Annotated in this window: 46 protein-coding genes and 1 rRNA gene (1 of these 47 running past the window's edge); 23 read left to right on the top strand and 24 right to left on the bottom strand. The window is 53.2% G+C overall.

All coding sequences use genetic code 11. The annotated features are described in order from the left end of the window. From A6U95_RS05110 to A6U95_RS30575, 6 genes are all read left to right on the top strand, one after another. On the top strand, window positions 1–656 hold the 3' portion of the coding sequence (locus A6U95_RS05110) for a fimbria/pilus periplasmic chaperone (protein WP_065683723.1). The gene continues 91 nt to the left of window position 1, outside the view; 656 of the gene's 747 nt are visible here — the last part of the coding sequence; the start codon falls outside the window, past its left edge; its stop codon occupies window positions 654–656. Window positions 657–682: 26 nt separating this feature from the next. Continuing rightward, window positions 683–1270 carry a fimbrial protein gene (locus A6U95_RS05105; protein WP_024527844.1) on the top strand — a complete coding sequence of 196 codons (588 nt, stop codon included), beginning with the start codon at window positions 683–685 and terminating at the stop codon, window positions 1268–1270. A 4-nt stretch (window positions 1271–1274) separates the two neighbouring features. Further along, complete coding sequence (locus A6U95_RS05100; RefSeq protein WP_158006197.1) at window positions 1275–1793, top strand: fimbrial protein; 519 nt, start codon at window positions 1275–1277, stop codon at window positions 1791–1793. Then, window positions 1790–2272, top strand: a complete 483-nt coding sequence (locus A6U95_RS05095) for a fimbrial protein (protein ID WP_065683722.1) — start codon at window positions 1790–1792, stop codon at window positions 2270–2272. Before A6U95_RS05100 ends, A6U95_RS05095 begins: the two co-directional genes overlap by 4 nt. Before the next feature lie 21 nt (window positions 2273–2293). Beyond that, the gene (locus tag A6U95_RS05090; RefSeq protein ID WP_065683721.1) at window positions 2294–2827 is read left to right on the top strand and encodes a fimbrial protein; all 534 of its coding nucleotides are present in this window, start codon (window positions 2294–2296) and stop codon (window positions 2825–2827) included. A gap of 82 nt (window positions 2828–2909) precedes the next feature. Continuing rightward, entirely contained in the window at window positions 2910–3776 is an 867-nt protein-coding gene (locus A6U95_RS30575; protein WP_138106284.1) for a fimbrial protein, read from the top strand. Window positions 3777–4067: 291 nt separating this feature from the next. Here A6U95_RS30575 and A6U95_RS05085 read toward each other — a convergent pair whose 3' ends face one another. Next, entirely contained in the window at window positions 4068–4505 is a 438-nt protein-coding gene (locus A6U95_RS05085) for a DUF3574 domain-containing protein (protein ID WP_065683720.1), read from the bottom strand. A gap of 231 nt (window positions 4506–4736) precedes the next feature. Here A6U95_RS05085 and A6U95_RS05080 point away from each other — a divergent pair, with 231 nt between their 5' ends. Continuing rightward, on the top strand, window positions 4737–5354 hold the full coding sequence (locus A6U95_RS05080; RefSeq protein WP_024527839.1) for a trimeric intracellular cation channel family protein: 618 nt from the start codon (window positions 4737–4739) through the stop codon (window positions 5352–5354). Here the strand turns inward: A6U95_RS05080 and ligB are convergent. Next, window positions 5351–7072 (bottom strand): NAD-dependent DNA ligase LigB, encoded by a 1722-nt coding sequence (gene ligB, locus A6U95_RS05075; protein WP_065683719.1) that lies wholly within the window; start codon window positions 7070–7072, stop codon window positions 5351–5353. The two genes, A6U95_RS05080 and ligB, sit on opposite strands and share 4 nt — an antisense overlap. Before the next feature lie 284 nt (window positions 7073–7356). Here ligB and gmk point away from each other — a divergent pair, with 284 nt between their 5' ends. Genes gmk through recG form a run of 5 tightly spaced genes read left to right on the top strand, consistent with a single transcriptional unit; the run spans window position 7357 to window position 13225 of the window. Then, window positions 7357–7980, top strand: a complete 624-nt coding sequence (gene gmk / locus A6U95_RS05070) for a guanylate kinase (protein ID WP_024482944.1) — start codon at window positions 7357–7359, stop codon at window positions 7978–7980. A gap of 54 nt (window positions 7981–8034) precedes the next feature. Beyond that, window positions 8035–8310 (top strand): DNA-directed RNA polymerase subunit omega, encoded by a 276-nt coding sequence (gene rpoZ / locus A6U95_RS05065; RefSeq protein ID WP_024482945.1) that lies wholly within the window; start codon window positions 8035–8037, stop codon window positions 8308–8310. A gap of 18 nt (window positions 8311–8328) precedes the next feature. Continuing rightward, a complete protein-coding gene (gene spoT / locus A6U95_RS05060; RefSeq protein ID WP_024482946.1) occupies window positions 8329–10443 on the top strand; it encodes a bifunctional GTP diphosphokinase/guanosine-3',5'-bis pyrophosphate 3'-pyrophosphohydrolase in 2115 nt (704 codons plus the stop codon). A 5-nt stretch (window positions 10444–10448) separates the two neighbouring features. Then, a complete protein-coding gene (gene trmH, locus A6U95_RS05055; RefSeq protein ID WP_024482947.1) occupies window positions 10449–11147 on the top strand; it encodes a tRNA (guanosine(18)-2'-O)-methyltransferase TrmH in 699 nt (232 codons plus the stop codon). Continuing rightward, window positions 11144–13225, top strand: a complete 2082-nt coding sequence (recG, locus tag A6U95_RS05050) for an ATP-dependent DNA helicase RecG (protein WP_065683718.1) — start codon at window positions 11144–11146, stop codon at window positions 13223–13225. The genes trmH and recG overlap by 4 nt, the downstream gene beginning before the upstream one ends. Window positions 13226–13265: 40 nt before the next feature. Here recG and gltS read toward each other — a convergent pair whose 3' ends face one another. Next, the gene (gene gltS / locus A6U95_RS05045; protein ID WP_065683717.1) at window positions 13266–14468 is read right to left on the bottom strand and encodes a sodium/glutamate symporter; all 1203 of its coding nucleotides are present in this window, start codon (window positions 14466–14468) and stop codon (window positions 13266–13268) included. A 237-nt stretch (window positions 14469–14705) separates the two neighbouring features. On the opposite strand from gltS, the gene A6U95_RS05040 reads away from it, so the two are divergent. Beyond that, window positions 14706–16103 carry a uracil-xanthine permease family protein gene (locus A6U95_RS05040; protein ID WP_024527836.1) on the top strand — a complete coding sequence of 466 codons (1398 nt, stop codon included), beginning with the start codon at window positions 14706–14708 and terminating at the stop codon, window positions 16101–16103. A 141-nt stretch (window positions 16104–16244) separates the two neighbouring features. Then, the gene (locus tag A6U95_RS05035; RefSeq protein WP_065683716.1) at window positions 16245–17909 is read left to right on the top strand and encodes an AsmA family protein; all 1665 of its coding nucleotides are present in this window, start codon (window positions 16245–16247) and stop codon (window positions 17907–17909) included. Window positions 17910–17973: 64 nt separating this feature from the next. On the opposite strand, the gene bamE is transcribed toward A6U95_RS05035, so the two are convergent. From bamE to A6U95_RS29605, 5 genes are all read right to left on the bottom strand, one after another. Next, a complete protein-coding gene (bamE, locus tag A6U95_RS05030) occupies window positions 17974–18324 on the bottom strand; it encodes an outer membrane protein assembly factor BamE (RefSeq protein ID WP_065683715.1) in 351 nt (116 codons plus the stop codon). Continuing rightward, the gene (locus A6U95_RS31405; protein WP_083196323.1) at window positions 18321–18848 is read right to left on the bottom strand and encodes a hypothetical protein; all 528 of its coding nucleotides are present in this window, start codon (window positions 18846–18848) and stop codon (window positions 18321–18323) included. The genes bamE and A6U95_RS31405 overlap by 4 nt, the downstream gene beginning before the upstream one ends. Window positions 18849–19061: 213 nt before the next feature. Beyond that, window positions 19062–19367, bottom strand: a complete 306-nt coding sequence (locus A6U95_RS29610) for a hypothetical protein (RefSeq protein WP_074423322.1) — start codon at window positions 19365–19367, stop codon at window positions 19062–19064. Between the two features lie 7 nt (window positions 19368–19374). Further along, the gene (locus A6U95_RS05020; RefSeq protein WP_065683714.1) at window positions 19375–20463 is read right to left on the bottom strand and encodes a hypothetical protein; all 1089 of its coding nucleotides are present in this window, start codon (window positions 20461–20463) and stop codon (window positions 19375–19377) included. Window positions 20464–21082: 619 nt separating this feature from the next. Further along, window positions 21083–21484 (bottom strand): deaminase, encoded by a 402-nt coding sequence (locus A6U95_RS29605; protein WP_074423321.1) that lies wholly within the window; start codon window positions 21482–21484, stop codon window positions 21083–21085. 71 nt (window positions 21485–21555) lie between these two features. On the opposite strand from A6U95_RS29605, the gene A6U95_RS31400 reads away from it, so the two are divergent. After that, a complete protein-coding gene (locus A6U95_RS31400; RefSeq protein WP_241810626.1) occupies window positions 21556–21873 on the top strand; it encodes a type I toxin-antitoxin system SymE family toxin in 318 nt (105 codons plus the stop codon). Window positions 21874–21903: 30 nt separating this feature from the next. Here the strand turns inward: A6U95_RS31400 and A6U95_RS05000 are convergent, their stop codons facing one another. From A6U95_RS05000 to typA, 8 genes are all read right to left on the bottom strand, one after another. After that, complete coding sequence (locus tag A6U95_RS05000) at window positions 21904–22281, bottom strand: barstar family protein (protein WP_065683711.1); 378 nt, start codon at window positions 22279–22281, stop codon at window positions 21904–21906. A gap of 7 nt (window positions 22282–22288) precedes the next feature. Further along, window positions 22289–33835, bottom strand: a complete 11547-nt coding sequence (locus A6U95_RS04995; RefSeq protein ID WP_065683710.1) for a hemagglutinin repeat-containing protein — start codon at window positions 33833–33835, stop codon at window positions 22289–22291. Between the two features lie 22 nt (window positions 33836–33857). After that, complete coding sequence (locus A6U95_RS04990; protein ID WP_065683709.1) at window positions 33858–35528, bottom strand: ShlB/FhaC/HecB family hemolysin secretion/activation protein; 1671 nt, start codon at window positions 35526–35528, stop codon at window positions 33858–33860. A gap of 357 nt (window positions 35529–35885) precedes the next feature. Then, a complete protein-coding gene (gene fabY, locus A6U95_RS04985; RefSeq protein WP_065683708.1) occupies window positions 35886–36833 on the bottom strand; it encodes a fatty acid biosynthesis protein FabY in 948 nt (315 codons plus the stop codon). Window positions 36834–36854: 21 nt separating this feature from the next. Next, window positions 36855–37292, bottom strand: a complete 438-nt coding sequence (dtd, locus tag A6U95_RS04980) for a D-aminoacyl-tRNA deacylase (protein WP_065683707.1) — start codon at window positions 37290–37292, stop codon at window positions 36855–36857. Beyond that, window positions 37289–38182 (bottom strand): virulence factor BrkB family protein, encoded by an 894-nt coding sequence (locus A6U95_RS04975; protein WP_065683706.1) that lies wholly within the window; start codon window positions 38180–38182, stop codon window positions 37289–37291. Before A6U95_RS04975 ends, dtd begins: the two co-directional genes overlap by 4 nt. Before the next feature lie 50 nt (window positions 38183–38232). Then, a complete protein-coding gene (gene yihX / locus A6U95_RS04970) occupies window positions 38233–38823 on the bottom strand; it encodes a glucose-1-phosphatase (RefSeq protein ID WP_024482960.1) in 591 nt (196 codons plus the stop codon). A 165-nt stretch (window positions 38824–38988) separates the two neighbouring features. Further along, window positions 38989–40812, bottom strand: a complete 1824-nt coding sequence (gene typA / locus A6U95_RS04965) for a ribosome-dependent GTPase TypA (protein WP_059199303.1) — start codon at window positions 40810–40812, stop codon at window positions 38989–38991. 370 nt (window positions 40813–41182) lie between these two features. On the opposite strand from typA, the gene glnA reads away from it, so the two are divergent. From glnA to A6U95_RS30565, 4 genes are all read left to right on the top strand, one after another. Continuing rightward, window positions 41183–42592, top strand: a complete 1410-nt coding sequence (gene glnA, locus A6U95_RS04960; protein WP_024527823.1) for a glutamate--ammonia ligase — start codon at window positions 41183–41185, stop codon at window positions 42590–42592. A gap of 208 nt (window positions 42593–42800) precedes the next feature. Then, window positions 42801–43850, top strand: a complete 1050-nt coding sequence (glnL, locus tag A6U95_RS04955; protein WP_065683705.1) for a nitrogen regulation protein NR(II) — start codon at window positions 42801–42803, stop codon at window positions 43848–43850. A gap of 10 nt (window positions 43851–43860) precedes the next feature. Further along, window positions 43861–45273 carry a nitrogen regulation protein NR(I) gene (gene glnG, locus A6U95_RS04950; protein ID WP_065683704.1) on the top strand — a complete coding sequence of 471 codons (1413 nt, stop codon included), beginning with the start codon at window positions 43861–43863 and terminating at the stop codon, window positions 45271–45273. Window positions 45274–45550: 277 nt separating this feature from the next. After that, entirely contained in the window at window positions 45551–45673 is a 123-nt protein-coding gene (locus tag A6U95_RS30565) for a YshB family small membrane protein (RefSeq protein WP_137751101.1), read from the top strand. A gap of 36 nt (window positions 45674–45709) precedes the next feature. Here the strand turns inward: A6U95_RS30565 and hemN are convergent, their stop codons facing one another. Together hemN and yihI are read right to left on the bottom strand one after the other, a co-directional pair. Continuing rightward, window positions 45710–47083, bottom strand: coding sequence for an oxygen-independent coproporphyrinogen III oxidase (gene hemN, locus A6U95_RS04945; RefSeq protein ID WP_065683703.1), 1374 nt, complete (start codon window positions 47081–47083; stop codon window positions 45710–45712). A 186-nt stretch (window positions 47084–47269) separates the two neighbouring features. Next, window positions 47270–47818, bottom strand: a complete 549-nt coding sequence (gene yihI, locus A6U95_RS04940; protein WP_024527819.1) for a Der GTPase-activating protein YihI — start codon at window positions 47816–47818, stop codon at window positions 47270–47272. Between the two features lie 746 nt (window positions 47819–48564). Between yihI and yihA the strand changes: the two genes are divergently transcribed. Beyond that, on the top strand, window positions 48565–49212 hold the full coding sequence (gene yihA / locus A6U95_RS04930; RefSeq protein WP_065683702.1) for a ribosome biogenesis GTP-binding protein YihA/YsxC: 648 nt from the start codon (window positions 48565–48567) through the stop codon (window positions 49210–49212). 554 nt (window positions 49213–49766) lie between these two features. Here yihA and polA read toward each other — a convergent pair. After that, window positions 49767–52562 (bottom strand): DNA polymerase I, encoded by a 2796-nt coding sequence (gene polA, locus A6U95_RS04925; protein ID WP_024527818.1) that lies wholly within the window; start codon window positions 52560–52562, stop codon window positions 49767–49769. Window positions 52563–52964: 402 nt separating this feature from the next. Next, window positions 52965–53204, bottom strand: a complete 240-nt coding sequence (locus A6U95_RS31395; protein WP_241810628.1) for a hypothetical protein — start codon at window positions 53202–53204, stop codon at window positions 52965–52967. On the opposite strand from A6U95_RS31395, the gene A6U95_RS04920 reads away from it, so the two are divergent. Continuing rightward, a complete protein-coding gene (locus A6U95_RS04920; protein WP_241810625.1) occupies window positions 53089–53952 on the top strand; it encodes an acyltransferase in 864 nt (287 codons plus the stop codon). The genes A6U95_RS31395 and A6U95_RS04920 overlap by 116 nt on opposite strands. A gap of 49 nt (window positions 53953–54001) precedes the next feature. Here A6U95_RS04920 and dsbA read toward each other — a convergent pair whose 3' ends face one another. The 3 genes from dsbA to A6U95_RS04905 form a co-directional block, all read right to left on the bottom strand. After that, a complete protein-coding gene (dsbA, locus tag A6U95_RS04915) occupies window positions 54002–54625 on the bottom strand; it encodes a thiol:disulfide interchange protein DsbA (RefSeq protein WP_065683700.1) in 624 nt (207 codons plus the stop codon). Between the two features lie 29 nt (window positions 54626–54654). Beyond that, a complete protein-coding gene (locus A6U95_RS04910) occupies window positions 54655–55641 on the bottom strand; it encodes a serine/threonine protein kinase (protein ID WP_065683699.1) in 987 nt (328 codons plus the stop codon). 93 nt (window positions 55642–55734) lie between these two features. Continuing rightward, window positions 55735–56004, bottom strand: a complete 270-nt coding sequence (locus A6U95_RS04905; protein WP_065683698.1) for a YihD family protein — start codon at window positions 56002–56004, stop codon at window positions 55735–55737. 151 nt (window positions 56005–56155) lie between these two features. Here A6U95_RS04905 and mobA point away from each other — a divergent pair, with 151 nt between their 5' ends. Together mobA and mobB are read left to right on the top strand one after the other, a co-directional pair. Beyond that, window positions 56156–56746 carry a molybdenum cofactor guanylyltransferase MobA gene (gene mobA, locus A6U95_RS04900; protein ID WP_065683697.1) on the top strand — a complete coding sequence of 197 codons (591 nt, stop codon included), beginning with the start codon at window positions 56156–56158 and terminating at the stop codon, window positions 56744–56746. Beyond that, complete coding sequence (mobB, locus tag A6U95_RS04895) at window positions 56743–57264, top strand: molybdopterin-guanine dinucleotide biosynthesis protein MobB (RefSeq protein ID WP_065683696.1); 522 nt, start codon at window positions 56743–56745, stop codon at window positions 57262–57264. Before mobA ends, mobB begins: the two co-directional genes overlap by 4 nt. Before the next feature lie 313 nt (window positions 57265–57577). Here mobB and rrf read toward each other — a convergent pair. After that, window positions 57578–57671 (bottom strand): 5S ribosomal RNA (rrf, locus tag A6U95_RS04890); the annotation flags it as partial.

The following is a 57671-nucleotide window of genomic DNA, read 5'->3' as shown; positions in this document are numbered from 1 at the left end:
GCACAAGAGTCATATTTAATGGTGATGACAAATCGGTCAGCCTTAATGTCAGCAATGAGAATACAAAATTACCTTATTTAGTTCAGGCATGGATAGAAGATAGTAAGGGTAATAAAATTAATGGCCCTCTTACTATCGTGCCTCCTCTGCAACGCGTAGAACCAGGCTCTAAAAGTCAGATAAAATTACAGTCTTTGCCGGCTATTGATAGTCTGCCTAAAGATCGTGAATCATTATTTTATTTCAATATGAGAGAAATTCCGCCACGCAGCGACAAACCAAATACGTTGCAAATTGCATTGCAAACAAAAATTAAACTCTTTTACCGGCCAGCAGAAATTGTTCAGCCTGAAACATCAAGGTCTGCACCCTGGCAGGAAAGTGTCGTAATGGTTCGTGAAGGGCAACGCTATAAGTTAACTAACCCAACACCCTATTATGTGACGTTTGTCGATGCTGGAAGCACTGTTAGTAACAGTGAGAGTGAATTCCGCCCGTTAATGCTGGCACCTCTTTCATCAGATTACCTTAACGTCAGCGCTAGCAAGTTAGGGGCATCGCCAGTACTGACATATGTCAATGACTATGGCGGTCATCCCAAACTTGTTTTCCACTGCGAGGGCTCAAGCTGTAAAGCGACGCCTGTAAAAGAGTAAGCACCATCATTAGGTTGGAAGGTCACATGCTAAAAATCGCTGCTCGTGTAAGCTTACTTCTCATGGCAATAAATTTCGCTCATGCGCAAACGAACCTGCCTGGTCAATGGAACGGAGATGGCGTATCAGGAAAAATTCAAGTTCGGGGAGTACTGACCGAAGGCGCCTGTAGATTAGATCTACATTCGTCTTATCAGGAAATCGATCTTGGAACGCTGTCGGCTGCGCATTTCCAGCACGTTGGGGATCCTGGCATACCCGTACCCTTTAGTTTGATGCTCAGGGACTGCATAAGTGCTGGTACCCTGAATCGCGATGATTGGACGGGTAATAAAGTGATAGACCGTCATCAGCCCTCAGTGACCTTCTCGTTTTTAGCCCCTGCGGTTACATCAAATCCCGGGCTGGTCGCTGTGACTGGGGCTTCTGGAATAGGTCTGGCAATAAAAGATGAAAATAATAAACCTGTCAGGCTCGGTTTCAGGGGAGTACCACTGCTAGTTACACCAAAGCAGGACGCCCTTAATTTCACTATTACACCGGTGAGAACAGCGGCACCGCTTGGTGCCGGTGCATTTCGTGCCAGCCTCTTTTTCTATATGAGGTATGACTAAGAATATGAAATCTATGATTCGGCTCACCGTAATTTATCAGGTCTTCGCCCTGATCCTCGGATACAGCACTTTTTCGCGGGCTGTCCCTGCCCCGCAAAGTATTACCGTGAATATTCAGGGAAGAATTTTGGAACCTGCGCCCTGCGTCATTGCGGGTACTGGAGATAAAGGTGTTATCTCGGTTGATTTTGGCAACAATGTCATGATAAACCACATTGATGGCATTCAGTACCGAATGCCTGTGAGTTACGACATACATTGCTCAGCACAATATACCAATTCGATGATGATAAGAGTCGTAGGAACAGTCGCAGGGTTTGGAGACGGTAATCTGCAGACCACCGTTACCGATCTGGGGATAGCCTTAACCGATGGCACAACTGCTTTTCCGGTGAATTCGTTCCTTAACTTTAACTATCCCGTCTTACCTCAGCTTTACGCTACTTTGGTAAAACGACCAGGGGTAACACTCAAAGGACAAGTTTTTTCCGCGACAGCGATCATGCAGGTATATTATCAATGATTAATATATGGCGGCAGATACTTATAAGCGCATTAGTTGGTTTTACCGTGTCTAATGCCTATGCAGTTGACATGCAATTTAAAGGGACGCTGATTGAACCCCCTCCTTGTGTAGTTAACGGCGGGCAAGATATTAACGTTTCATTTGATAAGGTCGGCATTAATAAAATCGATGGTGACAGTTATCGTAAGGAAATTAATTTCATATTAGACTGTATAGATTCTCCGCCTTGGACCATGAGTATGACATTATCGTCTAGTTCGGTTGCTTCTTTTTCGTCTGGGACAATTCAGAGCACGATTAACGGACTTGGCATAAAGATTTATAGTGATGGAAAACCCATTGTATTTTCTCAGCCCATTTTAATTGATCCCGCGCGTAGGCCAAAGCTTGAAGCGGTTCCGCTGAGCGAAAGTGGTGTGACTCTCTCCGAGGGGAAGTTTACTGCATCTGCAACGTTAACCGTACAGTATCAGTAGAAATATTAGGAAGATGAATCAATGAATGTTGGACTATTCAGAAATTTGATACTGAGTTTCATATTTATTTCATCTGGCGGGTATGCGGCGGAAAATCTTAAATTCTCCGGGGAACTGGTTAGACAGCCTTGCGTACTTTCACCGGGTGATGAAAACATACCTTTGGACTTTGGTGAGATCATCGATAAATATCTTTATGCTCACGAAAGGGTAAAGAGCCAGACGATTACTATTCATTTACAGAATTGTGATACATCGCTGGCAAGAATGATTCGTGTTTCTTTTACTGGAGCAGGAAATGACGCTCTACCAGGTTATTTGTCGGTGAGTTCCGGTGATATAAATTCAGGATTGGCCATTGGCCTTGAAAATACGAACAACGGCGAGCCGATAAATATTAACAATGGCACAAACATGAACATTGAAATAAATCCCGGCACTATGGATATAAATTTCAACGCCTTCGTTCGTGGTGAGCCGAAAGCTATAGCCAATAAGACAATCAGCCGTGGTGTTTTTAATGCGATACTCAACTTTAGTTTGATTTATGAATAGTTTTCACTTTGTTAAATAATGCTTACGGCCACAGAATTTTCAGGAAGAACAATGGAAATGCCTATTCAGGAGTATTTTGGTCATGATAAATAAAATTATAAATATGGGACGTTTTTGTTTAATCCCATTCCTTCTTGTTTTATCTCCGGCAAGCTTGGCTGAAACGGTTTCCGTTGGTCGTCTTTTTGTGTCTACACCAGATAGTGCGGGTATGATGACTATTCGTGCGATCGAATGGACTGCTGCCGCACCACCTAGTGTTGTAGCTGCTTGTGACGCAAACAAAAACCCCTCTCTTGAAACATGCATGGTGGAAGCTTCCTGCACTGTAAAAACCGGTGTGAATTCTACAGGAACGATCTGGGGGCAAAAGTATAGAATGACCAAAGCTGAATTGAGGAATATTGCCTACGCGAATGTTGGTAGTAAAATGTTGTATGCTGGCTGCTTTAGAAAGAGCGGGTCACGTTATATATTTGTCCATAGCCCCTTTTTATATGTGGGTGGATTACCCTTAACGGGTGGCACAAATAACAGTAATGTTGATTTTTATCTATTTGATAAGGTTGATATGATACCTGACTCACCTAATCTGAGCTGTAAGGCCACGAGCACAAATGCGACAATAGATTTTGGAGAAATCCTCTATAACTCTGTCAATGGATCAACAAAGAGTGCCACGATAGATATTAGTTGTACTAATGGCGATGGCTTTGCGCACGTTTCTTCCGTTAGTTATGATAATAGCACAGGTGTTTTACTCAGGCCGGACGGTTCTCTTAGCGCTTTGATGGAATTTAATGATGTGCCAGCAGATGTGCCATCCAGCTATTATATTGAGAATAATACCTCACGCAGTCTGGTGATCAAGGCAACCTTACGCTCCACCAACGCTCTTAAAGGTGGACTTTTCAGCGGTTCGCTGGTTGTTAATATCACTTATGATTGATATCCGAAATATTAAAGCATGAAAGGCTGACAGATTGTCCAACGTCTATGCTTATCAATTTCGGAGGTTCCTGGAGTAAAGCCAAGAGTCCGGTCGGCTTCATTGTCCGCTAGCCTTTCCGAGCTTTATTAGTAAGGGGCTACAATGGTTTTTAACTCAGCCAGCTGAAATATTTCAGAAAAATTGAGCCACACTTTTACGTTGCTGCAGGCAGATTTTATTGTCTGCTCAGCAGCCATTTTGCTGGAACAATAAACCTGCTTGTTGCAGTTGCGGCAAGTCGGGTATTCATTAAAACGCGGCGCACACTGGCGCATCGACACGCATCACAGAGTCTTGGCGAAACTGTTGTTTATAGCGGGTGCGCAGCGCCTCAATGTTTTGCTCACTGGCCGTATCAGGGCTATGGATCAACATCAACGCCTTGCTGTTTTCCCGCGCCAGCTTGCCATCGTTCCCCAACCATTGCCCTTTGGCATCAAATACCGATAACCCATCTTTAAAACGCGGGGTTACCTGCTGATCGACAAAGGTCTGCCATTCAACCGCCGTAATTACCGGCCCTGCCGGGCGATTCAAGCCAAAATAGAGCGTGGTCTGGGTCATCGGCTCGCCGATGCTGCACGTTGCTTCCGGTTTAAACGGTGATGCCTTTTGCACTGGCGCTACACAGCCGCTCAACAGCAAGGTTATGGCGACGGTGGCCGCCAATATCGGGGTGTTTTTCATCTCGCTTTCATATTCCTTAAATAATCATCAACAGATACTAGCGATAAATTTCTAATGCGTTGTAAAAATCACAAGTAGCACTAGAGACTAGCAGTAAGCAAAAATAACCTATTTAACATTAGTTAAAGTAATTCGAAAGTAACACCAACAAAAAAACTCAGTGGTGCGTTGCCACCAGGCTCGTTACCCTCCGGCGTTGACACTTTTGCCCTCCGACCCTGTGAATCCACTATGTTACTGAGCATCCTTTATATTATCGGCATCACCGCAGAAGCCATGACCGGCGCGTTAGCCGCAGGCCGCCGCCAAATGGATTTGTTTGGCGTGATTTTTATCGCCTCCGCTACCGCCATTGGCGGGGGCTCGGTGCGAGATATGCTGCTTGGGCACTTCCCACTGAGCTGGGTAAAACACCCTGAGTATATTGTTATCATAGCCATAGCGGCAATTATCACCACCTGGATGGCTCCGCTGATGCGCCACCTGCGCCATCTGTTCCTGGTGTTGGACGCCATTGGGCTGATTGTTTTCTCGATCATCGGCGCGCAGGTGGCTCTGGATATGGGCCATGCTCCACTGATCGCAGCCATTGCCGCCGTGATCACCGGCGTTTTCGGCGGCGTACTGCGCGATATGTTCTGCAACCGTATCCCGCTGGTTTTCCAGAAGGAAATCTATGCAGGTATCGCCTTTGCCGCTGCCTGGCTGTATATCGGCCTGCAATACCTTAACTTGCCGCATAACATGGTAATTATTATTACCCTGGTTGCAGGCCTCAGTGCTCGCCTGATCGCACTGCGCTTTCGCCTTGGCTTGCCCGTGTTTAACTATCAGCATCCCGACCATTAATTCGCGAACGCATCGCCAAGCGGTTCGGTACGATCGGGAACCGTTTCAAAGCCGCTAATATGGTGCTGCTGCAAGGTTTGAACCAGTGCCAGAAAGGTAGGGTGTTGCAAAAATTCCTGCACTTTTCTGGCTTTTTGCGCACCCATACCAGCAAGCTCCTGCCACTGTGCCAACGTCATCTGCTGTAGCTGTGACCAATTTTGCATCGTGGCCGACTGCAATGGCGAAATGGGTACGCCGAGGGCGATCGGCCAACGCTCGAAAGGCTGCCGCCGCGCCAGACGAAATTGTTGGTAAAGGGCCTGTGCACGCTTTGCCCCCAAGCTGGGCACCGCGCTGAGCTGTTCGGGAGTTAACTCCAACCAATCCAGCAGGTTATTCACCAATCCCTGATCGACCAGCACCTGCCAACCAGCTTTATTCAACCCGCTAATGTTCAGCCCATTGGAACTGCTCAACCAAACCAGCCGCGCCAGAAACTGCTGGCGGCATCCGGGCTGCAAGGTAAAGCAACTCAGCGCATGATAATCCTCCGGTTTTGGCGCAATGGGTGTTGCTCTGGTAATCTCACGCCAGACCACCTGTTTCAAATGCGGAATGCCATGCCCCATCAGGCTAATCGCAATATGATCGCCAGGTACGATGTCCCATTTTTGCCACAGAGCTAGCGAGCCCACGTTAACTCGCCGGATCCATTTATCGTCCATTCGCACCGGATCCAGGCGGAGCAACACGGCAATTTTGCCGGTACGGCCTATGGCAAACTCAACATCCGTGACTCTGGCCACTTGCTGGACCGGGGGATATTTCCAGGCAGCCGCCCAGTCATTGGGTTTAGCCTGCCAGTAGCGCCCCTGAGGTTCTTGCCCTTGGTGGATCACCACGCCATCGGTGACAAACGGCAAAGGGCCGCTGTACCAAGCTGCCCGCCACTGCTCCACCTCCGCCAACGTGGTGACCGGCTGTGAATATTGCTGCGGCAGCGTAAACCCCATGGCGGCAAGCTGTTGCACGCGTTCGTCCATGGTTGGCGGGCCATCGGGCCACGCCCAGACGAACAGGCCAAGCTGCTCAAGTTGCGCAGTGCGCGGATTACGCATCATCATCCCGGCAACCTTGGAGCGGGCGTTGATGCCCCCTTGGGTTTGCTGGTGATGATCGTTCACCATCAGGAACAGCTCCCCTTGCAGTACCAAATTGGCCGTAACCTCCGGTAAAACGTTGGGGATAGCGGGGATCGCCTTGACCTTTTCCAGCCAGTTTTCACCCTTTTGCCCATCCCCTCGGCTAATAGCGTTCACCAATACGCCTTGCCGGTAAACCAAAGTGACCGCCACACCATCAACCTTGGGTTGCACCCACAGATCGTGACGGCCCTGCATCCATTGTTCTACGGCACGAGAGTTGCGCAGTTTACGCAATCCGGTATGCGCCACCGGATGCGGTACTTTGCCCACTGGCAGTGGCCGCGTATCCTCTTCCACCGCACCGACACAACGCCGCCAATCTTGCAGTTGCTGTAACAGGCTGTCGTAGAGTTCATCGTCAATCGGGCTGTTACCCAGGCGATAATAAGCCTCATCCCAGCGCCCCAGTTGATCATCCAGCGCCGTAATTTCCACCTGCATGCGCTCTGGCGACCACGCCGGACAGTTTGCCCATGCCGAGCTACACAGCACTCCAATCACCACCAACGCCCGGTAAATACCTCTCCACATTGAGCACCTCCTTGCTTCCCGGCAGTAAATACTCAATCGCCTTTGCTGGCTAACGCCAAAAACCGGAGGTGCGAAACGCTCCCCAAAAGGAATGTGCATTTGCTGAAAACGGCAAAAATTTCCAGATCCGCCGCGCAAATTGACTTTTTCACGCTGTTTTTAGCAGAAAGCGGCGGCCAAAATGCGAGCTAACGCTGCATACCGCCCGTTAGCCGTGTATACTGTGCGGAGAATTTACACATCCGCTGTAACTGACTTATCAACCGCTAGCAACGAACATCATCATGGCTCAAGGCACGCTTTATATTGTCTCTGCTCCAAGTGGCGCAGGGAAATCAAGTCTGATTCAGGCTTTGTTAAAGACGCAACCGCTGTACGATACGCAGGTTTCGGTTTCACACACCACGCGCGATAGCCGCCCGGGTGAAAATCACGGCGAACACTACTTTTTCGTCTCCAAAGACGAATTCCGCCGTATGATTGAGCAGGATGCGTTTCTTGAGCACGCAGAAGTGTTCGGCAACTATTACGGCACGTCCCGCGCGGCCATCGAGCAGGTACTGTCGACCGGCGTTGACGTCTTCCTGGATATCGACTGGCAGGGCGCACAGCAGATCCGTGCCAAAATGCCCCAGGCACGCAGCATCTTTATTCTGCCGCCGTCGAAGGAAGAGCTTGGCCGCCGCTTGCGTGGTCGCGGGCAAGATGCGGATGACGTGATCGCCAAGCGCATGGCGCAGGCCGTCGCGGAGATGACGCATTTCGCGGAGTATGATTATTTAATCGTGAATGACGATTTCGATTTGGCCTTGTCCGATCTGAAGACCATTATTCGCGCCGAACGCTTGCGTTTGGGCCGTCAAATGCTGCGGCATGATGCTTTAATCAGCAAACTATTGGCAGACTGAAGACAGTTTCAGTATTATGCCCAGTCTTTTCGTCACCTGTGGAGTAGCACAAATATGGCACGCGTAACTGTTCAAGACGCTGTAGAGAAAATTGGTAACCGTTTTGACCTGGTGTTGGTCGCTGCTCGTCGGGCACGTCAAATCCAGACCGGTGGTAAGGATGCACTGGTACCTGAAGAGAATGATAAGTACACCGTTATCGCTCTGCGCGAAATCGAAGAAGGCCTGATCAACAGCCAGATCCTCGATGTTCGTGAGCGCCAGGAGCAGCAAGAGCAGGAAGCCGCAGAGATCCAGGCGGTTACCGCGATTGCTGAAGGTCGTCGTTAATTAGACTGTGAGTCTGCCTTGTACCTGTTTGAAAGCCTGAATCTGCTGATTCAACGTTACTTGCCTGAGGAGCAGATTAAGCGCCTCAAACAGGCATACCTCGTCGCACGTGATGCTCACGAGGGACAGACACGCTCCAGTGGTGAGCCCTACATTACTCACCCGGTTGCCGTGGCCTGTATTCTGGCGGAAATGCGTCTCGATCATGAGACGCTGATGGCAGCCTTGCTGCACGACGTCATCGAAGACACCCCGGCCACCTATCAGGATATGGAACAACTGTTTGGCAAAAGCGTTGCCGAACTGGTTGAGGGCGTATCCAAGCTAGACAAATTAAAATTCCAGGATAAGAAAGAAGCGCAGGCGGAGAACTTCCGCAAGATGATCATGGCGATGGTGCAGGATATCCGCGTCGTGCTGATCAAGCTGGCGGACCGCACCCACAATATGCGAACGCTTGGCTCGCTGCGCCCGGACAAACGGCGGCGTATCGCCCGTGAAACCCTGGAAATCTATAGCCCACTGGCCCACCGCCTGGGTATTCATCATCTGAAAACCGAGCTGGAAGAGCTGGGTTTTGAAGCGCTTTACCCGAACCGCTACCGCGTCATCAAAGAAGTGGTGAAAGCCGCGCGCGGTAACCGTAAGGAGATGATCCAGAAAATCCTCTCCGAGATCGAAGGGCGTCTGACCGAAGCCGGCATCCCCTGCCGCGTCAGCGGGCGGGAAAAGCACCTCTATTCCATCTACTGCAAGATGCACCTGAAAGAACAGCGCTTCCATTCCATCATGGATATTTACGCGTTCCGGGTGATCGTCAAAGAAGTGGATACCTGCTACCGGGTACTAGGCCAGGCACACAGCCTGTATAAGCCGCGCCCGGGCCGGGTAAAAGACTATATCGCCATTCCCAAGGCTAACGGCTATCAATCGCTGCATACCTCACTGATCGGCCCGCACGGCGTGCCGGTTGAGGTACAGATCCGTACCGAAGATATGGATCAGATGGCCGAAATGGGGGTCGCCGCGCACTGGGCCTATAAAGAAAAGGAACAGGGCGAAACCGGCGGCACTACCGCACAGATCCGCGCCCAGCGCTGGATGCAGAGCCTGTTGGAGCTGCAACAAAGCGCCGGTAGCTCGTTTGAATTTATTGAAAGCGTAAAATCCGATCTGTTCCCCGATGAGATTTACGTTTTCACCCCGGAAGGGCGTATTGTCGAGCTGCCTGCCGGTGCTACACCGGTCGACTTTGCCTACGCCGTGCATACCGATATCGGCCACGCCTGCGTTGGCGCACGTGTCGATCGCCAGCCGCATCCGCTATCACAAGCTTTAGCCAGTGGCCAGACGGTAGAGATCATCACCGCTCCGGGTGCCCGGCCAAATGCCGCCTGGCTGAACTTTGTGGTGAGCTCCAAAGCCCGCGCCAAAATCCGCCAGATGTTGAAAAACCTCAAGCGCGATGATTCCGTCAGCCTGGGCCGCCGTTTGCTAAACCATGCACTCGGGGGCAGCCGCAAACTTTCAGAAGTGCCGCCAGAGAATATCCAGCATGAACTGGACCGCATGAAGCTGGCCACGCTGGACGATCTGCTGGCAGAAATCGGCCTCGGTAACGCCATGAGCGTGGTTGTCGCGAAGAACCTGCAGGGCGATCAGTCCAGCCTGGGCTCGTCGAACGGCGTGCGCAACCTGGCCATCAAAGGCGCCGATGGCGTCCTGATCACCTTTGCCAAGTGCTGCCGCCCTATCCCAGGCGACCCGATTATTGCCCATGTCAGCCCGGGCAAAGGCCTGGTGGTTCATCATGAATCCTGTCGTAATATCCGCGGCTACCAGAAAGAGCCAGAGAAATTCATGGCGGTCGAGTGGGATATGGAAACCGAGCAGGAGTTCATTGCGGAAATCAAAGTGGACATGTTCAACCATCAGGGTGCGTTGGCCAACCTCACGGCGGCGATCAACGCGGCCGAATCGAATATTCAGAGCCTGAATACCGAAGAGAAAGATGGCCGGGTCTACAGCGCCTTTATCCGCCTGACTACCCGCGATCGCATCCACCTGGCAAATATTATGCGTAAGATCCGTATCATGCCGGATGTGATTAAAGTTAACCGTAACCGAAACTAGCGCCTATGAGCCCCGAACGCTATGCGCGGATTTGTGAAATGCTGGCCACCCGGCAGCCCGATCTGACGGTCTGCCTGGAACAGGTTCACAAACCGCATAACGTCTCCGCAATTATCCGTACTGCCGATGCCGTCGGCGTACATCAGGTGCATGCCGTGTGGCCTACTCCACGGATGCGTACCCTGGTCTCCTCCGCTGCGGGCAGCAATAGCTGGGTGAGCGTCAAAACCCACCCCACCATCGCCGATGCGGTCACGCATCTGAAGGGCCAAGGGATGCAGATCCTGGCAACTCACCTTTCTGCCCGCGCCGTCGATTTTCGCGAAATAGACTACACCCGCCCCACCTGCATACTGCTGGGGCAGGAAAAAACCGGCATCACCGAAGAGGCGCTAGCCCTGGCCGATCAGGACATTATCATTCCGATGATCGGTATGGTGCAGTCGCTGAATGTCTCTGTCGCTGCGGCTCTGATCCTGTATGAGGCCCAACGTCAGCGGCAAAACGCCGGTATGTATCGCCGCGATCTCAGCGCGTTAGATGAGCAGGAACAGCAACGCCTGCTGTTTGAAGGCGGCTACCCGGTGTTAGCCAACGTGGCCAAGCGCAAAAAGCTGCCGCGCCCGCAGATTGACGATCAAGGCCAAGTGGTTGCCGACGCCGAATGGTGGGCAGCCATGCAGGCAACGACGGTACGCCGATGAAAGGCCGCCTGCTGGATGCCGTCCCACTCACTACACTTTCCGGGGTTGGAGCCAGCCAGGCGGGGAAACTGGCCAAAATCGGCCTGAATACCATCCAGGATCTGCTGCTGCACCTCCCGTTACGTTACGAAGACCGCACCCGCCTCTACCCAATCAACGATCTGCTGCCAGGCATTTTTGCCACGGTGGAAGGGGAAGTGCTACGCAGCGATATCAGCTTTGGCCGCCGCCGCATGCTCACCTGCCAGATCAGCGACGGCACCGGCATCCTGACTATGCGCTTCTTCAACTTCAACGCGGCGATGAAGAACAGCCTTGCTACTGGCCACCACGTAACGGCCTATGGCGAAGTCAAACGCGGGACCCACGGCGCAGAAATCATCCATCCGGAATACCGTGTCCAGGGGGAAAACAGCGAGGTCGAGCTGCAAGAAGCCCTGACGCCGGTGTATCCCACCACCGAAGGGATCCGCCAGGCCACGCTGCGCAAGTTGACCGATCAGGCGCTGGAGTTGCTGGATACCTGTGCGATTGCCGAGCTGCTACCACCGGAATTAAGCGGCGGTTTGATGAGCCTGCCACAGGCGCTGCATATGCTGCACCGTCCACCGCCGGATATCCAACTGGCTGATTTGGAACAGGGCAAACACCCGGCACAAAAACGCCTGACCCTTGAAGAACTGCTGGCGCATAACCTCAGCATGTTGGCCGTCCGCGCCGGAGCGCAAAGCTACCGGGCATTATCGCTAACGCCTGACGATCGGCTGAAAAACAGTTTCCTGGCCCAGCTCCCCTTCTCGCCTACCGGTGCACAAACGCGGGTTGTGGCAGATATTGAAGCGGATCTGCAAAAAGGTTTCCCGATGATGCGCCTGGTGCAAGGCGACGTCGGCTCAGGTAAAACCCTGGTTGCTGCCCTGGCCGCACTACGCGTCATTGCTCACGGCAAACAGGTAGCGCTGATGGCTCCCACCGAATTGCTCGCCGAACAACACGCCAATAACTTCCGCCAGTGGTTTGAACCCTTGGGGATTGAGGTGGGTTGGTTAGCCGGCAAGCAAAAAGGCAAGGCACGCCTCGCACAGCAGGAAGCTATTGCCAGTGGCCAGGTGTCGATGGTGGTAGGGACGCATGCCATCTTCCAGGAGCAGGTGCAGTTCAATGGCCTGGCCCTGGTGATTATCGATGAACAACACCGCTTTGGTGTGCATCAGCGGCTGGCGCTGTGGGAGAAAGGCGAAGAACAAGGGTTCCATGCTCATCAGTTGATCATGACCGCCACGCCAATCCCACGCACGCTGGCTATGACCGCCTACGCCGATCTGGACACCTCGGTAATCGATGAATTGCCGCCGGGCCGTACGCCGGTGACAACGGTGGCGATCCCCGATACGCGCCGGGCCGATATTATCCAGCGGGTGAAAAGCGCCTGTATCGAAGAAGGCCGTCAGGCGTATTGGGTCTGCACGCTGATCGAAGAGTCTGATTTGCTGGAAGCCCAGGCAGCAGAAGCAACCTGGGAAGAATTGAAGATTGCGCTGCCGGAACTGAAGGTGGCGTTGGTGCATGGCCGGATGAAATCAGCGGAGAAACAGGCGGTGATGCAGGCCTTCAAACAGGGCGAACTGCAGCTGCTGGTAGCCACCACGGTGATTGAGGTGGGGGTGGACGTGCCAAACGCCAGCCTGATGATCATCGAAAACCCGGAGCGGCTTGGCTTAGCCCAGTTGCATCAGCTACGTGGCCGCGTTGGCCGTGGTGCGGTAGCCTCTCACTGCGTGCTGCTGTATAAAACCCCGCTCAGCAAAACTGCCCAAAAACGCCTGCAGGTGCTGCGCGACAGTAACGACGGCTTTGTGATTGCCCAGCAAGATTTGGAAATCCGTGGGCCGGGTGAGCTATTGGGGACGCGCCAAACCGGCAGTGCAGAGTTTAAAGTGGCCGATTTGTTGCGCGATCAGGCCATGATCCCCGAAGTTCAGCGCGTTGCGCGCCATATTCACCAGCAGTATCCACAGCATGCGCATGCCTTAATTGAGCGCTGGCTGCCGGAAACAGCTCGCTACTCCAACGCCTAATCAATTAACCCCTCTTGTCGCCAAGAGGGGTTATCATCACTTAACCGAACACCGGCAGCATCAGATACAGCTTAATCACGATGGCGTTAGCGATATCGATAAAGAACGCACCCACCATCGGCACCACCAAAAATGCCAGATGCGAAGGGCCGAAACGATCGGTGATCGCCTGCATGTTGGCAATGGCCGTTGGCGTCGCCCCCATGCCAAAACCACAGTGCCCCGCAGCCAGCACGGCAGCATCGTAGTTTTTACCCATCACGCGGTAGGTCACGAAGATAGCATACAGTGCCATGACCAACGTCTGCACCGCCAGGATCGCCAGCATTGGCAGGGCCAGCGAAGCTAGTTCCCACAGGCGCAGGCTCATCAACGCCATCGCCAGGAACAGCGACAGGCTCACGTTACCCAGTACGGAGACCGCACGCTCAAACACCTGGTAGAAGCCCGTTGCCGACAGGGTGTTGCTGAGGATCACACCGACAAACAGCACGCAGACAAAGGTCGGCAGTTCAAAGGCGGTACCATTCAATAACCCGGCAATAAAGTTACCGAGGCTCAGGCAGATGGCAATCATGGCGATGGTTTCTACCATCACCAGCGAGGTGATCAGGCGGCCACTTTCCGGCTTTTCAAAGCCACTCGGCTGCACACTATCATCCGGTGTGCCTTCGGGCGTTGAGGAGTGTTTCACCAGATAGCGAGCCACTGGGCCACCAATCAGGCCGCCCAGCACCAGACCAAAGGTGGCGCAGGCCATGGCCACTTCGGTGGCATTCTCAAACCCATAGCGCTCGATGAACACCTTGCTCCAGGCCGCCCCGGTGCCATGCCCACCAGAAAGCGTAATCGAGCCCGCAATCAACCCCATCAATGGATCCAGGCCCAGCATTTTCGCCATGCCGATACCGATGGCATTCTGTACCAACAGCAGACCCAGCACCACGAACAGGAACACGACCAGTGCCTTGCCCCCCGCCCGCAGGCGCGCCAGGTTGGCATTCAGGCCGATAGTGGCAAAGAAGGCCAGCATCAGTGGGTCTTTCAGCGACATATCAAAGCCGACTTCCCAGTTCACCGTTTTCTTCAAAACCAAGAGCAGGACCGCCACCAGTAAACCACCGGCAACGGGAGCAGGAATAGTATATTTTCTCAGCAGAGGAATGGAGCGCACGCATTTGCCCCCAAGCAGCAGGACCAGCGTGGCGGCAACTAAAGTGCCGTAAGTATCGAGATGAAACATCTAGCTACTCCGTGTAGTAATTAAATCCAATAAATTAATAAGTTATAAAATTTACTCAGTTTTTTAACTTGATGAAGGGGGGATTAAAAGTAAAAACGGCTAATAACACAAGAAAAAATGAACGAAAATGCGACATTAATGGGTTCAGCATCGTGAAAAATATTAATGCGCAACCGTTTGCTTTTGTGAAGCAGATCATTAAAATGCGTTCTTTGCCGCCTTTGGGAAAGCCACACCATGTCCAGCCAAACCGCCGAGCTTGATGCCGCGCAAAAAGCATCAGCCCCCGTTTCACACAATAGTGAACTGATTTATCGCCTGGAAGATCGCCCGCCGCTGCCGCAAACGCTGTTTGCCGCCAGTCAGCATTTGCTGGCAATGTTTGTTGCCGTGATCACTCCGGCCCTGTTGATCTGCCAGGCGCTTGGCCTACCTGCGCAGGATACGCAGCACATCATCAGCATGTCGCTGTTCGCTTCCGGTTTGGCCTCCATCCTGCAAATCAAAACCTGGGGCCCGGTGGGCTCTGGCCTGCTGTCCATTCAAGGCACCAGCTTCAACTTTGTCTCACCGCTGATTATGGGCGGGCTGGCGCTGAAAAACGGCGGCGCAGACGTGCCCACCATGATGGCTGCGTTGTTTGGCACCTTGATGGTCGCCTCTTGTACCGAAATCCTGCTGTCACGCGTGCTGCATCTGGCACGCCGTATCATTACCCCGCTGGTCTCCGGCATTGTGGTGATGATTATCGGCCTGTCTCTGATCCAGGTCGGGCTGACCTCCATCGGTGGCGGCTATGCGGCGATGGGCGATCACACCTTCGGCGCGCCCAAGAATCTGCTGTTGGCAGGCGCAGTGCTGGTGGTGATTATTCTGCTTAACCGCCAGCGTAACCCTTACCTGCGCGTCGCTTCGTTGGTGATCGCCATGGCCATAGGTTATCTGCTGGCCTGGGCCATGGGCATGCTGCCGGAAACCGAACCGGCTACCCAAACGACCTTGATCACCGTCCCTACCCCGCTGTATTACGGCCTGGGCTTTGACTGGAACCTGCTGTTGCCGCTGATGTTGATCTTTATGGTCACTTCGCTGGAAACCATCGGTGATATCACCGCCACCTCCGACGTTTCTGAACAGCCGGTCAGTGGCCCACTATATATGAAGCGCCTGAAAGGCGGCGTGCTGGCCAACGGCCTGAACTCGATGTTGTCAGCGGTGTTCAACACTTTTCCGAACTCCTGCTTTGGTCAGAACAACGGAGTGATCCAGCTAACAGGCGTTGCCAGCCGTTATGTCGGTTTTGTGGTGGCACTGATGCTGATCCTGCTGGGGCTGTTCCCGGCCGTTGCCGGTTTTGTGCAACACATTCCTGAGCCGGTGCTGGGCGGCGCGACCATCGTGATGTTCGGGACCATTGCAGCCTCCGGCGTGCGTATCGTTTCCCGCGAGAAGTTAAACCGCCGCGCCATCATGATTATGGCGCTGTCGCTGGCCGTCGGTATGGGGGTTTCCCAACAGCCGCTGATCTTGCAGTTTGCACCGGATTGGCTGAAAACCCTGCTTTCTTCCGGTATCGCCGCCGGTGGTATCACCGCCATTGTGCTGAACCTGCTGTTCCCACCAGAAGAAAAATAAGCGCTTCCCGCAGCAAACCAACGGCCATTGGCAAACCGCTACTGGCCGTTTTTTTATTGTCTTTCAGGCCATTGCCCTTGAGCTGGAAGGCTAATTGCGGCATAAACAGGGTATCTTTTCTGTCCGCTACGGATCCACACGATGAAATTTATCGGAAAACTATTGATCACGTTGCTGCTGCTGATAGTGCTGGCCATTGTGCTGCTCTACGTGGTGGGGCAAACCCGCTGGGCCGCAGGCTGGTTGAGTCACTGGATCAGCGATCGTGGTGATTACCAGCTGTCGGTAGAAAAAATAACGCATTCGTGGAGCAAACCAGGGCAGCTAAGCCTGGAGGGCGTAACTCTCGCCCGCGCCAACCAACCGCAGCTCTTGGCGGCCAAGCAGGTCGATATGGCTTTCAGCCTGCGGCAAATTACCGAGCCACGCTATTTCGATAGCATCACGCTGCGCGACGGCACCTTAAACGTTCAGCCTTTGCAGGGCGCACCGCTGCCAATACAGGCCGATGTACTGCAACTGAGTAATATGGCGCTGCAATCCAAAGATGAGAGCTGGCAGCTTAACGCGCAGAAGGTCAACGCCGGGATCAACCCGTGGCAGCCAACGGCAGGCCATTTACTTGGGGATAACAATCAGTTCCAGTTCAGCGCCGGTTCGATGGTGGTCAACGGTATTCCGGCCTCGCAGGTGTTGATCCAGGGCGAAATCAAACAAAATCAGCTGATATTGAGCGACTTTGGTGCCGATCTGGCACAAGGCGATCTGACCGGGGTAGCCAGCCGAGCTGCCGATGGCAGTTGGTTGGTTGAACGGTTGCGGCTGAGTAACGTCCGCCTGCAAGTACCAATGACGCTAGAACAGTTCTGGGGCCGCTTCACGGCGTTGCCACCCATTACGTTAAAACGCTTTGATCTGATTAACGCCCGCCTGGAAGGTAACGCTTGGGCGGCGAACGATCTCGATCTGTCGATGCAAAATATCACCTTCCAACAGGGGGATTGGAGCAGTCAGGATGGCGCGATCAACTTCACCGCCGACGACCTGATCAATGGCAACTTCCATCTGATCGACCCGATTATGGATATGCAACTCTCGCCAGCCGGTATTGCCATTGGCCAGTTCAGCACCCGCTGGGAAGGTGGATTGCTGCGTACCACTGGCAACTGGCTGCGCGCCAATAAGCGCCTGCGACTCGACGAGGTGGCAGTTTCTGCGCTGGAGTACACCTTGCCCAGCAACTGGCGTGAACTCTGGTTACAGCCGCTGCCAAGCTGGCTAGCGGAGGTGTACGTTGCCAAGATGAGCACCAACCGTAACCTGATCATTGATATCAACCCGGATTTCCCCTTCCAGCTCACCTCGTTGGATGGTAACGGCAGCAATCTGCTGTTGGCCAGTGACCATCAGTGGGGGATTTGGTCCGGTTCGCTGAAACTCAACGCCGGTGGTGCCACCTTTAACAAGATCGACGTGCGCCGCCCTTCGCTGGCGTTGGATGCGGATGCACAGCAGATCAATGTTACCGAGCTGAGCGCCTTTATGCCCGATGGCCTGTTGGATGCCAAGGCCAACGTCAGCCAACTGCCTGGTAAGCCGTTTACGCTGTCCCTTAACGGGCATTCGGTGCCTGTGAATACCTTGCAGCAATGGGGTTGGCAGCATGTGCCGCTGGAGGGTGATGGTAATCTGCAGTTACAGCTGAAGGGATTACTCAACAGTGATGGGCCGTTTAAGGCGTCTTTGCGGGGCCAGTTGCAGGCTACCAGCAAGGATGGGCAGACTCTGGAGCAGCAGGTGCCGTGACCTAAACAGGGTTCGGCAGTGCCGAACCCTGTTTTCTTCTCTGACTAATGCAGTGAGACGCTATTTACTGTTTTAGTTCTTGATATTTCATATCCTTGAGGATCTTTGCATCATTAAATGTTAGCTCCAAAACTTGGTTTCTATCATTGATAACAGGAATTAAAAAAATTACTCTTCTATCAGTCTTTTTAGAATTATACAACCATACATTACGTCCATTATAATCTTCTGGAGAATTTGGTCTACCAAGGAGTTTAATGACATCTTTTTTTGTTGTTGAGCCAACAATCAAAGATTCTTTGATTGTTTTTTCTGTATATTGGTCAAGCACTGTAACCTTTGTTCTATCAACATTAGAAGCACAACCCACTAATAAAAAAAACATAAAAACAATTGGACACTTACTCATTTTCATTTTATTTTCTCTTCAATATAAGTTTCATTGATGCTGTCGTACTTGATTTCATTCCCATATAAAACACAATACCCAGATTTATCTGAGTAATTATATTTAAACTCATACAACCCTTTTTCATTAGGAGTAAAATCCAAACTTACGCTACACCCCCCTCCATCTGGATTACTAATTCTATGAGAAATTGTTGTTTTGATTCCTGGAGTTACCGCAACCTCAGTATAAGTATCACTGTAGTCACCTTGTGGTAACTTAGGCATGCCTATTGACTTGGTACTATCAGGAATAATATTTAGGAAACGCCTATGCTTTTGTACATATCCACCATTAGACTCACCATTTGATTTTTTCTGACTAATCGAATAGGTCAGCGGGTTTCCTAGGAGTCGAACTTTTGCAACCGAACCATCATTTGGCGGTGGAACGTACATAGGCGGGTCAGGAAACAGACTACAACTGGCTAATGACATGGTAGCCATCAATGAAAAAAATATAACACTTACTCTGGTTTTCTTATAAAGCATATCAACTCCTTGATAATATATAATTAACAAACCACACTACCCCGACCAGTTAGCAGAGATCCTTCACAGGAAGCGACCCAACTGAAGTTGTAGCTCAGAAACTAAAAATTTTACTGTAACATATTATATTTATTGACATATTCACTCAATTTACCGGTCGTGTCCCGTACACAATAAAGATCCCGGCCAACTGCCCGGGATTTATCACGAGGTCTAGATTAGGTCTTCACCATTTAAAAGCACGATGACATTGTCTGAACCTAACTCTTTTCTGATCATCTCTGCCATTTCGTCTGTCGATATTTTAAGAGATTTGTTATTCACACTGATAACAAAGTAAGAGCAGGGCACCAATCCAAAATCACTTGCAACCTCTCGCTGAATTGGATGAGGTATAACTCCATTTGATAAATAATATTGAGCAGGGAATACACAGGGGTATTTTTCTGCAAATGCATTCAATTTCCCCTGCAATTCAGCAAGGTTATATGTTGTATAGCATGAAATATGTATAGACATAATCCCCTCACTTAATCCTTATAGTATTGCCTGATTTATCAACAACAATAACCTTCTCAAGCCCCATTATTGGCCACTTAGTGAGTTGTTGCAATGCAGGAATTGACACTTTTGTATCACTCATATTAATAACAACATTTGTTGTTTGCCCCGAGTCAATTTTTTCTTTAACACCAAACCATATATTCCTAACACTGCTAGAACTAGGAGCATAGTTATCAAAGATCTCGCCATTAATCCGGTAATCCGGATTTTTCCTTCCAGCTATAGAAGGGTTCTGCTCCACATAAAACCCTGATTGTGAAAGAATTTGAGCACTCTCATTTTCCCGGTTCAGCGAGCGGATATTCTCCTTCGTCATCCCTGATTCCATCTTGGTGACAGGCCCCGTTAAAGCACCCTCAGATTTCGCAATCACATTACCGATAGTGCCGGTTTGCCATATGGTAGAGTTACCCGGTGGCGCTATTGCTCCATCTGCTTTGCCTATAACATTGTTTCCCGCAACTCCACCAAAGATTGCCGCTGTCCCTAAGCCGATATTTAGTGCACCTTCTCCGTAGTTGCCATCAACTACCTGGCCGATTCCAGTACCGGTTTGATAACCCCCGCCTGCTGCCAGAGTTGAACGAGCAATAATCCCCGGAGCACCGGGCAAAGCGAGTAAAGCATCGGTTCCTAATGCAGCCTGGCCGGATTGTACGCTGTACCCTTTCAGATAACTCAGTGCCTCGTTATACGCTTTGGTATCTCCTGTGGAGGCAACAAACGCTTTGCCTGCGACCAGTGACTGAATAGCGTCAGCCGCTTGCTGTGGGGTATACCCGTACATAGACTGAAGTTCATAACCATACTGGTTAAGTAATCCAGCTAGCTCTTGCTTCTGGCCTTCTGTCAGTGGTTGGCCTGATTGGAACTGTTGCAGCAACACATTGCTGGCTCGATCTTCATTCGTCAGCCTGACGATATTCTGTGAAGCTTCTAACAGGTTTTTACCGGCTTTCTGATCCTCGATGGATTTATTCAGTGTTTCGGCTTGTTGTGGGCTAAGGAAGTTATTCTCCACAACAACTTTATCCTGTGCGGAGTCAGCCATCTAACAGAATTTTTCCTAGCATACTCAGCAATTTACAACCGATTTTTCCCTGTGCATTTTGGCCCGGGCAATTTTTCCCCAGACGCGTTTTTTCAGCCCGTTACGCCATTTTCCCCCAACGCTGTTAAAGAGCAACCAACCACAACATCGTACCTGGTGTGTTCCGGTTGCAGCCGCGGAAGGTGATAATTTTCAATGTATAAGAACCCCTGCCAATTGAACGGGGTTCTTATCTCAGTTCAAAATATCCGCTGACACATTGCCAGTATCGAAAAACTCTTTAAACACCCTGACAACAAGTTCAAAGTCTTTTGTTAGTTGTCGTTCAGGCCAATAATCACCAAGTATCAATAACTTACAATTAGATAGGGATTGATCCCAGTAAAACCGTACCCTGTAATCATCATCTGTTTCTTCACCAAGAGTCAGCATATAATTACCATTCTCTGCTCTTACCTGAAGCATATCAGGCCCAACGTCTGCACCATCAAGGATATCAAGAGTCAGAGTTCCTGCTTTGCCTTCTAGTTTACTTAGGTATCCTTCAACCTCTTCCCATGTAGGTGATTTTTTTTCCCGCCCTGACTATTGAGGGTCCATTTTAGGGATAAGAACATCTCTAGTTTTTCTCCTTGATGGATTTCATACCAGGCTGCCAATATAGGATCGTGTTGGTTTTTTCTTCGACTATTGTCAAAGATTTCAAACCTGCTTTATCCGCCATTGCAGCAATATCACCTTTGCAAAAACCACACACAGGCTCTAGTGATACTGTTAATGTCATATCACGACCTTTAATGATACCTTGTTCGAAAGCTTGCTGAATAACACCAACTTCCGCATGAGCTGTCGCCATATTTCCATTTGGGAAGGTTCTACCTTCACTTTCAATTTTTGCAACAATCCTCTCGTTAATCAGTGTTGGTCGACTTGCATCACCCAGGAAAAAGTCAGGCCTACCGCCTTGGTTCGTATCGGTAAAGATTGTACCTGTTTGTGAGTCAGTTAACTCTGCTGTCACTTTAGGATTTGCAGATTCCGGCGCTATATCGACAAGGGGGCATCATGAACATTACCTTCACACACTAACCGATCCCGGAGCTGACGATCGACGGCGGCATTCTGGCCAAGCTGGGTTTTACCCCTGGCACACCATTACAGCTCACGCTGCGGCCCGATGGCCTGTGGATCACCCCCGTCACCGATGCGGCCACCTGGAACGCACTGTGCGAAGCCAGCCAACAGCAGCAAGATCTGGGGGCGGATTGGGTACGGCAGAACGGCGAGCTGATCATCGCCGGAGACTGGATCATTGAGTCCGGGATCACCGATGTGGCACAACTGGAGATCACCACCGCACCCGGTGTGATCCGGTTGCAGCGGCGGGAAGATGGAGGGTTCAGGGCTTAAAAGCCGGGATCTCTCATTCAGTTAATAGTGCTAGCAAGATGGTAATAACCTTTCGATTTTTTCTTTATCTTTCTCATGAAAAACAACCTCTAGTTGATGCCTTTCATCATCATTCCAATCTAAGACTGAATCTTTTAATACCTCTAAATATATACACAAGTCAGAATCAGGAATGCTCGGCAATGACTCATGCACGATCATTATTTTATTTTCACTAATCCAATCTAGATCGCGCAAACAATCATAGAGGGAGTTCCAGTTGAGACCAAAATACCCAGGAAGCCAAAGTAAGTAATAAAGAGATCTTAGCAACTCGTCAGTATCAGCTATGGTTGGATCCACCCTAGCCACAAACACCTCACCACCATCATAACATACTGATTTATTTGCAAATTTAAAAACACCCATCACATAATCACCTGATTTTTATGAACGTCTTATAATGATCATTCGTATAGTAAGCCTCGCCATTTTGCCCGACAATGACTCGTTGAGGTCCTGGCCCTGATATATTCGGAGTTGGATGAACATATTCCTTGTAATATCCAGTAGATTGTGTGGGCAAGCCAGATTTTCCTGTTGTTCGGTCAGGTAGATTTTTGAATACTGAACCATCGTTTCTATGTGGATTCGTTCCACCGCTAGCAATTCGGTCAAGTGTGGGTTTTAAATCCACAGTTCCAGAAAATGTTTGCCCTGTTTTTATATCTTTTACTGTAACACCTTCGATAAAACGAACAGGCTCTTTGGCTGCATTGGCTGTATTAGCTGGTTTCGTGGAACCTCCACCGCCTCTACCACCGCCGCCGATAATACCGCCGCCACCTTCTAACGGGTCAACTATCGCCTTACACGTCAGCGGGGTACATTTGCCCAGCGCATTATTCTCCACCGCATTCTTACCGGCCTGAGCACCCGCCAGAGCGTTAGCGGTGCTATCACCTGTCACGCCGCCAGCTAAACCTGCTGCCAGCGTCGATAGCGCACTGAGACTCTGCTTCTGCTCCTCACTCAGTTTAGCAATTTTTTCCGGCGTGTCTGCACCATATAACTTTTCTGCCAGATAACGCGCAGCCAATTCACCACCAGCGCCCCCCGCAGCACCCGCGGCTGCCGAGTTGCCACTCACTTGTGCCGCTATCGCCCCCCACACCGCATGGGCAAGCGCGTTGGCCGTTTCATTCGTACCGGTATACTTCTTGATTTGCTCGGCCGCGTACGGGCTCAAACCACCAGCAAGAGCCTGGGAGATATTTCCCCCTGCCAACCCCTGCAATGCAGCCGTTACCGCCTGCGCCGCTTTCTGCAAGTCACTGCCCGTACCATACTGCTTCATGGCCTCTTTATACGCTGCAGTGTCTTTCAGGATGCTGACGTACTGGTCAATCTCTTCCTGCTTGGCATTTTTTCCCGGTTCCGGCGGCAGTTTGCCATCTTTCGCCAGATCGGCTTTCGCCGCATTCAGCCCGTTTATCTCACCCTGCGTGCGGATGATATCCGCTGCCTGCCCGCCGATCTCGCCAATCAACTGCGCCTGTTTCAACCGGTTCTGCTCTTTCTCCTTGTCGAAGATCGGCGCAATGCTGCCGTTGGCATTCTCCGTATCCCGGCTCAGGTCGGCGACATTTTGTTGCTGGTTGTCTTTGTCACGAACAGTGATGTTACCTTCGCTCACCGCCGCCTGCGTGGTGCCGCTAGCATGGCCGCTGCCGTTCAGGCCCGATAGCATCCCGCCCGCCAGGTTGCCCTGGAACTCCTTACCACCAAAGTCACCACCACCGCTTATCCCGACCCCGACATGTTCGACGTTGTAGTCCGCCTTATTGTTCAGGTCACTGAAGCCCAGTGTCCCGGTATCCAGGCTGTTTTTGTCCGCCGTGCCCGTTGAACTGATTACCGCGCCATCCAGTTGGGTATGCTCGCCGACCTTAACGTCAAAGCCCCCCTTGCCCGCAAAGATCCCGGTCTGCTCCTGCACCGAGTCGTAGTTGCTGTGCATCTTGTCCTGGCTCAGGTTCAGGTAGCCAGAACCACTCATCGAGCCCCAGGTGAAGCTGCCACCCGCACTGGCGTTCTGCTGCTTCATGTCGTAGAGATCGCTGTCCTGCTGGCTGGAGAGCGTCAGGTTGCGTCCTACGTCAACATCCACCTTGTCACCGCTGACCTGTGCACCGGCCAGGGTAGTATCGCGCCCGCTATTCATGGCAAGCGTCTTACCGCTGTCGATGGTTGTCTCTGTCCACTGCGTACCGGTGCCTTTCTCACTGCCTTTGCCAGCGTTGACGTTGGCGAACACCTTAATACCCGTGTCTTTACCCAGGCTCAGGCCGATACCGATTTCACCGCCGCTGCTCTTGTTACTCCCCGTCTGCTGTTGGGAATTAGCCGCCCCGGCAAGCAAGATGTCGCGAGAGGCATCGATAGTGGTATCACCACCCGCTTTCAACTGGCTACCCGCAATCACCACATTGCCACTGTTGGCACCGCTGCCTTTGCCAGTTGCGGTCACCGACAGATTATTACCCGCCGTCAGCGTCGAACCGGTGACATTATCAGAGACCTGTTTTTGCGTGGATGAAGACTTTTGGGCCCCCAGAGAAAGGCTGATACCAATCGCATTACCTGCATTACCCTTGGTATTCTCCAACACAGCGGCCTGTCCTGCCTGCACCCCGGACAACGCGGCTTTGGTGCCCTGCAAGGCGGCCAAACGGCCATCGCTTTCACTTTTGGCACTCTGCGCTGCCGCTATCGCTGAGTTGGCCGCTGCACCTGCCGCACCGGACAACGCCACCGTCAGGCCACTCTGCTTCTGCTCAAACCGCTCTTCTACCGTACGTAGGTCATGCCCCGGTTCGATAACGACGCTGTCGCCAGTAACGTTGAGATTTTTACCGGCAATCAGATCCGCACCGCCGATATGTGCCTTGCCACCCGCAACGATATTCACATCGCCACCGGTTGAGCCGATGGTGCTCACACTCTGGCTCTGCGTCGTACCGTCTTCGTTCACCTGATGGCGAGAGCTGGAGCTACCAATCGTCACCCCGATACCACCGGTGCCCATCAGTCCGCTCTTTTTCTTCTCATCCAACCGGTAGCTGGACTGTTCTTCCGTCGCCGCTACGATCTCGACGTTGTTACCCGCTTGCAGGTTAACTTTGCCGTCACCCACAACCGAAGATCCCTTCACCGTCAGATCGTTACCCGCAGACAGCGACACATTGTCGCCGCTCAGCAGCGTGCCTTTTTCCTGCGTGGCGTAATCTTCCCGCACCGTGTGGGTGGTGGTCTTCGACAGGAACCCTTTCTTGGTCTTGGTTTCTTCGAAGAAGGAGTAGTCACTTTCGGTGGCGCTGTTGAGCGTCAGATCGCGTCCGGCGTTTACCGCCACATCACCGCTGGCCTGCACCTGTGCCGCATTCAAGGTGGCATCTCGATCGGCGCGAATCGTGGTGTTGCCCCGGCTGGCAATTTCAGTACCTTGCTGACGGATAGACTCATCCACCTGCTGGCGTTTACCTTCCTTGCTCTCGCGGTATTCGCTGGTTTGCTGGGTATAGAGGTTTACGTCACGCCCGGCGTTCAGGTTGACGTTGTTGTCCGCCACCATTGCTGCGGCCTGCGAGTTCACATCCCGGCCGGCATCCAGCGTTAAATCGCCGCCGCTGGTGAGGGTGGTGCGCGTGGCATCGTTACTGCGCTGTTCGGTGCCGTTATCTTTCTGCCGGGTGCTCGCTTCCTGCGTTTGCAGGTTGATATCGCGCCCAGCTATTAGGGTAGTATCACTCTGGCTGCCAACCTGGCTGGCCTTCACGTTGACATCACGGCCTGCATCAACCGTCAGCGGCCCACCAGCGCTAATTTCGCTACCCTGGCTGCTGTGAGTTTCGCTCTCTCTTACGTTCCGCCAGCCCTGATATTTATCGGCACTGTAGGTGGTGTTGGCCAAGACGTTGATATCGCCCCCCGCCAGCAGATCCATCGCACCACCGGAAGTCAATTTGGCCCCCAGAATATCGATGTTGTTGCCAGCGCTCAGGCTCAAGCTGTCCAAGGCCTGGATGGTGCCGATATCGCCGATTTCCGTGCGTGACAGCGACAGGCTTTGTGGCATCCAGCCCCCCAGGGAACCCTGGGTATTCCACTGGTTAGTCAGCGTCTGGTTGATGATGCTGCCATCAAGGCTTTCCAACTGCACCGATTTGCCGCTGATGATTGAGCCGATATTATTGATATCGCCAATCGCGCTCAGTTGCAGGTTGCCGCCCGCATTGAGCAGGCCTGCATTGAGGTTGCTGATGCTGTTCTGGCTATCGAGCGTCAGCGCGTTCTGTGCGGTCAGCGTGCTGCCACTGTTGGTGATATTACCGGCGGTGAGTGAGACATTTTTCCCGGCAATCACGCTGCCGTTATTGATCGTCACATCCTTTGGTGACAGGTAAAGCTTCGGCACCATCACCGTCTGGCCATTGATGCTGGTCGCTTCCCACCACAAGATGCTGTGATCCAACGAGGCGATCTGCTGCGCCGTCAACGAAACCCCAAACTTCAGCCCCAGCGATTGTTGCGCCTTAGCGGCGTTATCCATCAGGGTTTGCATCTGCTCCAGGTCTGAACCGATCCCGTTCAGATAGCGGCTCCCCGTCTGATTGAGCATTGCATTGCTGACGTAACGGGTGTCAAAGGCCGCATCCCCCAGGAAACGGTAATCGTAATCCGGGTGGAGGTTTAGGCGGTCCAGGAAATAGGAAGAGCCGATAAATTTGTCTTCTACCGTGAACTGTTCGTTGGTTTCACGCGGGCTCTGGCCTGGGTTGATCCCCAGCAGCGCGTAGAGATCGCCAAACAGGCTCGGATCGAGTTGCCCCAGGCCGTTAAGTTTCGGGTTGGTGGTGATCAGATACGGGCTGTCCGGATCGGTGGACGCTACAAAATAACCGTTCTCGCCCGTAGGCAGAGGATACGCACTGGTATCGACCGTTTTGCCTTGATACGGGTTTAAGGCCTTACCCTCCGTGCCGATCAGGTCCTTGCCATCGGTGGTGGTGTTTTGTAACTTGGCGCCATCCCCCAGATTGGCGCTGCCCTGGCCAGCGTCGCTGTATTTTCCTAACCCGGTGAGCTCAGGGGTAACGTTATCCAGGCCGCTTCCCCCGTTAATCTGTTGCAGGGCATTTTGCAGGCTGTCTTGCCATTCAGGCGAATTGACCGCTGCCTTATCACCGGCAGACAGCGCCTGTTTCTCTACGGCACCGCCGATAGTCTGTTGGCTCAGGGTACTGAGCGTAGGCGTAGCAAGGGTATTGCTTACTCCACCCGCGTTAGCCAAGGTGTTGGTATTACTGATGTCATTAGCAAAGTTTGCCGAGACGTTACCGCCAGCCTGAATAACGGCGCGGTAGATTTCACCTTCTCCACGTTCATAGCGTACTTCGCCCGTCGCCGTGTAGACGATGTAGTTGGATGTAATCTCCCCTTTAGAAACACTGGTTTCTGGCACCGGAACTGTGCTCAGGCCATAACCATACTGATACGTTTGATAGCGGGTTTCACTGCCCGAGAACCAGGATTGGTTATTCAGGTTACTCCCTGAAAGATAGGCATTGTTGTTGGCTAGAATATTGCTGGCCTGATTGTCCAGTTGGCCGGCATAAAGGCTGAGATCACGCCCGGCCGCGATACGGGCTGCGCCACCGTTTGCCGTGACGGTGACCGTCGAAACGCCAGAGGCAAACTCCTTAATCCGTTGGTTAAGATAAGGCGTTGGCGTTGAACTGTAATACCTTGTCGGAGACGCTCCGTGGCCAGGGCTGCCGCCGCCCGATTCCCAGGACTTGATGACATAGCCGTAGTCGCCTTTGTTGAAGAAGGTTAACGGTATTTTGGCCTCAAAATCTGTCACCCAGGAATACTGTGGTGCGCTGCTTTCAGAGCTAACCACACTCAGCCCATCGCGCTGATTCAGCAAATGGGCAGTGTTAATGGTGATATCACCATATTGCGTCTCGATGGTGCCGGAACTGTTCACTACCTCGGCGTTGGCATTATCCGCCATATCACGCTGCATCCACAGGCTGTTGCCCGCCAGGATGTCACCACGCAGGTTTTTGATGCTGTTGGCCAGCAGGTACAGGTTGTTACCGGCATACAGCAAGGCGGTGTTAATCAGGCTGCCAGCCGCATTCAGCGTCATCGAGCCCAGCGTGCCGGTAAACCCGTCAACGGTGATATCGCTCTGGCTGTTCAGGGTTACGTCGCCCCCTGATTGCAGCGTTCCGACCGCATTCATGGCAATGGAGCTGCCATTGAGGGTGCTAACCCCACTTCCGCCGGTGATTTGCCCGTTGTTGGTCAAGATGCCGTACGCCGTGAGGTTGATGCTCTGCCCCTGTAGAGTGCCTTGGTTGGTCAACGCCCCCTGGCTGTTAACGTTCAGGCTCTGGCCTGCGGCAATCACATTCTGGTTGGTAAAGGCGCTCACCAGTTGCAGCGTCAGATTACCCAATGCCACGACCTGGCCACGTTGATCAAAATCGCCACTGCTCAGCAGTAAATCGCCCCCGCTGAACATTTTCCCTGTCTCTTGTAGCGCCACCTGACCGGCATGGATGCCAAGCCCGGAGGTGCCAAGCAGCGTGCCACCGTTAGTCAGTTGCTGGGTATTCAACGCCAGGTTGCTTCCCTGGATCGTGCCCTGATTGTTCAGGCTGCCTGCGGTCAACGTTCCCTGCAGTTCTGCCAGTAAGGTACCGCTGTTGTCCAACGCATCCGCATTCAGTAACAGGGAGCCAGCCTGTAGCCAACCGGTGTTGGTAAATTGCGAGCCATGGAGTGACAGATCGGAGCCAGCAAGCAGGCTTCCGTCATTACGCCCTGATATCGTCCCCTCGAACCGGCTGTCAGCACCGCTTTGTATCAGGCCGCTGTTGACCCAGTACGGCGAGGTAATGGCGAGTGCGTTCTGGCTGAGAAGGGTACCCGTGGCGTTATTGGTCAACCCACCGGTAAGGTTCAGCGTTAAGCCTGTTTCACCTTGTACTCGCCCACTGTTGGTTAACGTACCGCCGTTAACCCACACGCCGTTCCCCTGGATACGCCCAAGGTTGGTGACCGAGGCCGCATCCAGTTTCAGGTCACCCGCCGTCAGCAGGGTTGTATCTTGCTGTTGGGTGAAATCCCCGCTCAGCGCGACCGTCAGGCCGTCAACGCCGCTGATTTCGCCCTGATTATTCAGGGTGTCAGCGTGTAGGGTGAGATTTTTTGCCAGCCACTGCCCGGCGTTGGTCAACGACTGTGCCTGTAATGCAGCTGCACCATTGGCGGTAATTTTGCTGCCAGCCGTCGAATTCAATGCCCCAGACAGAGCCATTTGCAACGCATCCGCACTCTGGATTGAGCCACTGTTATTCAACATCTGAGCATTCAGCAGGATCTGTTGCCCCTGCCAGCGGCCGTCATTGGTCACCGTACTGCCATTAACAGAAAGCGTTCCCTGCGTCAGGAGTGAGCCCTGGCTGCCGTTCACCAGCGTCAACAACGGGACGGAGAATGCCTGAATACCTAACGTCAGCGACTGCAGACCGATCAGCGTACCTGCGTTATTCACCAAGTTCTGCGTCAGACTGAGGATGTTACCCTGTACGGCACCTTGGTTATTCAACGTAGCGCCCGCCAAAGACAGACTTCCGTCACTCAGGACGGCACCGTTATTGGTCAGCGTCTGCGCCTGTATTTCGCTGTTACCCTGGCTAAGCAGTGACCCTTCATTCACCAGTTCATCAGTGACGTTGACGGCTAGAGAATCGCTCCCCAGCAGGCTGCCACGGTTCAACCAGCTAGTGGCAGTGACGTGGGTTTGTCCACCCTGAACCAACCCCTCTGAGCTCAGTTGCCCGGCATTCAGTGATAACGCGCCCCCGGCCAACGTACGGCTTGACGCACCCAGCGTCAGCGTATCACCGTGGGCATTCAGCCACTCGCTACCTTGCCATAATCCCGTGTTATTCAGCGTAGCGGCATCCAGCATCAACCGGCTGGCCACCAGCTTGCCGCTGTTGGTCAGATAGTCGCCGCTCAGGTTCAGCGTCCCCAGGCTTCCCATCTGTCCGCTGTTTTGCAGCGTATTGAACACCGTACCGGTCAGGTTTGAGCGCGCGCTCATCGATCCGCTGTTATCCAGGCTGTCGACACCGAAGGTCAGGCTATTCCCCTGCCAGGATCCGGCGTTGGTGACTGCGCCACCGTTGATTGCCAGCTCACCATCGCTCAGCAGTTGTGCACCGGCCAGCACGTTCAGCGCGGTGCTGTTCAGAGTCAGCCCGGCATTGCCCTGCATGATGCCGCTGTGAGTCACGGTGCCACTATCCACCGCCAGCGTATTGCCCGCCAATACCCCGGCATTGTTCACCGATTGGCTGCGGAAAGTGGCATTTTCACGGGCCACCAGTTGGCCGCCTTGCTGGTTTACCAAGCCACCCTGCACATCCAGATTCAGGTTGTTCGCCAGGATGCTGCCCTGGTTGGTGAATTGCAGGCCGGTGAGAGACAAATCATCATTCACCTGCAATAGGCCAGCGTTGTCCAGTTGATCGAGCGCCAGCTCCAGCGCACCGCCGCTGACCAGTTTCCCGCTGGCAAGGTTACTGATAGTGGGGATAGCCAGTTGCAGATGGCTGTTGCCCTGTAACAGGCCGCTGTTGGTCAGCTGTGGCGCGGTCAATACCACCTTGTCTGCCGCCAGGGTACCCTGGTTCAGAATATGGGCCGCCGTGAGGTCAATCCGATCCTGGCTCAGCAACAGGCCACTGTTGAGCATGTCACCGGTCAGGTCTGCCGTCAGGCGATCTTGCGCCTGGGCACTGCCACCGTTCTGCCAGGTCTGGGCTTTCACCGCCAGTTGTAGCCCTTGCAGAGCGCCCTGGTTAACCAACTGTTGGCCTTCAAGGCGTAACGCCCCGCTCGATAACATTTGGCCTGTGGCAGCATTATTGAGATGAGTACCGGAAAGTTGCAGGGATTGGCTACCCTGCACCAGCCCCTTGTTGATAACGTCGCCCACGACGGAGAGCACGGTGGCCGCCAGCCATCCTGCGTTGTCCACTGAGCCCGCAGAGACAGTCATCCCTTGCTGGCCGAGGATCTTCCCTTGGTTGGTCAACGTATTGGCGACTACCAGGTTTGCCGTTTGTTCACTCAGCGCATTGCCGTTGTTAAACCACTCCTGGGTGGACAGATCCAGTGTCTGGCCCTGAAGCAATCCGCTATTGGTCAGCGAATCTGCCCGTATTGTCAGTGCTCCGCCACTGAGTAAAACACTACCGAGCTGGTTGTCTAACGTGGAGGTGCCGATATTGAGCTGATGGCTGCCTTGTAGTGTCCCCGTATTGAACAGGGCCGTGGTATCCAGGGTCAGCGTCGTTGCGGCCAGCAGGCCATCATTACTGAACTGAGGTGTGGCCAGCGCTAAGGAGCCGCTCGCGTTGACGGTGCCGTTTTGCTGGTTGCTGAACTGTTTGGCCAGTGACAAGACCATCAGGACCGCCTGCATCGTCCCGGCGTTGGTCAAGGTGTCTGCAATCAGGTTTAGCGAACCGCCGGTGAGTACACGCCCACGATTGGTGGCTTCCACAGCCTTGATAGCAAGGGCGCTGTCACCCTGCAACGTGCCGCTATTGGCGATGCTGTTGGTGTTCAGGATCAGTTGATCGGCAGCCAGTTGCCCGGCATTGGACAACGCCATACCGTTCAGTGACAGCTTATCTTTCGCCAACAGCAAACCGCTCTGCTGGTTATCAACTTGCAGGGTTTTGGCCGTCAGGTTCACGGCATTGATTTCACCGCTGTTGAGCAGTTGATCGCCACTGAGCACCAAATCCCGATCGGTGGTGATCAGCCCGGCGTTTTTCAGCGTCGGGATAGCCAGCGAAAGGGCATTGGCCGTATACACGGTGCCGCCCTTCTGGTTGTCCATCAGGCGGGCGATAAGCTCCAGGGTCTGGCTGCCTTGTAGCAAGCCGCTGTTGGTCAGCGTTTGGCTGTTAATCTTCAAGACAGGAGCGACCAGCGTGCCCTGGTTTGTCAGGGTGTCCGCCTTCAGGGCCAGGGTTGCGGCATGGCTTTTACCACTGTGCAGCAGTGAATCCGCCTCTACCGTTAATGCCCCTTTCGCCGTTTGGGTACCCGCCAGCGTGGCTTGTTGTGCCTGGAGGGTGAGATTGCCCCCACTTTGTATCTGAGCGCCCGGCTGCGTGTTCAACGTCGTACCATGCCAGGCCAGATCGCCCCCCGCATTCCATTCCCCGCCTAACGTGGCGTTACCCGCGTTAACCGTGATCTTGCCTTGGCTGGTGGTGAGAGCATCTGCCGCCGTGGTCAGCGTATCGCTGTTGAGGGTTAACCCCGTCGCGCCGGAGAGCAGGCCGTTCTGTTGCAGCGTTCCAGCCCACAGCGTCAGGCTGTCGTCACTCAACAACTCGCCGTAACTGCCATTTCGCAACGTATCGCTGACGTTAAGATCGGCTTTGCCTTTAGCACTCAAGGTGCCATCTTGATCCAACGTCTGGCTGGTGACGGCCAGCGATCCCCCACTCAGTATCTTGCCGCTGTTGGTGAGAGACTGACCGTTCAGCGACAGGTTTCCCTGGCTCTGAACGGTTCCACTATTCCCCAGATGGGAGAGAGTGCTTTGTATCGCCCCATTGGCCGCCAGCGTGCCGCTGTTGACCAAGCTGGCACCGCTGAGGGTGAGGTTTTGCCCGGCAGTCACTTGCCCCTGCGTCATGCCGCTATTGAACAACGTCATGTCGACATGGCGGGCAGCATCAATCTGGCTCGAACTGTCCACCCGCGCGTCACGAGCCCGCAGGCTGACATCGTTGCCAGCGGTCAGTTTGCCGCTGCTCATCTGCAACGCACCGCCGCTGGTGAGAGCGATATTCTGGTCACTGACCAGCGTGCCGCCCTGCTTGGAGAGATCCCCCTGGCTGTTTAACGTAATGGACTGGGTGGCCTTGTGGTCGCCCAACATGCTGATACTTTGCCCTGTCGCCGTTAATGCACCACCTTGTGCCAGCGAATTATTGAGCGTCAATTTGCCGTTGGCATCCAGGGTGATATCCCCGGCACGGGCATTGAGGTTACCTAGGTTGACGCCAACGCCCTTGTCGCTGGAAACCAGATGGATTCGGTTGGCATACATGCCCCCCAACGCACCGGTATCGACCGCCACTTTAGGCGCTTCGCCCTGGCCCACAATCGGGGTTGCATTACCCTGTGCATCCACACGGTTAGCACCCAGCGTAATGGTGGCATCCTGGGCATACAGTTGGGCGTTGATCTCGGTGGCACGGGCAATCAGGGCAAATTTCCCGCTCTGGCTGGCATCCAGACCTTTGCCCTGAATGCTGATCGCCCCTTGCGTGACTTCCAACGCCTGCAGTTTGCCGTCCGGCCCTAACACCGGTTTACCGGTGGTCAGCGTCGCGTTCGGGGTGTTGATGAAGCCACAGCCATCGCAGGTGATACCGTAAGGATTGGCAACCATCACGTTGGCCTGCTTGCCCGCCACTTCCAGATAGCCTTGCAACTGGGAGCGGTTCGGGGCGACAACCTCGTTGATGATGCCTTGGGCTTCCTGCCCGGCCTTCAAATTGGGGTTGTTCTGGATCAGGCCGCCAAGCTGGGTCTGATTGAGCTGCCCGGTGGCGTTATTGAGGATCAGCCCCTCTTTGCCCACGTTGAATTCATTGTATTTATTATGGGAAATGCCCGCCTGATTAGGCGTAGCGATATTGACCACCGGCACGCCATTGCCAGCCTGATCGAGCCGGGTATTCCCTTCGGCGACGTTAACACCGTTCGCCAAGGCGGGCAGCAACGGCTGCCAGGCTAGCAAGCTGCACAGGGTATAGCTCAACCAACGCTGGCTGGCATGAATGGGCCGATCGTCTTTTTGCGTCATCCTTGAAACCTTTCCCTGTAAATTAAAGAACGATGTTAATACGGTAGTAAATCGACACCCGATCCGGCTCTAACCAACTCGGATGCGCCAGCGGCCAGCCCACGGTAAATTGGCTGCTGAAATAGCGGTTACGGCTGCCTAGCCCCACCGCGCCGCCCCACAACGTGCCGGAAGCGTAGGCGTCCACGGAGTCGTGGCGCAGATAACCGCCATCTACGGCAGCCAATACGGAAATATCGCCCAGATACGGCAGGCTGAACGGCGACCAGTTGACCTCGTTACGCCAGTAGCCGCCTTTGTCGCCAGAGAGATACTGTTCCTTGAAGCCACGCACCGAACTTTCGCCGCCGAGGGTCAGGCGCTCGCTGCCGTAAAGGCGATCGGGCGTCCACTGGCCGTACAGGCTGGTGAGGTAGTTCCAGTTCTGCGCCAACGGCAAGTAATAGCTGCCGGAGAGCGTGTATTTATTAAACTCCGCCTTAGGGGCTTCACTGGCCTTGCCGCGGTCATCTTCCGCGCCTAACCAGGGAACGCCACGGCTGTAGGAGGGGTTAAGCGTGGCAAAACCGCCCCACAGTTTTTGGCTATGGCTCACGCCCAGAGATACGCTGGTCAGTTTACGGCTGCTGCTGTCCAGCCGGGTGTCATTCAGATAGTTGCGGTTGATACGGTGGGTCAGGCCCAGCGCCAGGCCGGTTTTCATATCACTGTTACGGAACAATACGCGCGAAACGTTGAAGCGATGGGTCTGGCTGTCGCCGGTGGATCGCCAGTCAAAGCCCTGATTGTCGATCGTCGAGAGATAGTCGCTGTAGGAGTAGTTGTAATCCATCAGCCAGTAGCCATAAGGCAAGCTGACACCGGCCTGGACGCTGCGTGCATCGTGATCGTTGGCGAAATCGCTGCTGCGCGCGCCGGTCACAAACCACTGATCCGCCAGCCCCAGCAGGTTATTGCCGGTCAATGAGCCGTTGATCTGTCCGGTGCCGGTACTTTTCTGCCCGCTGTTGTCAAAACCCAGCCCCAGCATCACCGGGAACTCGGGCTTGGCGGTCAGGTTGACCACCGAATAGCCCGGTTGGCTACCGGGCAGGATTTCAATCTGCACCGGTTGCTGGCGCAGGCGGTTGATCTGCTCCATGCCCTGCTCGATATCGCGCAGGTTAAGGATGTTGCCCACCAGGCCGGGGAACGCCATCTTCAGCATTCGGTCATCCCGTTGGTCCAGCAAGATCTTCTCCAACTGCCCTTCCAGCACCAGCAGCTTTAACTCCCCATGGGACAGGTCTTGCTCGGTCAGAAAAGCGCGGCTGGTGATATAGCCCCTTTCGATATACCAATCGGAAACCTGCTGTACCAAGGTGTTGATCTGGGCCAGATTCAGGCAGCGTTGCAGATAGGGTTGCGTCAAGGCTTGCCGCGCACGGGCGGGCAGATGGCTGGCACCTTCAAGGCGAATGGTCGTAATGGTGAAGCACGGCCCGCCGGGGGCTGTGGCTGCTGGCGTTTTTGGCAGCACCGGCGTCAGGCTGCGTTGCAATTCCTGACGTTGTTGTTGGTTTTGCTGCAACAATTCACGTTGTTGCTGTTGGATTGTATCTCGATCCGCCGGGCTGAGCATATTGGCGCCAACCGCCGAACTGAGAGAAAGAAACAACAATGATACTGCCAACCGCTGAGCTACTGAGTCCATTCAGATAAACCGCCTTAATGATTTTGCGGCATTCTAACGACATAATTCGGCATCAGACAAGCAAGAGATCGTGACTGTACGGGACTTAGAGGCATCGTAATTGGCATAAATCTCAGAGTGAGGCGGGGTAAATATTCTGAAACTGTTTTAATGCCTGCACTTTATTTGCTGTATGTAAACTAAACAGTCAATTATGCTAAATAGAGGCGGATTTTTCTTATTAAAAAAAGAATCGGCAGCCGTGCCCAATTTATACGACAGATTAAGTCATCAATTAAGCCAAACCCGTTAAGTGGGCGCAGCATGCAGCGCCCACCTGGATAGGTTTGGTCACAGAATTTATTCTGAGCTTGATGCTCAGCTCGCTATCGCCTCTGAACCGCCCTTGTCCAACGGCTCTTCCGGTTCGGCAGGCAGCACCATATAGGTGCCCTCAAATACTGCCCCTTTGTCGTCATCACCGAATAAATGCACTTCTGCCTGCACGCGCGCCCGGCGGCCACGCGCCAAACGGGCGAGATCGCCACTCAGTGAGCTAAGATCGGCTACTGCCCTCGGCCTGCCGGTGATCGGTTTGCTGTAGCGAATGTGGGCGTCTGCCAGAATAATCGTGCCCCCCAGGTGACGCTCACGCAGCAGCAGCCAGATCAGCCCCCAGGCGGTCAACGTTGCCAGGGAGAACAGGCTACCGGCAAACAGCGTATGGTGAGGATTCTGATTACCCACTTCCGGCATGGTGGTAACAAAGCGTTGGCCGGTATATTGGCTGATGCGCACCCCCATCTTTTCACTAAGCGGGATATGTTCATACCAGGCTTGCTGCAACTGCCCGCACCAGTCGGGGCGATGCAGAATATCGTCCAGCGTGGCGACGGGTTTGATCATCAGGTAATGGCGGATCGGCGTAGTTTGCGGCGCAGTGATTTCGCCCTGGTTAATAAAGCCCAGCTTGGCAAAGAAGTCTACCGCATCCTCACGGGCGCTACACACCACCCGTTTTACCCCTTCCTGGCGCGCTACAGACTCCAGGGTCATCGCCACCAGCGTGCCAAGGCCTTTGTCCTGCACCGTGGGATCAACCGCCAGGAAGCGGATAGCGGCTTCGTTATCGGCATTGATATACAGACGGCCAATCGCCACAATCCGGCCGTTCTCATCCACCACCATCTGATGGTGCGCCATGGCGTCGTAGGCATCCTTTTCCGAACCCACCGGCTGGTGTAATGGCTTGCGCAGCATCTCCCAGCGAAACTGGTAATAGTCTTTCAGTTCTTGTTCTGTAACGGGTACTCGTAGGTGATACATAGACGCCTTCTCTTGTGATCTTTAAACCTGCAGCCAGAACGTCACCGGGCCATCGTTCACCAATGCCACCTGCATATCGGCGGCAAACTCACCGGTCTGGGTTTCAATACCACGTTCCTGGCACTGCCCAACAAAATAGCGGTATAGCCGATCGGCCTCCTGCGGCACCGCACCGCGCGAAAAACTCGGCCGCATGCCTTTCTGGGTATCGGCAACCAGGGTGAACTGCGACACCACCAACAGGCTACCACCAGCCTGCTGAACGTTGAGATTCATTTTGTCATCCTCGTCGCCGAAGATGCGATACCCCAGCACCCGCTCACACAGGCGTTGGGCTTTTTGCTCGTTATCGTCCTGCTCGACGCCCAATAACACTAACAAACCGGGGCCAATCTTGCCTACCGTCTTACCTTCTACCGTAACGCTGGCGTTTAATACCCGTTGAATTAACGCAATCATAACGATCCTTCCTGCTCCTGTTTTTGCTGTTGTTCTGCTTTCTGCTGCCGGTAAAGACGGTACTCGCCCATCGTAACGGTAATTTCGGCACCCAATAACACGATACACCAGCTCCAGTAGACCCATAAAAATAAAATCGGGATCACCGCCAGCACGCCGTAGATCAACTGGTAGGAAGGGAACATGGTGACATACATCGCAAAGCCTTTCTTACCCAGCTCGAACAGCACCCCTGCCACCAGCGCCCCAACCAGCGCATCTTTCGCAGGCACGCGTACCGTGGGCACCACGCTGTATAACAACCAGAAAGAGACCCAGGACAGGATCAGCGGGAAGATGCGCAGCACCTCATCCACCAGGCTGTTAACGCCGGTTTGCGCTAACCAGTTTAGCGACAACAGATAAGAGCTGATCGCCATACTGGCCCCCACCAACAGCGGGCCGAGGGTCAGCACCATCCAGTAAACGGCAAAGGAAACCACGATCGGCCGTTGGTTCTTACTGCGCCAGATGGTGTTCAACACGCTATCCACCGAATAAATCAGCAGCAGCGCGGTGACAATCAGGCCGCAGATCCCCACGGCGGTCATCTTGCTGGAGTTGGCAACAAACTGCTCCAGGTAACGTTGCAGCACGTTACCGGCGGCAGGCATAAAGTTGGAGAAAATAAAGCTTTTTAGCTGCACGCTGATATCCGCAAACATCGGGAAAACGGCAAACAGCGCAAATACCACGGTGATCAGCGGCACCAGGGAAAGTAGCGAGACATAGGCCAGATGGCCCGCCAACATGGTCAGGCCATCCTCATCAATACGTTTAATCAGCAACCGCCCGAAGGTTATTCCGGGTTTGATCGACGATGGCAGCTTTTTGCGGCGGAAAAACGACATAGCTTCATCCTAAATGTCAGTCTGGACGCCTTAAGCTTAACGTACGGTGATTATTGAGCAAAATAAGCCGGTACAACCTGGCGATCGATGACGTGCACCGCCTTGATCCCCAGCGCTGCGGCCGCTTCTACGTTCGCCGCCACATCGTCAAAGAATACCGCTTGATCCGCCGGGGTGTTTTCCGCCTTCAGTACGTGCTGATAGATGTTGGCATCGGGTTTGCGCATGCCTAGATCCTGCGACAGATACATGTGATCGGCTGCTTCAGCGACCTGAGGGTAGTGCTGAGGCCAATAATTACAGTGCAGGCGGTTGGTATTCGATAACACCACCACGCGATGCCCCTCGTTGCGCAGACGGTGCATAATCTCGATCACTTCAGGGCGCAGGGCAACAAACACCGCCTGCCAGCCGGTGGCAAACTGCTCGAAGCTGAGCGCTATCCCCATTTCTTCACAGAGTTTTGCCGCAAAGTCTTCGTCGCTAATCTCGCCGCGCTCATGCTGTTGGAATACCTCACCCATGCTAAAACGTTCGGACAACGTCGCCAGCGGTGTGCCGCTCAGGTTGCTCCACACGCCCAGTACACGTTTGAAATCGATATCGACAATCACATTACCTAAATCAAAGATATACAGCATAGTCCTCTCCCATGCGCCAGTGAGATTTCACTGTAACGGGAAAAGTTAAGGCTGAACAGGGAGCAGTGTGAAAAGCGCATGGCGCGCCGCAGAAAGGGAGAAAGACAGAGGAAAAAACTCAGGGCGCTGTGACACGCCCTAAGTATTGCGGATTAAATCGGCGAATTAAGCTTCTTTAGGACCGCGGTTGGCACGCTTACGATCGTTTTCCGTCAGGTGACGCTTACGGATACGGATCGAGATTGGCGTGACTTCTACCAGTTCGTCATCATCGATGAATTCCAGAGCTTGCTCCAGAGACATTTTGATGGCCGGAACCAGGGTAGTCGCTTCATCGGTACCCGATGCACGCATGTTGGTCAGTTTCTTACCGGTCAGGCAGTTCACGGTCAGGTCGTTAGAACGTGAGTGAATACCGATGATCTGGCCTTCATACACTTCAGCACCGTGGCCCAGGAACAGCTTACCGCGATCTTGCAGACCGTACAGAGCGAACGCTACCGCTTTGCCCTGGCCGTTAGAGATCAGCACGCCGTTCTGACGCTGGCCCACTTCGCCCGGACGCACATCGTCGTAGTGGCTGAAGGTGGAGTACAGCAGACCGGTACCAGAAGTCATGGTCATGAATTCGTTACGGAAACCGATCAGACCACGGCTTGGGATCACGTAGTCAAGACGCACACGGCCCTTGCCATCTGGATCCATGTTTTTCAGGTCAGCTTTACGCTCACCCATCGCCTGCATCACAGAACCCTGGTGCTGTTCTTCGATGTCCAGCGTCACGTTCTCGAACGGCTCTTGCTTGCGGCCATCGATTTCACGGAAGATAACTTTCGGACGGGAAACCGCCAGTTCAAAACCTTCACGACGCATGTTTTCGATCAGAACCGACAGGTGAAGTTCACCACGGCCTGAAACACGGAATGCATCAGCATCTTCGGTTTCTTCAACGCGCAACGCCACGTTGTGTACCAGTTCCTTGTTCAGACGCTCAAGGATTTGGCGTGAAGTCACGAACTTGCCTTCTTTACCACAGAACGGTGAGGTATTGACGTTAAAGAACATGCTTACGGTAGGTTCATCAACCGACAGTGCTGGCAACGCTTCAACCGCGTTCACATCACAAATGGTGTCAGAGATGTTCAGCTCGCCCAGGCCGGTGATGGCAACGATGTCGCCCGCTTCGGCAACGGTGGCTTCGATACGTTCCAGACCCATATGGGTCAGCACTTTACCGATTTTACCGTTACGGGTTTTGCCTTCGCTGTCGATCAGGGTGATCTGCTGGTTAGGCTTGACTTTACCACGCTTGATACGGCCGATGCCGATAACGCCCACGTAGTTGTTGTAGTCCAGCTGCGAGATCTGCATCTGGAAAGGTGCTTCCAGCTCAACCTGCGGCGCAGAGACGTGATCGACAATCGCCTGGTACAGCGGAGTCATGTCTTCGGCCATATCGTTATGGTCGAGACCCGCGATACCCATCAATGCGGATGCATAGATGATTGGGAAGTCGAGCTGTTCGTCGGTAGCGTCCAGGTTAACGAACAGGTCGAAGACCTGATCCACAACCCAGTCAGGACGCGCGCCAGGGCGGTCAACCTTGTTGATTACCACGATCGGTTTCAGACCATTAGCAAACGCTTTCTTGGTCACGAAACGGGTTTGCGGCATTGGGCCATCCATTGCATCCACAACCAGCAGCACCGAGTCGACCATTGACATCACGCGCTCTACCTCGCCGCCGAAATCGGCGTGTCCTGGGGTGTCTACGATGTTGATGCGGTAGTCTTTCCAATTAATGGCGGTGTTTTTTGCGAGGATGGTAATCCCACGCTCTTTCTCCAAATCGTTGGAGTCCATTACGCGTTCTGTCGCTTCTGAACGCTCTCCGAAAGTACCGGATTGTTGCAGCAACTTGTCAACCAAGGTGGTCTTACCATGGTCAACGTGGGCAATAATGGCGATGTTACGCAAATTTTCGATCACAGCTTTGCCTCAGGCATTAGAAATAGCGCGCTATTGTACACGTATTAAGCGAGGTACTAAACAAGATCACAACACTCTCTTATAAACAACTGTGTACAGGCTAGTTTGTGATCCCTTTCACGGTGCAAAAAGCAGCAATGGGTGATGTTTTGCACCATTCTAGTGCCCTACCCCAGGTTATTTGCACCACCATAGTGCATTGCATCGCTAATGGTGCATACTGGCAATGAGCAAAACCCGCACAAACCGGCGATTTTTTCGCTTTTTAAAAGTTGGCACAGTTTTCGCTTTAGTCTACACAAGGCAAAACAGGCCAGTTACACAGATTCGTTCCACGACGATGACAACGATAAATCCGGGAGAGTTAAGTATGTCCGCTGAACACGTTTTGACGATGCTGAATGAGCATGAAGTGAAATTCGTAGACCTGCGTTTCACTGACACCAAGGGTAAAGAACAACACGTCACCATCCCTGCTCATCAGGTAAATGCCGACTTCTTCGAAGAAGGTAAAATGTTTGACGGCTCCTCAATCGGTGGTTGGAAGGGCATCAACGAATCTGACATGGTACTGATGCCAGACGCCAGCACGGCGGTTCTGGATCCGTTCTTCGAAGAATCTACCCTGATCATTCGTTGTGACATCCTCGAGCCAGGCACCATGCAGGGCTACGATCGTGACCCACGTTCGATCTCCAAGCGTGCTGAAGACTTCCTGCGCTCTTCCGGCATCGCCGATACCGTGCTGTTTGGGCCAGAACCGGAGTTCTTCCTGTTTGACGACGTGCGCTTTGGCAGCAGCATCCGTGGTTCCCATGTCAGCATTGATGACATCGAAGGCGCCTGGAACACCAGCACCAAATACGAAGGCGGCAACAAAGGCCACCGTCCAGCAGTAAAAGGCGGTTACTTCCCAGTGCCACCGGTCGACTCTTCACAGGACATCCGTTCTACCATGTGTCTGACCATGGAAGAAATGGGCCTGGTGGTTGAAGCTCACCACCACGAAGTGGCAACCGCCGGTCAGAACGAAGTGGCCACCCGCTTCAACACCATGACCAAGAAAGCCGACGAAATCCAAATCTACAAATACGTGGTTCACAACGTGGCTCACGCATTTGGCAAAACCGCGACCTTCATGCCAAAACCGATGTTCGGCGATAACGGCTCAGGTATGCACTGCCATATGTCACTGTCCAAGAACGGCACCAACCTGTTCGCTGGCGACAAGTACGGCGGCCTGTCTGAAATGGCGCTGTTCTACATTGGCGGCATCATCAAGCACGCTAAAGCAATCAACGCCCTGGCCAACCCGACCACCAACTCCTACAAGCGTCTGGTCCCAGGTTACGAAGCGCCGGTTATGCTGGCTTACTCTGCCCGTAACCGCTCTGCATCTATCCGTATCCCAGTGGTTGCCAGCCCGAAAGCGCGCCGTATAGAAGCTCGCTTCCCGGACCCAGCGGCTAACCCATACCTGTGCTTCGCCGCACTGCTGATGGCTGGCCTGGACGGCGTGATCAACAAGATCCACCCTGGCGATGCCATGGATAAAAACCTGTATGACCTGCCGCCGGAAGAAGAAGCTGAAATTCCAAAAGTGGCTGGCTCACTGGATGAAGCAATGGCCGCACTGAACGAAGACCGTGAGTTCCTGACCCGCGGTGGCGTATTCACCGACGACGCGATCGATGCCTACATCGAACTGCGTAAAGAAGAGATGGATCGCGTGCGCATGACGCCACACCCAGTTGAGTTCGAACTGTACTACAGCGTTTAAGTCATAGCGTTTAAGCCTTACCCGCGCTGTCTACGGATGGCGCATCGCTCGCTATTTATCTAAGCCGTTTTTTTGTTGCCGTGGAAACTTTTAGCCCATCTTCGGATGGGCTTTTTTCTCCACCGTATGTTCTGCAAAACTATTTCATACCGTGATGGTTGCGGATGGAGTAGGATGGATGCACTAAAAAGGTGCAGGAGACTGCTGTATGGCAACCGGCAAGCTGCCCGATGCTGGGCAGATCCTCAATTCTCTCATCAATAGCATTTTGCTGTTGGATGACACACTGGCGATCCACTACGCCAACCCGGCGGCACAACAGCTGCTGGCACAGAGTTCTCGTAAACTTTTCGGTACACCGCTGCCCGATTTACTCGGTTATTTTTCGCTGAATATCGATTTGATGCGCGAGAGCCTGCATGCTGGTCAGGGTTTTACCGATAACGAAGTGACCCTGGTGGTCGACAGCCGCGCCCATATCCTCTCCCTGACCGCTCAAGCGCTGCCAGATGGTTTTATTTTGCTTGAGCTGGCCCCAATGGACAATCAGCGTCGCCTCAGCCAGGAGCAGTTACAGCACGCTCAACAGGTTGCGGCTCGCGATCTGGTGCGCGGCCTGGCCCACGAAATCAAAAATCCGCTCGGCGGTTTGCGGGGTGCTGCGCAGTTACTGGCGAAAGCTTTGCCAGACCCCTCGCTGACGGAATACACCAAGGTGATCATCGAACAGGCCGATCGGCTGCGTAATCTGGTAGATCGCCTGCTAGGGCCACAGCGCCCCGGCCAACATATTACCCAGAGTATCCATCAGGTAGCGGAACGAGTCTTCCAATTGGTGTCGTTGGAAAAACCCGATAACGTCACGCTGGTGCGTGATTACGACCCTAGCCTGCCTGAGCTGGCGCACGATCCCGATCAAATCGAGCAGGTGTTGCTCAATATCACCCGCAACGCATTGCAGGCGCTGAGCGAAACCGGTGGCACCATCACGCTGCGCACTCGTACCGCGTTTCAGATCACCCTGCACGGCACCCGTTACCGGCTGGCGGCACGGATCGATGTTGAGGATGACGGCCCGGGCGTACCGGCCCAGTTGCAAGACACTCTGTTCTACCCGATGGTCAGCGGCCGCGAAGGCGGTACCGGCCTGGGGTTATCCATCGCCCGTAATCTAATCGATCAGCATTGCGGAAAAATTGAATTTAACAGTTGGCCAGGTCACACCGAATTCTCGGTTTTCCTGCCTATTCGCCAGTGAGGTTTGTGCTATGCAACGAGGGATAGTCTGGATCGTCGATGACGATAGCTCCATCCGCTGGGTGCTCGAACGTGCGCTCACCGGAGCCGGGGTGAACAGCGTCACCTTCGACAACGGCAATGCCGTGTTGGAAGCATTGGCCACGCAAACTCCCGACGTGCTGCTATCAGATATCCGCATGCCGGGTATGGATGGCCTGGCGCTGCTCAAGCAGATCAAACAGCGTCACCCGATGCTCCCGGTCATCATAATGACGGCGCATTCGGATCTGGACGCGGCGGTTAGCGCCTATCAACAGGGGGCATTCGATTACCTGCCAAAACCCTTTGATATTGATGAAGCCGTCGCGCTGGTAGAGCGTGCCATCAGCCACTATCAAGAGCAGCAGCAACCCGCTCGCAGCCAGCCTGCCAACGATCCCGTCGCCGATATTATTGGTGAAGCCCCGGCAATGCAGGATGTGTTCCGCATTATTGGCCGCCTGTCGCGTTCCTCCATCAGCGTGCTGATCAACGGGGAGTCGGGAACCGGGAAAGAGCTGGTTGCCCATGCGCTGCATCGCCACAGCCCACGCGTCAAATCGCCGTTTATCGCCCTGAACATGGCCGCGATCCCCAAAGACCTGATCGAATCTGAACTGTTCGGCCATGAGAAAGGGGCGTTTACCGGCGCCAATCAGATCCGTCAGGGCCGTTTTGAACAAGCCGACGGTGGCACGCTGTTCCTGGATGAAATCGGGGATATGCCGCTGGATGTACAAACCCGCTTGCTGCGCGTGTTGGCGGACGGCCAGTTCTATCGCGTGGGTGGCTATGCACCGGTGAAGGTAGACGTGCGTATCATTGCCGCCACCCACCAGAACCTGGAGTTGCGCGTCCAAGAGGGCAAATTCCGTGAGGATCTGTTCCACCGCCTGAACGTGATCCGCGTACATCTGCCGCCGCTGCGTGAGCGCCGTGAGGATATTCCACGCTTGGCACGCTATTTCCTACAGGTGGCCGCGAAAGAGTTGGGGGTGGAGGCGAAGAACCTGCATCCGGAAACCGAAACCGCCCTCACTCGCCTGCCGTGGCCGGGCAACGTACGCCAGTTGGAAAACACCTGCCGCTGGCTGACCGTGATGGCCGCCGGGCAAGAAGTACTGATCCAGGATCTGCCCTCGGAACTGTTTGAAACCGCCGCGCCGCAAGCCAGCAGCCACGGCCTGCCGGACAGTTGGGCCACGTTGTTGGCACAGTGGGCCGACCGCGCGTTACGTTCCGGTCATCAAAACCTGTTGTCCGAAGCTCAGCCGGAAATGGAGCGCACCTTGCTCACCACCGCGCTACGACATACCCAGGGGCACAAACAGGAAGCCGCTCGCTTGTTGGGATGGGGCCGGAATACCTTAACGCGCAAGCTGAAAGAATTAGGCATGGAGTAAATAATATCCCTAACCCTCTCCCAAAAGGAGGGGGACCGAACGTGCCACTGATTTGCCCCTGCGCTCAGTTGCTACATTGTTCTTGGGAAGAGCCACAGAATAACGCCCTACCTGATATCAACTCCGTACCAGCTCCCTCTCCCTGTGCGAGAGGGTTGAGGTGAGGGGTAATTGATGATTAAAAATACAATCCAGCGCACAAAAAACCAGCGATTTAAGGCTTTTACCGGATATGCGTCAGCAGTATGATCGAAACGCAAACTCAGGAGGCTTTTTGATGCTGGATACACTCATCGTCTTTCTTACCCAAGGCGCAGACGTCGGCTCTGCCGTCAGCCATTCACCGCAGGCGGCAGTGGCCACGGTGTTGTGCGCCGCACTGATAAATTTCTTCAGTTAACAGGGCGCAGCACGCTGCGCCCCTACACATCCCGCGTCAGATAACCCGGGAGAACTGTTGGGCGCGGGCCTGTTTACGCAGGTAGATATCGAAGCACATGCAAATATTACGGATCAGCAAGCGCCCACGAGGCGTGACGCGAATGCCGTGGTCATCGCGCTCCACCAGCCCGTCACGTTCGAACGGCGCCAGCAATTCCAGATCTGCGGCAAAGTAATCCGCAAACGCAATGCCGTATTGCTGCTCAATCGGTTGATAAGCCAGCTGGAAATTACAGATCAGCGTCTTGATCACGTCACGGCGCAGGCAGTCATCTTCCGTCATCGCCAGGCCACGCCACAGGGCATTCCCCTGCTCTTCCACGTTAGAGTAATACACCTTCAGCTCTTTCTGGTTCTGCGCGTAGCTGTCACCCAGCATGCTGATAGCGGAAACCCCCAGACCCAGCAGATCGCTGTCACCTTGGGTGGTGTAACCCTGGAAATTGCGGTGCAGCTTGCCTTCACGCTGGGCAATGGCCAGCTCATCGTTCGGCCGGGCAAAATGGTCCATACCGATAAACTGATAGCCCGATTCCGTCAGCGAAGCGATGGTTTGCTGCAGAATATCGAGTTTCTGCTGGGCACTCGGTAGATCGGCGTCCTTGATTTTACGTTGGGCAGCAAACAGATTCGGCATATGGGCGTAGTTAAATACGCTCAGGCGATCCGGATTCAGCTCCGCTACCCGTTGCAGGGTGAAGGCAAAACTCTCTGGCGTCTGCTTCGGCAGGCCGTAAATCAGATCGATATTGGTCGAGTTGAAGCCTAGCGCTTTAGCCCGGGCGATCAGGGCAAAAATGAACTCTTCATCCTGCTCGCGGTTAACCAGACGCTGCACTTCTTTATTGAAGTCCTGCACCCCCATGCTGAGGCGGTTGAAACCTTCGGCACGCAGGTGATCCAGCACGTCCAGCTCGATTTCCCGTGGGTCAACTTCGATCGACATCTCCATTTCTGGCTGGAAATCAAAGTGCTGGCGTAGCATGGCGACCAGGCGGCTGATTTGCTGCTTATCCAGATAGGTTGGCGTACCGCCGCCCCAATGCAGTTGGCTGACCTTGCGGCCGGCAAACAGAGGAGCACGGGCGATGATTTCCCGCTCCAGCACGGCCAGGTATTCATCGGCCTTGTGAGTCTGGCGTGTGACCAACTTATTGCAGCCGCAGAAATAGCAGAGCTTATGACAGAAGGGAATATGGACATATAACGACAGCGGGCGCTCAGGGTAGCGCGTAGCCGCGCGTTGGAACGCAGCTTCGTCGTAGCCCTGGTTAAACTCCAGCGCCGTGGGGTATGAAGTATAACGCGGGCCTGAATAGTTATATTTTTGGATCAGGGCCAAATCCCAGACAATGGTCTGTTCTGACATGCTTGCTCACTCCTTCCGATATTTTTTCCTACCGGGCCGGGAAATGGGCAGTTGTCTACGCTGTCTGGCCGCGGAAGCGCTGCGAAAACGCGTTTTGCGCTTCGACAGCCGCCACAGTTTACCGAATAACCACAGTAGATAACACGTCAACAGTAGGGCTATTGCCGGGATCAGCCACATAACCGCTTAAAATACGTCTTTCGGGTTACCGCCTTTCAGCAGTTTCAGAATATCTTCCTGCTTCTCTTCCTGCTCTTCGTCGTCTTCATCACCCAGTTCGATGCCCAGCTGTTCCATCAGCGCATCAATACGATCCAGGGTTTGATCGACGTAAGCCTGATCTTCCGCACTCAGCGTGGCGCCTTCATCCAGGCGATCCAGCAAGGCATCCAGACGTTCATCGTTTTCCAGCTTGGTCAGTTCTTCTTCTGGCGTGAGGCGCGGTTTTTCTGCCTTCGGTTTTGGCTGCGGCTTGGTCGCCTTCACTTTAGCGTCAACCACCAGCGCAACCGGCACTTTACTACCGAGACGAGGATCTTTGGGTTGCGCGCCAGTTTTATTTTTCTGGTTGGCAGACTCAACCTGGGTACGCGAACCGGAAGCCAGGCCACGGCGCTTTTTCAGACGCTTGCGCTCGCGCGCTTCCTGATCGAGCTCCACACGACTTTTCTTTTTACTTTTTGACGTCGCCGCGCTGCTGCGTGGGCCGCGAGGTGCTTTTGATGGCTGGTTCATGGCTTTTACTCTTAGGTATGTAGATCCAGTATAGAATTGCTATACGGTTGCGGCGGAATCTAGCAGAAAGCAGACAAAGAAAAAAGGCGGCAGGTTAAAACCTGCCGCCTATTTCGCACCTTCACTCGAAGGATATTCCTGCTCCGCGCTCCATGCGCACACTCAACATCCCGGTTTTTCCATCTGCGATAACCGCGCTCCCTGCTACTACGTCTTTCATCCTGAAAGAAAAAATCATCCGTGCTGCGATCCGTTCGCTTCCACTCTTCCTGAGTGCGCTTCCCGCGGGCGTCCTGATTGCAGTCACTTCGTCATCCGTGTACTATTCGTGCGCTCCGGCACCAATAGTTTCAATTCCATCTGCCATCATCCTGGTACTCATTACACTGCCTGTGCATTCCCTGAGATTTTTCACCCTTCCTGGATGTTCCTGTTTCCTTGGCCTCCTGCCTTGCAACCTACTTTACGCTTTTATGGGATGTGCTCAAGATACCTACAGGCGGATTACGGCAATCTTTTACTTAACGAAATTACAATACACTGTTTTATAACAAATAAAATATTTACCGCTTTCGAATAAAGCGACATTACCCCCAATTCGAATGGTCAATGTCTCACACGGCAGGCGACCTTTTGCCACAAGGACTCTGTGGTTAAAACGCTTAAAAACCGAGAAACACACCCTTTTAGCGCTGATGCAGTTATAATCGCCCACCAGATAGCCATCCTCACGGAGACGAAAAATTTTGACCAGCAAGAACTACAATTACCATGTGACCCATTTCGTCACCAGTGCGCCCGATATTCGCCACCTGCCGGGGGATGAAGGTATTGAAGTTGCGTTCGCCGGCCGCTCCAACGCCGGTAAGTCCAGCGCACTGAATACCCTGACCAATCAGAAAGGCCTGGCACGTACAAGTAAAACGCCGGGGCGTACCCAGCTGATTAACCTGTTCGAGGTCGAAGAAGGCATTCGCCTGGTCGACCTGCCAGGCTACGGCTATGCCGAAGTGCCCGAAGAGATGAAGAAGAAATGGCAGCGGGCGCTGGGTGAATACCTGCAAATGCGTAACTGCCTGAAAGGCCTGGTGGTGCTGATGGATATCCGTCATCCGCTCAAAGACCTGGACCAACAGATGATCCAGTGGGCCGTAGACGTAGGCACGCCAGTGCTGGTCCTGCTGACCAAGGCCGATAAGCTGGCCTCTGGTGCTCGCAAAGCGCAACTCAATATGGTGCGCGAGGCCGTGCTGCCATTTATGGGTGACATTCAGGTGGAAGCCTTCTCGTCACCGAAAAAGATCGGTGTCGATAAACTGAGCCAGAAGTTGAATACCTGGTTTAACGAGATCCCATCGGAAGTGCTGCCGGAAGACGATATCGGCGGGGAATGATAACCGCTGCGGGTATTTCGTAGGGGCGCCGCATGCCGCGCCCAATGAGCCGATGCTGAGACATCGGTTTTTTTACGCCCGTTATCACCCCGTACGAGGCCGCATTTCGTTATCTAATTACAACTTTGACTAAAAACCATCACAAAAACTTATGGCAGATGTGGCTCTGTCAGGAGATAAATACAGATAAATCAGCCAAGGGAACGGTGGGAGAAGATCTGGCGGGGATAACTAAAATCGATGGTTTGACGTTGTTTTTACAATAAAAAACGCCCCAGTCAATACTGACTGGGGCGGCTAAATATTCAGCCAAATCCGATTACGTGAAGTAAAAGGTCTGAAAGATAGAACATCTTACCTCTGTACCCTACGCCTGTAACTCTACATCATTTTTTCACGCTGCAAAAGAATTTTTTGTAGTTTACTTACACGATCCGGGCACTAACAACGCCAATTTAGTCGAAACAATCGCCGAAGGATGTTGCTCAGTTACCAAAAATGCTTAGGTTTTCGCCAGTTAGCGAAAACTGGCCATAACACATCACCCAGGGTAATCAATGAGCCTCATCCCAGTTTTTACCTACGCCGATGTCCACCCGCAGCGGAACAGCCAACTGCATGCTGTTTTCCATTAACTCATGAATGCGCAGGCTGGCTTCTTCAATGGCGGACTCGTGGATTTCAAACACCAGTTCATCGTGTACCTGCATGATCATGCGCACCAGCGGCTTCTCAGGCCCTTGCAGCCAGGCATCCACCTCAATCATCGCACGTTTGATGATATCCGCAGCAGTGCCCTGCATAGGGGCGTTAATCGCCGCTCTCTCGGCCGCCTTGCGACGCATACCGTTGCTGGAACGAACGTCCGGCAGATACAACCGGCGGCCATCCAGCGTGCTGACGTAGCCCTGCTCGGCAGCCTGCTGACGGGTGCGTTCCATATACTCCAGCACGCCAGGATAGCGTTCGAAGTACAGATCCATATAGCGCTGCGCTTCGCCGCGCGGGATCCCCAGCTGGCGAGCCAAACCAAATGCGCTCATGCCGTAGATCAGGCCAAAGTTAATCGCCTTGGCACTGCGACGCTGTTCGTTGGTGACCTTATCCAACGCCAGACCAAAGACTTCGGCCGCCGTTGCCCGGTGTATGTCCTTACCTTCAGCAAACGCCTTAAGCAAGCCTTCGTCCTGCGATAAATGGGCCATGATGCGCAGTTCAATCTGCGAATAGTCCGCCGCGACAATACGGTAGCCCTCAGGCGCAATAAATGCCTGACGGATACGGCGCCCTTCATCGTTACGTACCGGGATGTTTTGCAGGTTTGGATCGCTGGATGACAGGCGACCGGTGGCGGTGACGGCCTGGTGATAAGAAGTATGCACTCGCCCGCTAACCGGGTTGATCATCAACGGTAGTTTATCGGTATAGGTGCTTTTCAGCTTCGCCAGGCCACGGTATTCCAGGATCACTTTCGGCAGTGGATAATCCAGCGCCAACTCGGCCAGCACTTCCTCATTGGTAGATGGAGCCCCGCCAGGGGTCTTTTTCAGCACCGGCAACTTTTGCTTTTCATACAAAATGGCCTGCAACTGCTTGGTCGACGCCAGATTGAACGGCTCTTCTGCCAATTCATGGGCCTGCACTTCAAGCTCGCCAAGGCGCTTGGTCAGCTCAATGGAGTGAGCCGCGAGGATGTTAGGATCGATCAGCACCCCGGTGCGTTCGATATGGGAAAGCACCGGTAACAGCGGCATTTCAATCTCATTGAATACCGTCAGCAGGCCTTCACTCTCTTTCAACTGCGGCCACATCGCCAAATGCAGCTGTAGCGTAACGTCGGCATCTTCTGCCGCATAAGGGCCCGCCTCTTCAAGGGCAATCTGGTTGAAGGTTAGCTGTTTTTTGCCTTTGCCCGCGATCTCTTCGAAGGTAATGGTTTTATGGCCCAGGTAGCGATCCGCCAGGCTATCCATGTCGTGACGGCCACTGACGCTGTCGAGTACATAGGACTCCAGCATGGTGTCGTAGGCGATACCGCGTAGATCGATGTCATAGCGCGCCAGCAGGCTCTTATCAAACTTCAGGTTCTGCCCCACCTTCAACGCCTTCTCGTCTTCCAGCAGCGGCTTCAGGGTGGCCAGCACGTGGTTACGATCCAGCTGTGGGGGAGCATCCAGATAATCGTGTGCAACCGGCAGATACGCCGCTACGCCTGGCTCAATGGCGAAGGACAGGCCGATCAGGTTGGCCGTCAGGGTATCCAGGCCGTCTGTTTCGGTATCGAAGGCGAAAACCTCGGCCTGTTTCAGGCGCTGCATCCAATCGGCGAAGGTTTCCTCATCCAGAATGGTGACATAGCCTTCCTGCGACAGGGTAGGCTCTGCAGCAGCTCTTGGTAGTTCTGCCGTTGCGGCTGGCTTGGCCGCCGAGCTGGCCTTACGGCCTGACCCTTTGTTTTCTAACCAGGTCCCCGCTTCAACATCGGCCATCCAGCGCTTGAACTCGTAGCGCTTAAACAGTGCCTGCAGTTGATCGACATCCGGTGGGCTCACTTCCAGCTCACTGCATTTCAGATCCAGTTCAACATCGGTTTTGATCGTCGCCAGTTTGTAAGAGAGGTAGGCCACCTCTTTGTTCTGCTCCAGCTTGGCCGCCATAGTCTTGGCCCCGCGGAAACTCAGCGTGGCAATGCTATCCAGATTGGCATAGAGCTGATCCAGGCCCCCTAACCCTTGTAGCAGCGCCTGGGCCGTTTTCTCACCGACCCCAGGTACGCCAGGGATGTTATCTGACGAATCCCCCATCAGCGCCAGGAAATCGATGATCAGTTCAGGAGGAATACCGTATTTATCACAGACTTCCTGCGGGCCGAGGATGGTGTTGTTCATGGTATTGATCAGGGTGACATTCGGCGTCACCAACTGAGCCATGTCTTTGTCGCCGGTGCTGATCAACACGGCATGACCCGCTTTCTCAGCCTCTAGCGCCAGGGTGCCGATCACGTCATCAGCCTCTACACCAGGTGTGACCAGCAGCGGTAACCCCATGGCTTTAACCATCTGATGCAGCGGTTCGATCTGCGCTCGCAAATCGTCCGGCATCGGTGGCCGATGTGATTTATATTCAGCAAACAGCTCGTCACGGAAGGTCTTCCCTTTGGCATCAAACACCACCGCCACATGGCTGGGGGTATACTGCAACAGCAGGCTGCGCAGCATGTTCAGCACACCGTACATCGCTCCCGTCGGCTCACCGACCGAGTTTGTCAGCGGTGGGAAGGCGTGGTAGGCGCGGTAAAGGTAAGAGGAACCATCCACCAGGATTAATGGGTTTTCTGCAATCTGGGCCATAACGTTTCTTTTTCGTGAAAAGGACTGGGGTAAGCATGCCATAGCTAGCCGCTGGTGACGAACCTTAGCGTGCAATATGGCCAAATTAGATGAGATCCTGTGAAGCGATCCGCAAGATCCTGCCTGTGGATAACTTTGTGCATAGTTTAGCAACTGAATTATAACGAAGATAATATCGTTATAATGGAAAATAAAATTCCTAGATAAATCACACTGTTGAAAGAGGGGGTTGGCGGTTTTGCTATTTATCGTGTTTTAGTTAATTTGTGGATATAACTGGGGCCGGAGTTTAATCGCACGTTTAATCAATTTAGGCACCTCAATGACCATAGCACAAGATTGAAAACCTGCACGCCAACGGCAAACAACTGGCAAATTCTACCAGGTTAAAATCGCTTACTTTTAGCCGCGTTTTCTTGGACAGAATTCTGTTAAAATATTTTTTTGTTGGTACGAACTGACGTATCTAACGAGGTTTCCTTCAACCGTCAGCACTAAACCCATGCCAAAATTGCTAGCCCCTGTTATTTTTATCTTTTCTGCGCTGCTTGCCATTGGCGTAACGATGCTGTGCTCCATCCCCATTGTTTTGGCCGGTCTCATTAAGCTTTTGATCCCCATGCCCGCCGTTTGGCGATACATTTCAGCCTTTGCAGACCTGATGATGTGGTGCTGGTGCCAATGCCTGGCGGTATTGTTACGAATTAACCCCCGCTTGCAGTGGGATATTGAAGGGCTGCACGGGCTGGAGAAAAAGAATTGGTATTTGCTGGTCAGCAACCATGAAAGTTGGTCGGACATTGTGGTGCTGTGTGTATTATTCCGTCACCATATACCTATGAATAAGTACTTCCTGAAACAGCAACTAGCCTGGATCCCCTTCGTCGGCCTGGCCTGCTGGGCGCTGGATATGCCTTTTATGAAGCGCTACTCGCGGGCCTATCTGCACAAACATCCGGAGAAAAGCGGGCAGGATATCGAAACCACTCGGCGTTCCTGCGACAAGTTTCGCCTGCGCCCGACCACCATCGTCAATTTCGTTGAGGGCTCTCGTTTCACCGAGGCCAAGAAAATTAAAACCCGCTCACCCTACCGCAATTTGCTCTCCCCCAAAGCTGCCGGGATCGCCTTTACGCTTAGCGCGCTTGGTCAGCAATTTGATAAGATCCTGAATGTCACTTTGTGCTATCCGGATAATCGTGAACATCCCTTTAGGGATATGTTGTGTGGCCGTTTGCAAAGGATTGTCGTCAGGATTGAATGCCTGCCGATTGATGAGTCACTGCACGGGGATTACTTCAATGACAAACTGTTTAAACGTAAATTCCAGATTTGGCTAAATACGTTGTGGCAGGAAAAAGATGGTTTGCTAGACAGGCTCAAGCGTTAATAAGTTAAAAAAAACGCCGGGTTAACCGGCGTTGATTTCTTGCTGCGGGTTACTTTTGTTCGGTCAGGAACTTAACGACATCAGCAAATTGCTTGACGTAAACGTCCATGCTGCTGGTATCCAGGCCATCGTTTTTGACCATGTATTTGCCATTAACAAATACCGCTGGCACACCACGCAGTTGCAAATCTTCTGCCGCTTTCTCTTGCTGAGCCACCAGAGATTTCACCACGAAGCTGTTTAAAGCCGCGTCATACTCTTCACCTGCTACGCCTGCATTGACGAATACCTTGCGGATATCATCAGGCGTTTGCACGGTTTGAGTTTTCTGAATAGCTTCAAACATTGGCTGAGTAATTTTGTCTTCTACACCCAGAGCCATGGCAACTGCCCAGGCTTGGGTTAATTGCTTACCCAAAGGACCCAGGAATTCCACATGGTATTTGGTCATCTTGGTGCCTTCAGGCAGCACTTTTTTGACCGCATCAGAGATATGGTAAGTCTCTTCAAACTGGTAGCAGTGCGGGCAGTAGAAAGAGAAGAACTCCAGCACCTGTGGCTCGCCAGTTACCGGCTTATCCAAAGTGATGTATTGCGTACCGTCACTGAATTGCGCAGCGGAGGCACTGAATGCCATCACCATACCAACGAGTGCCAACCAAATTTTTTTCATAACACTAAACTCTCCATTATGTTAATGCTTCAATACATTGGCATGAGCTGCAGAGGAGGTTCCTGCAACAGCTTAACCTGTTCAGTAAATGCCGCAGTCTGAGATAACCAGAAATCAGACTCCGCCATCCACGGGAAACTTTTTGGAAACGCGGGGTCCTGCCAACGGCGCGCTACCCATGCCAGGTAATACACCATGCGCATAGCCCGCAAGGGTTCGATCAACGCCAACTCGCGCTGATCAAATTCGGCAAATTCGCCATAGGCCTCCAGCAGGATATCCAGCTGCATCAGCCGATCGCGACGTTCACCGTGTAACAACATCCACAAATCCTGTATTGCCGGCCCGTTGCGTGCATCGTCAAGATCGACGAACAGCGGACCATCACGCCACAAGATATTGCCTGGGTGGCAATCGCCATGCAAACGCAGCGGTTGCCAATCCAGTTGCCAGTGCGGTTTGATAGCATCAATCAGCGTATCCGTAGCCCGCAGGAAAGTCTCGCGCTGGGCCTTGGGGACTAAATCACAGCAGGCCAGAACCTGCCGTGGCTCCGTGAGATACTCTTCAATGCCAATGGTCGGCCGCTCGGTAAACAGGCTTTCGCTACCCACCTGGTGGATACGGCCAAGAAAACGCCCGACCCACTCCAGCTGTTCCAGATTATCGATCTCATACTGTCGGCCACCCACGCTCGGGAATACGGTAAAGAAAAAGCCTGCATGGGTGTGCAGCGTATTTCCCTGTAATACCAGCGGCGCGACCGCCGGAATTTCGTTGTGCGACAAATCCAGCGCGAACCGGTGTTCTTCACCGATTTGCTCTGCACTCCAGCGTTCTGGGCGATAAAATTTCACCACGTAACGCCGACGATCTTCATCCATAAACTGGTAAACGCGGTTTTCATAGCTGTTGAGCGCCGTCAGCCCTGAATCAACACGCAAACCTATCCCTTCCAGCGCATCCATAATCAGATCGGGAGAAAGGGTTTCAAAATTAAATGCAGAGTTGTTCATAACAACCGTTCAGTTCGCCAGATGACAACAGCGTGCCAAGAATAAGAAAGAGTAGCACTAATCACCGCCACTGATGACCGCACCGCATGAATGCTAATCTTTTATCACGCCACGGGCACGCAGCAATGCCGTTTTAAAGTCGTCTTCGTAGTCTTTCTTCAAGCCAGGGATCTGTTCTGTGCCCGTACTGCCGCGCATTTTCAGGTGATAGATCAAGATGTCATCGCTCAAATCGCCCAATTCACCCTGAAAACCCGCTTCCTGCGCCAGCTTTTGCAAAAACTGAATCAGGTTGAGATCGGGATCCTGCTGCCAGGCCGGGTGCAAAAGCTCAATCAGTTCGTTTACGCGATGCGTTTTCATATCAAAATATCATCCAGTGAAGTGATAAACCCACAAAGTAGCAGGCTTGACTACGTAGTGAAAGAACCAGCGTGTCAATAAAGGTAAATCATGATGTCTGAACAGGTTTAGCGCTACAATCAGGGCATTGGAGAGGGGCAGGATGATGACTATGCATGCAAATATAACCGGCGTTATTCTGGCCGGTGGGCGCTCTACCCGTATGGGAGGGAAAGATAAAGGATTGGTTCAAGTGGGGGATAAAACCCTGTACCAGCACGTACTGGGCCGATTAACACCGCAAGTGAGTCAGGTGATCATCAGTGCCAATCGCAATCAGCAATGTTATCAGCAAAGCGGCTTAGAGGTCGTCGGCGATCTGACGGCAGATTACCCTGGCCCTTTAGCCGGCATATTGGCGGGCCTCACTTATGCCCGCACACCATGGATTGTCTGCGCACCCTGCGACGTCCCCGACTTCCCTCTCAACCTGGTAGAACAGCTTTGGTTGCATAAGGGCAATGCCTTGGCCTCCTATGCCAGCGACGGTGAGCGTGAACATCCTACCTTCGCTTTACTGCATACCAGTCTGGCTGATGAACTCACCCGTTATCTAGCCCGAGGGGAACGCAAATTGATGCTGTTCATGGCGGCTATTGGTGCACAACAGGTGATGTTCAGTGGGCAGCAAGACGCCTTCCGTAATTTGAATACCCCGGAAGATTGCCAACAGTGGCAGCAGGAAAAGGGGAGTGAACAATGACGGGTTTAATGCCCCCCTTGCTGGCTATCGCCGCCTATAGCGGTACAGGTAAAACCACGCTGCTTAAACAATTGATCCCGCTATTAAAACAGCAGCAGGTGCGCGTTGGTCTGATCAAACATACCCATCATGATATGGATGTAGATACGCCTGGCAAGGACAGCTATGAACTGCGCAAGGCCGGAGCAGACCAGACGCTGGTTGCCAGCGATCGGCGCTGGGCATTAATGAGCGAAACACCGGAGCAACAGCCTTTGGATCTCCAATATCTGGCCAGCAGATTCGATCACAGCAAGGTGGATTTGATCCTGGTGGAAGGATTCAAGCATGAGCAGGTCAGCAAAATTGTTCTCTATCGTGAGGAGATTGGCAAACCGCTTGCAGATATGTTGGATCAGCACGTCATTGCCGTGGCCAGCGACAAGAAGATTGAAGGCATTATGCCTTTGTTAGATATCAATCAGCCTGAAACGATCGCTGGGTTTATCGTTCAGTGGCTGAAGCAGGCAAAGGCATAGTCCCCTCACCCTAACCCTCTCCCCCAGGAGAGGGAACCGATCAAGCCCGCTGTTTTCTCTGCGTCATACCCCATCCTTAGGCTTACTCATCACTGCCGAAGTGGTATGGCTAATCAAAGGTTCCCTCTTTCCGAAGCCGCACGGGCTTATCCACGATGCCGGACGGCCCCCTCTCCCCTACACAAGTATTCAGGGTGTTCCCGGTCGTTGCATTGGGAGAGGGCTGGGGTGAGGGGCTTTCACTGTCATTTTCTGTTTTTGACCCATAGCAAAAAGCCCCATGCTTTCGCATGAGGCTTTCTACTTAATTGATGCCTGGCAGTGTCCTACTCTCGCATGGGGAGACCCCACACTACCATCGGCGCTACGGCGTTTCACTTCTGAGTTCGGCATGGGGTCAGGTGGGA

The organism is Serratia sp. 14-2641, from assembly GCF_001692375.1.
In the GTDB taxonomy this organism is placed as follows: domain Bacteria; phylum Pseudomonadota; class Gammaproteobacteria; order Enterobacterales; family Enterobacteriaceae; genus Chania; species Chania fonticola_C.
This window is presented reverse-complemented; position numbering and strand designations above follow the sequence as displayed.

Excerpts from the sequence above, each read along its gene's own strand:
- A6U95_RS05105 (WP_024527844.1), top strand. The coding sequence starts at position 683 with ATGCTAAAAATCGCTGCTCGTGTAAGCTTACTTCTCATGGCAATAAAT.
- A6U95_RS05100 (WP_158006197.1), top strand. The coding sequence starts at position 1,275 with ATGAAATCTATGATTCGGCTCACCGTAATTTATCAGGTCTTCGCCCTG.
- A6U95_RS05095 (WP_065683722.1), top strand. The coding sequence starts at position 1,790 with ATGATTAATATATGGCGGCAGATACTTATAAGCGCATTAGTTGGTTTT.
- A6U95_RS05090 (WP_065683721.1), top strand. The coding sequence starts at position 2,294 with ATGAATGTTGGACTATTCAGAAATTTGATACTGAGTTTCATATTTATT.
- A6U95_RS30575 (WP_138106284.1), top strand. The coding sequence starts at position 2,910 with ATGATAAATAAAATTATAAATATGGGACGTTTTTGTTTAATCCCATTC.
- A6U95_RS05085 (WP_065683720.1), bottom strand. The coding sequence starts at position 4,505 with ATGAAAAACACCCCGATATTGGCGGCCACCGTCGCCATAACCTTGCTG.
- A6U95_RS05080 (WP_024527839.1), top strand. The coding sequence starts at position 4,737 with ATGTTACTGAGCATCCTTTATATTATCGGCATCACCGCAGAAGCCATG.
- ligB (WP_065683719.1), bottom strand. The coding sequence starts at position 7,072 with ATGTGGAGAGGTATTTACCGGGCGTTGGTGGTGATTGGAGTGCTGTGT.
- gmk (WP_024482944.1), top strand. The coding sequence starts at position 7,357 with ATGGCTCAAGGCACGCTTTATATTGTCTCTGCTCCAAGTGGCGCAGGG.
- rpoZ (WP_024482945.1), top strand. The coding sequence starts at position 8,035 with ATGGCACGCGTAACTGTTCAAGACGCTGTAGAGAAAATTGGTAACCGT.
- trmH (WP_024482947.1), top strand. The coding sequence starts at position 10,449 with ATGAGCCCCGAACGCTATGCGCGGATTTGTGAAATGCTGGCCACCCGG.
- recG (WP_065683718.1), top strand. The coding sequence starts at position 11,144 with ATGAAAGGCCGCCTGCTGGATGCCGTCCCACTCACTACACTTTCCGGG.
- gltS (WP_065683717.1), bottom strand. The coding sequence starts at position 14,468 with ATGTTTCATCTCGATACTTACGGCACTTTAGTTGCCGCCACGCTGGTC.
- A6U95_RS05040 (WP_024527836.1), top strand. The coding sequence starts at position 14,706 with ATGTCCAGCCAAACCGCCGAGCTTGATGCCGCGCAAAAAGCATCAGCC.
- A6U95_RS05035 (WP_065683716.1), top strand. The coding sequence starts at position 16,245 with ATGAAATTTATCGGAAAACTATTGATCACGTTGCTGCTGCTGATAGTG.
- bamE (WP_065683715.1), bottom strand. The coding sequence starts at position 18,324 with ATGAAAATGAGTAAGTGTCCAATTGTTTTTATGTTTTTTTTATTAGTG.
- A6U95_RS31405 (WP_083196323.1), bottom strand. The coding sequence starts at position 18,848 with ATGCTTTATAAGAAAACCAGAGTAAGTGTTATATTTTTTTCATTGATG.
- A6U95_RS29610 (WP_074423322.1), bottom strand. The coding sequence starts at position 19,367 with ATGTCTATACATATTTCATGCTATACAACATATAACCTTGCTGAATTG.
- A6U95_RS05020 (WP_065683714.1), bottom strand. The coding sequence starts at position 20,463 with ATGGCTGACTCCGCACAGGATAAAGTTGTTGTGGAGAATAACTTCCTT.
- A6U95_RS05000 (WP_065683711.1), bottom strand. The coding sequence starts at position 22,281 with ATGGGTGTTTTTAAATTTGCAAATAAATCAGTATGTTATGATGGTGGT.
- A6U95_RS04995 (WP_065683710.1), bottom strand. The coding sequence starts at position 33,835 with ATGACGCAAAAAGACGATCGGCCCATTCATGCCAGCCAGCGTTGGTTG.
- A6U95_RS04990 (WP_065683709.1), bottom strand. The coding sequence starts at position 35,528 with ATGGACTCAGTAGCTCAGCGGTTGGCAGTATCATTGTTGTTTCTTTCT.
- fabY (WP_065683708.1), bottom strand. The coding sequence starts at position 36,833 with ATGTATCACCTACGAGTACCCGTTACAGAACAAGAACTGAAAGACTAT.
- dtd (WP_065683707.1), bottom strand. The coding sequence starts at position 37,292 with ATGATTGCGTTAATTCAACGGGTATTAAACGCCAGCGTTACGGTAGAA.
- A6U95_RS04975 (WP_065683706.1), bottom strand. The coding sequence starts at position 38,182 with ATGTCGTTTTTCCGCCGCAAAAAGCTGCCATCGTCGATCAAACCCGGA.
- yihX (WP_024482960.1), bottom strand. The coding sequence starts at position 38,823 with ATGCTGTATATCTTTGATTTAGGTAATGTGATTGTCGATATCGATTTC.
- glnA (WP_024527823.1), top strand. The coding sequence starts at position 41,183 with ATGTCCGCTGAACACGTTTTGACGATGCTGAATGAGCATGAAGTGAAA.
- glnL (WP_065683705.1), top strand. The coding sequence starts at position 42,801 with ATGGCAACCGGCAAGCTGCCCGATGCTGGGCAGATCCTCAATTCTCTC.
- glnG (WP_065683704.1), top strand. The coding sequence starts at position 43,861 with ATGCAACGAGGGATAGTCTGGATCGTCGATGACGATAGCTCCATCCGC.
- A6U95_RS30565 (WP_137751101.1), top strand. The coding sequence starts at position 45,551 with ATGCTGGATACACTCATCGTCTTTCTTACCCAAGGCGCAGACGTCGGC.
- hemN (WP_065683703.1), bottom strand. The coding sequence starts at position 47,083 with ATGTCAGAACAGACCATTGTCTGGGATTTGGCCCTGATCCAAAAATAT.
- yihI (WP_024527819.1), bottom strand. The coding sequence starts at position 47,818 with ATGAACCAGCCATCAAAAGCACCTCGCGGCCCACGCAGCAGCGCGGCG.
- polA (WP_024527818.1), bottom strand. The coding sequence starts at position 52,562 with ATGGCCCAGATTGCAGAAAACCCATTAATCCTGGTGGATGGTTCCTCT.
- A6U95_RS31395 (WP_241810628.1), bottom strand. The coding sequence starts at position 53,204 with ATGTATCGCCAAACGGCGGGCATGGGGATCAAAAGCTTAATGAGACCG.
- dsbA (WP_065683700.1), bottom strand. The coding sequence starts at position 54,625 with ATGAAAAAAATTTGGTTGGCACTCGTTGGTATGGTGATGGCATTCAGT.
- A6U95_RS04910 (WP_065683699.1), bottom strand. The coding sequence starts at position 55,641 with ATGAACAACTCTGCATTTAATTTTGAAACCCTTTCTCCCGATCTGATT.
- A6U95_RS04905 (WP_065683698.1), bottom strand. The coding sequence starts at position 56,004 with ATGAAAACGCATCGCGTAAACGAACTGATTGAGCTTTTGCACCCGGCC.
- mobA (WP_065683697.1), top strand. The coding sequence starts at position 56,156 with ATGCATGCAAATATAACCGGCGTTATTCTGGCCGGTGGGCGCTCTACC.
- mobB (WP_065683696.1), top strand. The coding sequence starts at position 56,743 with ATGACGGGTTTAATGCCCCCCTTGCTGGCTATCGCCGCCTATAGCGGT.